Genomic DNA, 51,784 nt, shown 5'->3' on the forward strand with positions numbered 1-51,784 from the left:
GGAAAAAGGTTACACGTTTGTTGCCCACCAACAGGAAGTTGGAACCGGTTATTTTGATGATATGACAACGGTTATCCAGGGTGGTCAGTCTTCAGTAACAGCATTAACCGGCTCTACGGAAGAAGAGCAGTTCTAGGAGCCTGTCGGACTTAAGCGTCCGTCTAGGCGACCCCGTAGCGAGGATTGCGAGAAATTGAGGATAAAAATTTCTGCTTCTGAGGAGAATAGCGGGGCTATTTGACGAAGAAGCAGGAATTTTTAGACCAATTTATCGCAACCGCACGACTGCATGGATGCAGGAGCTAGAGCAACGCAGGAGCAGTTGCCGCGTAGGACAGTCTTAAGTTCGACAGGCTCCTCGAGCGTAAAAGCTTGAGCCCCTGATGGATGACGGGGCTCATTTTTAGCGATGAAACATATCTCTGGCCAGTTCAGGATGCACTCTCTTTAGCGCGTCCTTAAAACTGAGAGCTGTTTTGTCCGGTGACTTCCTGAGCTTACTGGGCGTTGTTAACGTATCGAGAAGTGACCTGACTTTCGCTGACTTGTTACGTTTACGCTGGATACTCTTAAGCTCAGAACTGGAAATAGTAAGTTTATGCGCCAGGTTGTTTGTCAGTATTGTTATCTGATGAGCAAACAGGCCATCCACCGCTTTATCATAGTTCTCTACTAATTTTTGATAGTTTGACGACTCCGAATGTGCAGTGTGGTAAACAGTATTGCCACTTCCTGATAATTCGTTGTTCCGAAATTTATCATTGATTAATCGACGCAGGGCGGAACCATCCCCAAGGGTTGTGTATTCGGAGCTCTTAAAAGAATCGAAATCCGCAAGGATTTCTGCTGTCTGCTGCTCTGCGTATGGCGTGCAGGGTTGTTGAGGGACAAACTTTTTACCAATGGCAGAGGGGGAAAAATTTCTTTCATGTATTGCCCTACGAAGTGCCTGCACATCTTTGAGTGTTGACTGTGTAGAATTAATAAAGTTATTTATATCATAAAGAATCCAGACAGCACGCTGATATGCATAAGGCGAACTGAATTTCGAGTAAAAATCCTTTGCTGTTTTTGAGCTATTTCCTTTGCTTGCACCTGAACCTTGATTAGCCCGTTCAGATGATACGAAGACAGGTACCCCGGGAATCTTCGGAAACATTCACACAATCCTTCAGATAATTATTATGACCTTACGTTTTACATAGACTTGTTCTTTATGTATAAGTTCAATTTTTAAGTGATAACTGCCACAGCCCACGCTATCCCGGTGCCTGGGAAAACCACTCTGCACTGAACTTTTCAGACCTCACAGCCAATTTTGACTATCTTTTAAAGGCGATGGCAGCAGCAAAGCCAGTTTGCCTTTAATAAGTTAAAGATGTTGAGGTTATGTCAGCAGTACCCAATGTTAACCAGCTTCCTGATTATCTGAAGTTAAACCATGCTTTTCAGCAAATAAGAAACAATGTGCGCACCACCCCGCTGTTAAAATCCGATGTCTTGAGTGAACTGATCAGAGGGGAAGTGCTGATCAAGGCCGAGTCTCTGCAAATTACCGGAGCCTTTAAGTTCCGGGGGGCGTTCTACCGACTGTTAAATTTAACGGAGAGCCAGAAAAAACAAGGTGTTACAGCCTATTCTTCAGGAAATTTTGCAGCAGGCCTGTCAGCCGCTGGACAGCTTCTGGACATACCGGTCAGGCTGGTAATGCCCCATGATGCCCCAAAATCAAAAGTCAATAATGCCAGACGTTACGGCGCAGAGATCATTCTCTGCCAATGCAATAAACCGTCCAGGGAGGAAGCTGCCAGCGCTATGGCCAGGCAAATAGCCAAAGACCACAGCGCAGTGCTGCTGCACCCTTTCGATGACCACGAGATCATTATTGGCCAGGCATCTGTAGCGCTGGAGCTGCAGGAGCAGTTGGCGATGTCCGGGAAATCCTGTGATCACATTCTCTGCCCCGTTGGTGGTGGCAGCCTGGTGGCAGGATCAAGCCTGGTGTTTGGCAGCAACACCCAGGTATGGGCCGTTGAAGTGGATGGTTACCAGGGCATGGGCATCTCCCTTGAAAACGGCAGGCGCTCTCGAGCCAAAGGCCATATCCTGTGTGACTGTGATGCTTTACTGGCCCTTGAGCCCGGCATTGCCAACCTGGACATCGTTCTGCAAACCGGTGTCAGGGGTATAACAGTCAATCCGCAAAAATCCCATGACGCCATCAGGCTCGGTTTTCAGGAGATGAACCTGGTGCTGGAACCCAGCGGTGCGGTGGCCATTGCTGCGATTATGGATAACCCGGCACTGTTTGAAAATAAAACCGTAGTAGCGATTGGCAGTGGAGGTAACGTTGATCCGGATAAGTACGCTGCAATATTGGAGGCTGTCTGAGTATCCGATTGACCGGCTGGTCGTTGGGCAGGCATAACTGGTGGAAATATATCCAATCTGTAGCAATGCTTGCCAGCCCTCCCCCGCAGTGGGAAGGACAGGCAAGAGGGTGTAACCAAAAAGAACTCAGATATTAATCGATCACGTGCACAGAAGCAGTATTGGTAGTACCGGACTCAACCAGGGCACCGGAAACCATAACAACCAGATCACCAGACTGAACAAAGTTGTGCTTCACCGCCAGCTCTTTACCCAGCTTGTAGAATGCATCGGTGTTTTCCTGCTGTGGTACCAGGCTGGTGGTCACCCCTTTGCTCAGACTGAGTTGGTTAGCGGTCTTCTCGGAAGAAGTCAGCGCCAGAATCTGGGCTTTAGGGAAGAACTTACGCAGAGAACGTGCAGACTTACCCTGCTCAGTGGCAACGATAATCAGCTTGGCAGCCAGAATATCTGCCGTCTTGACCGCACCACGGCAGACCGCCTGGGTGATACTGCGATAATTGTCGATCTCGGCATCGAACTCTTCAACACGCAGTTCCATGCTGCCATCCGTGCTGTTACAGATGGTTGCCATGACCGCCACAGATTCTGCCGGGTACTTACCTTTGGCGCTCTCACCGGAGAGCATAACGGCATCGGTGCCGTCCAGAATAGCGTTTGCTACGTCACCGGCTTCTGCACGGGTTGGACGAGGATTCTTGATCATCGAATCCAGCATCTGGGTAGCCGTGATAACCGGCTTACGGGCATGGTTACACTTGTTGATCATCATCTTCTGGGCAAAGATCACCTGATCAACCGGGATTTCTACACCCAGGTCACCACGGGCCACCATGATGGCATCAGAAACAGCCAGAATGTCGTCGAAGTTATCAACGCCTTCCTGGTTCTCGATCTTGGAAATGATCTGGATTTCCTTACCACCGTTGGCATCCAGCAGTTCACGGATCTCGTTAACGTCGCTGGCTTTACGAATAAAGGAAGCCGCTACAAAATCAACGCCCTGCTCACAACCAAAGACCAGGTCAGCCTTATCCTTTTCTGACAGGGCTGGCAGGTTAACTTTAACACCAGGCAGGTTTACGCCTTTGTTTTCACCCAGTTCACCGTTGTTCTTGACTTCACAGACGATTTCCTGAGCCTTGACTTCTTTTACCGTCAGTTCAATCAGGCCATCGTCCAGCAGAACTGTGTTACCTGGCTTCAGGTCAGCAGTCAGTCCGGCGTAGGTAACCGCTACACGCGTGCTGTCACCAATAACAGACGTGTCGGTAGTCAGAGTAAATTCCTGTCCTGCGCTCAGCATGACGTCGTCGCCATTGTGCAGTTTAACAGTTCGGATTTCAGGGCCTTTTGTGTCCAGAAGAATGGCAACACGCTTACCGGTTTCAGCCATGACTTCTCGCAGACGGGCAATACGGGCACCATGCTCGTCAAAGTCACCATGAGAGAAATTCAGTCGCATCACATTCATGCCATTGTCGACCAGTTTGGTCAGCATCTCATGGGATTCAGACTTTGGGCCGATGGTACAGACGATCTTAGTCTTTCTCACTGGAGTTTTCTCCGTCATAGGGATTTTCCGGGAGCCTGTCGGGCTTAAGTCTGACAGGCTCCAAGTGTGATTGACGGTCAGGTATACGAAGTCCCGACACTTTGGTGGGTGCGGATACTACCGCAAAAAAGAAAGAAAACCTTGGCCTTTTTACAATAAATCCGTTGTTTTAGATCAGTATTTTCCGAAAATATGTTTAATTAATCGCCAACCATAATAACTTATGAAAATGCTTGTGAAACACTGACTTATTATAGAAAGATTCGTTATTTATGAAGGCTTGGGATTGCCCTGCTTCCACAATGCCAGGATCGAAAGAAACAGGACCAGGAAGCTGATCTAAAAATCAAACCAGTCGTTCAGCAGAAACGACAATCCCGTTCAAATCGGCATACAGGAAATGGCCGGGAATGAAGTCCACGCCATGAAACCGAACAACAATATCGACCTCTCCCTGCCCTTTTTTATCCGTTTTCATCGGGTGTACAGCAAGCGCCTGAACCCCCAGCGGCAGTTGTGAAATCACTTCAACATCACGAATACAGCCATAAACAATAATACCCTGCCAGCCATTGCTTACGGCCTGTTCTGCCAGCATATCACCCAACAAGGCCCTTCTCAGGGAACCGCCGCCATCAACAACCAGCACTTTACCGTGACCGTCACTGAACACCTGCTCCCGAACCCTGGAATTATCTTCATGGCATTTAATGGTGACAATTTCGCCACCAAAAATATCCCTGCCACCAAAGCTGTTAAAACCCGGGTCAACGACCTGAAGGTTTCCCGGGAAATCATCACACAAATCGGGGGTGGTAAAACTCATTATTATTCTCCCATGACCATTCAGACTGGCATGATAACCAAAAACAACACCGAGAAAAGCTTTTCCTCTGTGAAATGCGGATTACTTCTCTACCAATTAAATGCCACACCATAAACGTGCAATGCCCGCTATCGTTCGGCATTTTCCCGGTGGTTTTATCAACCTGAACTAAAAACTCAGCGCAGGAACTTTTGCCAGACTCAGCAATCTAAAGTTCAGTTCCTGAATGCTCAGACAGTTAATAGCAGGATGGGACAAAGATCCAAAAGATGCTACTGATCAATGGTCGTATAAATAAACCATCTATGAGCCAATCAGGCAGGAGTTATCATGCAACCAATAGCGCAGAGTAGTCTCAGAAGTATAGATGGAAGCGGTTTGAAAAAAGATGAAGAGGCGTTAATAAACGGCCTGAAGCCAATATCCGGGTTAGTGGCTAACTATAATAAACGTATCAGAGAGGCCTCTGAACAGGATCAGGATCAATCATTCAAACGACTGAAACGGCATTTACCATCCGAATGGACGACCAGCATAGATATAGATATTGAGAATCGTAAGCTGGAAATTGTCGGGCTGCATTTTTCCACGAATCGTTTATCACCAGGCACCACATCGCAACAGCCTGGTATCAGCACGATACAGTGCGATAGTCGTATTGAGCCAGGCAGTATTGACCCAGCGACGAGTGAAATTTTTCAATGCCAGACCAATTATCTTAAGTTCCAAATGAAGGCCCACTTCGGTTGTTATATTGTTCAAACCTGTTTCAGCCCTTCGGGTAAGCACCTCTTCATCAGTGGTTGCGACAGTTTGAAAGATCATAGCCTGGTAAGCTGGCGACAAGACGCGGATGGTAACTGGTTGGAGAACAGCAGGAGCAGGGTTGGGGCCCAGAATATTATTCCCCAGCTTAACCGGTCGGAAAACACGCTTCTGACTTGCTGTAGCCAGGATGGCAAGGTCAAGGTGAGTACACTCAATAGTGATGGCCGTTGGGTGGAGTCGCGGGTGCTTGAGCACACGCCACTTGCAGGTGGCTACGAGCCAGTGATGGCAAGCTTCAACCCGGTGCAGGACAAGATTATGACCTACGATCAGCGCGCCGGCAGAATCAACGTTTTGCGATTGGATGGCAGCCGGTGGACTCTGCTAGACCAGCCAGTAAAGATCAGGCAAAGTGGGCCAAGAGCACTGAATTTCGTCCCCACGAATACTTTTTTAATGACTCAAAATGTTGAAAAAGCGACCATCTGGCACCTTAATGATCAGCGCAACTGTATTATTCCTAAATTTGTCAAGGAGTGCGACCGTGTAATTTCTGATTGCCAGTTGAGTAGGGATGAGAGTCATGCCCTTGTCCTCCTGGATAACCGGGTGTTCTTCCTGGCTCACGATGCCTACGGCAAATGGTCGCAGGTCGGAGAGGTTCATCATTCTGAGCAACCCGTAGAAATTCACCAGGGCGTTAGAGGGCCCAACCGTATTTGCTCAGCCTCCTTCAATCCCTCAGGGAAATTTGCACTTACCCGTGATTTAGCCAGGAAAACTAAAATTTCCGGTTATGACGTTAATGCTGACTATGTAGAAAAAATAGAGATCCCGAGTTGTGATAATGTCAGCTTCAGCACCTCCGGGTACAAAGTACTGGCCGACTTCGGTGGTGGCTCCTTTAAAATCTGGGGTTGCGGTTTTACAGGCAATCTGAACAAACCCCAAACCCTTGAGCACACCGGCAGTGACAGAGTTATCTTCAGTCGATCAGAAAAACAGCTCCTGAGCTATGGCAATGAAACGAATTACGCTTGCATTTGGGGTGATGACAGGGAAGGTAACCTGATTGAGAAAGCACGGGTATATCATCAGGGTGGGATTATCATTGCTCACTTCAATGTTAAGGAAGACAGTGTACTGACCGTCGGTCATGATTGCACTGTGAAAATTCAGGGGCTTGACACAGATGGTGAATGGCTGGAGCAGCTGGAGGTTAAGCATCAAAAACCAATTGATGTTGCCCAATTTTCCCGATCAGGCCGTCTGGCATTTTCCGTTAGCCAGGACAGTACCGCCTGCATCATGGGGCGAGACGAAAAGGGCAAATGGACACAACAGGCATTGACAAAACCTGGTCCCTATTTGATCAAATTCGCCCAGTTTAATAAATTGGAGAACCATTTCCTGATCTTTGGCAAAGATTCCAAAGATCATGACAAGCCGGGCTTTGTGCAACTCTGGAGTATCGGTGATGATGGAAAATGGGCAGAAAGAGAGATGATAAAACTGGATCATCCCGTTAAAGTGGCCGATTTTAGCCCCGATGGTGGTCATTTAATAATCCACTGCAAAAAGAACCCCGGGGGGGTACCCAAAGGGGACACAGTACTTCTCTGGAAGATTCCTGTCAGCCCCCCAGGGCAATCTTTGCACACCCCCTCACAGGGACTATCAAGTCATTCCGCCAGATAGAGCCAGGTTTCCAGAACCGAATCGGGGTTCAGGGAAACGGTATTAATACCCTCTTCCATCAACCAGCGGGCAAAGTCAGGATGATCACTGGGCCCCTGGCCGCAAATACCGATGTATTTACCCTGTCGGCGACAGGCCTGAATCGCCATGGACAACAACTGCTTGACGGCGGTATTGCGCTCATCAAAAAGATGGGCAATCAAGCCGGAATCCCGATCAAGCCCCAGGGCCAGCTGAGTCATATCGTTGGAACCAATGGAGAAGCCATCAAAATATTCCAGGAACTCATCAGCCAGCAGCGCATTGGATGGCAGTTCGCACATCATAATGATCTTCAGGCCATGTTCACCACGACGAAGTCCAAAGTCAGACATAATGTTGATGACCTGACGGGCTTCATCCGGCGTTCGGACGAATGGCACCATCAGTTCAACATTGGCCAGGCCGAACTCGTCCCTGACCCGCTTCATGGCCCGGCATTCAAGCTCAAAACAGTCCCTGAAGGATTCCGAGATATAGCGGGAAGCGCCACGAAAGCCCAGCATCGGGTTCTCTTCATGGGGCTCATAGATCTTGCCGCCAATCAGGTTGGCATATTCGTTAGACTTGAAGTCTGAGAGCCGGACAATAACTTTTTCCGGGGCAAAAGCGGCTGCAATAGAAGCGACGCCTTCAACCAGTTTTTCAACGTAAAAGTCAACGGGATTGCCATAGCCCGCCATTCGCTCATCAATCTGCTGTCTGACGGCATCGGGTACGCTGTCCGGATTAGTTTGATAGTTCAGCAAAGCCTTGGGATGAACACCGATCATCTTGTTGATAATAAATTCCAGTCGAGCAAGCCCCACCCCCGAATTGGGCAGTCGGGAGAAACTGAAAGCCCGGTCAGGATTCCCCACATTCATCATAATCCTGAAGGGCAACTCAGGCATTTGATCCAGATCTTTCTTCTGGTGCTCAAACGGCAACTCACCCTGATAAATAAAGCCGGTATCCCCTTCGGCACAGGAAACCGTTACCGCCTGACCATCTTGCAGTCGGCATGTAGCGTCACCACACCCGACCACTGCTGGAATACCCAGCTCTCGGGCGATAATAGCGGCATGACAGGTGCGCCCACCCCGGTTGGTGACAATGGCTGAAGCCCGTTTCATAACCGGTTCCCAGTCCGGATCGGTCATATCGGTAACCAGTACATCGCCATCCTGAACCCGGTCCATATCCGCCAGATCATCCACCAGACAGACACGCCCCTGACCAATGCGCTGGCCAATACTGCGGCCTTCTGCCAGAACATTACCCTGTTGCAACAGGCGATAACGTTCCAGCGTCCTGGACTCAGTTCGACTTTGTACTGTCTCAGGCCGGGCCTGAACCACATAGAGCTGCTGGTCATCGCCATCTTTGGCCCACTCGATGTCCATGGGTCGGCCGTAATGGGCTTCAATGGCCATGGCCTGACGGGCCAGTTCCAGCACATCAGCATCATTGATGGAGAACTGCTGGCGCTTTTCAAGGTCAACGTCCACGGTTTGCACCGATCTTCCGGTCTCTGGGGCATCACCATAAACCATCTGAATCGCCTTGCTGCCCATATTTCGCCTTAGGATGGCAGAGCGCCCTGCTTCAAGTGCGGGCTTGTAAACATAAAATTCATCCGGGTTTACTGCCCCCTGAACCACGGTCTCTCCCAAGCCATAGGAGGAGGTGATAAATACCGCATCGCGGAAACCCGACTCGGTATCCAGAGTAAACATCACCCCGGCAGCCCCCGTTTCACTGCGTACCATCCGCTGAATTCCGGCCGACAGCGCCACATCCCGATGGTCAAAGCCCTGATGCTCACGGTATGAAATAGCACGATCATTAAAGAGAGAGGCAAAAACTTCCCGAACCGCTCGCAGAACATTCTGTGCACCACGGATATTCAGAAAGGTTTCCTGCTGCCCGGCAAAGGAGGCATCGGGCAAGTCTTCCGCCGTTGCCGATGACCGCACTGCCACAGCCAGATCCTCCTGATCACCACAGAGTTCACGGTAGCTGTTGACAATGGCCTGTTCAAATTCGGGTCGGAATGGTTCATCCATAATCCATTGGCGAATATTGGCACCCGCCTGGGTTAGCTGCTGAATATCATCAATATCCAGTTCATCCAGCAGGGTATGAATACGATCATACAACCCTGAGCCATCCAGAAAGTCTCGATAGGCCTCTGCCGTGGTGGCAAAGCCACCGGGTACACGAACCCCTGCCCTGCCAAGATGGCTGAGCATTTCTCCCAGCGAGGCGTTTTTACCACCAACCCGCTCTACATCACTATTGCCCAGGGCATCCAGGCCCACGACAAACTCTGGTAAAGATGAACTGTTCAAGCCACTCTCCTGCCTGTACTTCAAAGGATTACCATGGGTTTCACCGTTGAGAATGCACCGATCCTGCTGTCAGAGTTCCACTCTGCCAGGAGGCTGACCGAGAATAGCGCCCGTCTAGGCGACCCCGTAGCGAGGATGGCAGAAAATTGAGGATAAAAATTCGGTTTTGTGAGGCGAATAGCGGGGCTATTTGCCGAACAAAAGCGGATTTTTAGACCAATTTGCTGCCACCGCAGTAGGGCAGTCTATTCTCGGTTAGCCTCCTGGTGGGCTACCAAGCCATAAATAAAGCTGTCATAGTACTGCTAATAAGACGACACCGGTTATCTCATTGGGAAGAATTCGGTATAGTTTGTTAGATAATGTTATTAATTGGAAGATTTTTTTACTTTGGATCACATTATTTTGATCTATCTGTACCAGAAAACAGTGATCTCAAGCTATTAACCTCGGAATTTATGCTTCTGGAGTCGATAAAATGGAGCGATCGGTATTTTTTATCTCTGATGGTACTGGCATTACCGCTGAATCCTTTGGCCAAAGTCTGCTGGCCCAGTTCTCGGGGCCTACATTCCGTCACCACACCCTGCCCTATATTGATACCCCCGAAAAAGCCGTTCGGGCACTGACCCTGATTAAAGAGACTCATCAGCATGAGGTGATTCAACCTATCCTATTTATGACGGTGTTGAATGAAGAGGTCAGCAAACTGCTGCACACCAGCGGGGCTTATATTATTGACCTCTTTGCTACCTTCCTTCCCGGCCTGGAGATGGAGTTAGGCTCACACCCGTTGTATACCGTTGGCAAGAAGCGTTCCACAACCAGCAGTGCCGGCTATCACCGTCGCATCGAAGCGGTGCAGTTTGCCCTTGATAATGATGATGGTGCCCGCATCCGGCACTATGAAAAGGCCGATATTATCGTGCTGGGTGCCTCCCGTTCGGGCAAAACACCCACTTGCATCTATCTTGGTTTACAGTTTGGTATCTATGCCGCCAATTACCCCATTACCGAGGATGATTTTGATAAGGGCATCAAGCTGCCTGATTTTCTTCGCCCGCACAAAGAACGTCTTTTTGGTTTGACCATCAATCCGGCCCGGCTCTCAGGCATCAGAAATGAGCGCCGTCCAAACAGCCGCTATTCCTCGGTCAGGCAGTGTCAATATGAAATACAGATGGTTGAACAGATCTATAACCAGGAGCAGATCAGCTATATCGATACCACTGAATTTTCCGTCGAAGAGATTGCAACACGGATCATGGATCAGGCCAATCTGACGAGAAGACTGAAATAGCCATAATTTACCATTCAACAGACCCTGAGGACTGCCTTTCAATTTGTCAGCAAACAATTTATTTTCTCCCGGCAGCCCGGGAAGTTGAATTTTTTTTCCCGTCTCATTGTCAAAAGGGATCTTTGATAAGGGGACGAACAGATGGATGTGACCGGCTTAAAAGACGACAGGGTTACTGGATCAGACTTAACATCCGAACGCAGCTATTACAAAGAGACAGGCAATTATAAATACTTGACCGTACGACCGGCAGAAGACAAAGAGGTACTCTTCAATGCTGGTAATTTTGCATTTGACAATACCGGAACATTTGGAACTAACTCACCATGTTCTAACCGTTTCTTTACATTGAATGACTGCAAAGTGAGTCATTCCAGACCTTGCAGTCCGAAATCCATCGAAAGTGAAAATAATGAAAAAAGTGTCGAAGGCAACCAGAAAGAGGCTTTCAGCTCCGGCCAGGTCCAGGTTAAGCAAACGAAGTTGCTGGCAATGCTTACTTCAGGAGAGGTTGAAAAGCACCATGTGAAAAAAGAGTTAGAGAAACTTGTTCAACAGTTTGATGAACTACATGTCAATGTCAGTTTAATGGATAAAGTCAACAAACTGAAAAGAGAGATTGAGCAATACATTGATCCTCACCGCCTGGTTGGGGAGGAATACAGTTCTAAAAATGGTGCACCATCAAGAAAAACAATAGCGGATGACATTCAAATAATAGCAAGGGAAATCGCTATTTGGGCGGGGACCACAACAAACAATCTGAAAGTACTGACCTATATTATTGAACAAGGGTTTCCCATCAAACAAAGCGCTGACTGGTTTGATCATGATCCTGATTCTATCGCTTACCTGCCTTTTGATACAATGACAACGCTGATAGATAACTGCACCCCATATTGCCCGGACCTGTTATTCGTCAAGGCTATTTTTGCTGATGCTGATCCTCGCTTTGACATTCTTGCCCAGACGATTTTAACATCCAGAAGTATTAGTGATGGGCTGTATCAGGAAGCAATTGCACAATCAATACCCACCGCTTCACAAAGCAGGTTAAAGGTTTTCTTTAATTATCTTCGTAGTCAAGCTAATGCCAGCAACATGATTAAAGACTTGGTTAAGCAAAGCTACGAGCATCACCGAATTGCTAATCTTGCCGGGATTCACAGATACAAAAACAGCGTGATATTGGTATTTGTTCTTGAAGCCATTGCACAACAATCACAGGGGGAAGCCCGCACTCTTATTCGCTCATTTGGTCAGGATGAACAGCAACTGATCGCAATGACAGCTCTATTGGGCGGACTGCATCAATCCACCGAATTATTGAATAAAATGGGTATTACCGTCACCAGACAGGCGTTTAAAGAATTATCCGTTAACCTTAAAAATTCTCCTTTCTTTATGGCCAAAGAGGCTGGATTGACCAATGAACGATTATTTACCAATACCGTCAACCGGATCGCTCCGTTTCTATGGACCTTGCCCAATGAATATGGGCAACATTTGTACCAGTTGAGCCTGTTTCCAGATAAGAAAGCGCAGTCGTTTATCCATCTTGTCATGAAGCAAGCGGCCATTTACCAGAAGGAAAGTCAACAATGGTCAGGCCCGAATTGTGAAAAAGAATTGGTTCTGGGAGATGTAAACCTGTGGGCGGCAAAAATTTTTTCGGTAACGGATGATGCTGACAGTTTGGGTCTCTTACAGGAAGATGCCAGGTGGTACAGTGAGACATGGAATATCCTGATCAACAAGGCTAAATCCTGCAACAGCCTTACCTGTCCCGATGATTTCATGAAATTCATGGACTGGCTGTTGATAGAGGGCCGGTCTTTGGTTCGAATGGAGTCGGAATACCGTGAGAAAGAGGCGACCTTTACAGCCAGACAAAAAAGTTATCGTCCGGATCTGTGGCCGGACCCACATAGTAAGGATTCAACAACATCTTCAGCCTCCCATGATCAACTTGTATCCTATACCAAACTCGTCACAACGTTACATTTTGATATCATTGAATCATTTCTACGTCTTGCCCCTTCCGCCCATCGAATCCATGTGCTGAATAACTGGCTGACTAATCCTGATTGCACGAAACAACGGGAAACCTTATTTCGTCAGCCAGTTTACCCACTTAATAATATGGAATCCCCTAACATTTGGCAGTTGCTGTTATCACTGGATAAAGACTATCAGCCACCGGAAAATCAGTTTGATCATGATTGGCAAATACCGGTTAATCCGCAGCAGTGGACAGCGCCTCCCCCGTTAGCATCATTATCATCCGAATCTATCGAAGTCTACGGACGTACGCTGGCAATTCAACGCACGGATGGTGGCTGGGATTACCTGAAATTTATCAGTGATAAGGAAAAGCCGGAAGATCTGGCAACAGAGGGCAATAAAATCCGTCTTATGGCAGATATAGCCAGTCGCTACGGCTTGAAAAGCTCAATTCCCCGGGTTGTCGGCAGTTATCGCTGGGATAATGCGAACATTGATTTGGCCACATTTACACCTCCCGCCAAAAAGGCCAGACTGGAGGAAAAGTGCCGCTATATTGATGGCAAGACAGGTTATTGCCTTCATCTGACATCGACAAAAGATGCGCCTTATCATTTATATCCCTACGATCTTGACCCAGAAACAAAGGCGGATCAGATTTGCCAGGGGCTCCATAAATATGCCCATGATTCCGGTGTTTTATTCAGTTGCGGATTGTATGCTCCAGCGGTCATTGCAGCGGACCATGATTCAGTGACGAAACGAAAGCACTATGTCCTCTCATCTTATGTAGGTGCCCCAAGCGAGGGGCGGATGCTTCAGTGGCAGAAAGCTTCAGAACATCCCAATGTGGGGCCGGTAGGCATGCGGGATTCCGGTGATACGAAAAGTATGATTGAGCTGGGTGAGGATTATTTTTTCTCCAAAAGATATCAGGAATTTCTTGATTTTGAAAAATCTGAGGATCGAGCCAAGGTGGCATTTTCAGAACTGGCAAAAAATGCCCAGGGACTGATATTGCAATATGCTCTCTGCTTTCAAAAACAGTTTAACTCTGACAATAGGGAGTCCACGCTGAATCATGAGCGTAAAATACAGGACATTCTAACGACGCTGTTTCACAAGGCATTTCCCCGATTCACAGAAGAGCGTGTGGTTCGGGCAATGGATGAAGATGAGCTGCTGTCACAGGCGGTTAGAGAGGTTATCTACTGGTGTGGTCATGACGCCAGATTTGTGAACGATATCAAACAAAACATTATTCCAGAATCTACCTACCCTGGCGGCTCTGAAGCTACTAATATCGTTGATTTCAGCACCCTGGAACCCCGTGAGCTGATTCCCGGCATTGGTTTTGTGACACGGGATAATCAGCCAAACCTTGGCGTTACTTTTGGCATCAATCCATTGGTTAAGCTGAATGCATTGATTGTCAAGCTACTGGCCCTGGGAGCCCTGACCTCTTTGTGAGTTCCATCTCTCATGATCGCTTTGGTGACATTTATCAACTCTTGCGGACGGTAATTGTTACTGCGGGACATCATTCACCCTCTATACTTCGGAGCGAAGGTGTAGCCGGGTGCGGAACTGACAACAATTTGCCGTCTTTCAAACGAGATCGGCCAATGCGTCATCATTGGATCTCCCAGCTCCCGGACCAGGCTTCTAAACGGGCAATATGCACCAGTGTAAATAGGGCCTCTTGCCCGGATACGGGAGGGGATTAATTGCCGCTTGCCAAACCATTAAATACTGAGACTGCTGTTACTCAGGCAGTGGGTAACGAAATCAGGCCTGAAATAGTCCGGGATCCTGTCTATTTCCATCGCTGGTGGGTTACCTTGCCGACGTTACCATTCGAGAACATCACCAGCTATTTATCAATTGAAGATATCAGCGCGTTCGCCCAAACATGCAAGGCAGTGGCCAGCCGATTGGTGGCCTGCGGACTGGAAGAAGTCCGCTACTTTCTCTCCTTGTCGCAGGACAAACAGAATTCGTGTCAGACAATCATCCATTCTAACCGGCAACTCCTTCAGTACCTCAGGACGTTATCCATATTTTCCAGGCGCCACTTCCCTGTGCAGCTGAGCCCCGCCTTTTATGCCTGTTACGCCCGGCATGCACGCCAGCAGATTATTGATGCAACAGCACTTACCCTGAAACCCGTTGGGAGCTTGAATATGGATAGCTATAGCTGGCATTACCATGATCTTGAGCTGAGCATGATTGCCGCAACCAGGGTGGAGGGGTTCATTGATATTCTGACTCCGGATCGTCATGGTCACTGGAGCAGGTCGGCTGAAATCAAATACAATGAAATTTGCTATTTTCATCAGCAGCGGGCTAACCATATTTTATTTATCCCACAGAAGGTGTCGAGAAGCCTGGTGGGAGAACCACCGCACTACAAATACATCGGCTACATCGGCAAAGACCACTTATTGTCCGTTTATGAATGTCACGATGACTCCTGGGTTGAGCAACAGCAATTGACCATCAGTGAGGTGTTTCCTCAAATCAGGACAATATTGAAGAATGACATTTATCTGTATCAGATGAATGACCTCTATCTGTCACCGGATGCCAGCGCACTGGTCTGTACGTACGATTGGCGTGAAGTTGCCATTCTGGGTCGGGAAGCGAAAGGTCAGTGGGTTAATAAAGGCAGTATTACAACCCCTATTCGTAACTTGTTGTTCAGTGATGACAGCCGTCATGTCGCGCTTTGGGACGGTTCATACATCACGCTAATGGGCAAGTCAGACGATGGAGCCTGGTCAGAAACCGGTAAAATCATTGTTACAGACACGGATATTGATATGAACTTCATCACCGGTGCTGGTAGTGAGTCTGAAGATGAGTTTGAACTCGAGGTACTATTCAGCCCGGATAATCAGCATTTTGTCACATGGTTTGATAATGCTGGCGTTGATGTTCATCGAGATAATTTCTTTGTCGTTATCGCGGCCCTTGATCCGCACGGAAAATGGCGTGAAAAGCAGAGAATTGTCAAAACCTGTGAGCCTCCGGCAACGTATTACCCCCTGGAACCTGCTTTTGGTCCCGATGGTCGGCTGCTGATTATCACCACCGATGACGGTGTTGAAATCTGGGAATTAAACAGTGAGGGTCAATGGCTTCCCGCTGCTCAGGAGCAACCCTGTTGCGGTAAAGGCAGTGTTCATTTTTCTGTGCAACCGGACGAATTTATCAGCATAAACTGGCATAGAATATCCGTCTGGCGCAAGGCAGCGTCCGGAACCTGGGGCAAATCCCAAACATTTTCGGCTGGATCTCTGACCAGAGTCAGTCCTGACGGTGGTACCATTGTCTGTAATGAATCGTCGGGCCATACCGATATCCACCAACGCCAACCCTCCGGTGAGTGGATCAGTCAACGTATCGAATTTTCTATCAGGGATGGGTGTTTTAACAATGAGAGCTGCCTGCTTGCCGTTGTCCCACCCCTTGAAACCGAAACCGACCACCTGATTTTGCTGGGGGTGAACGCAGACGGGATCTGGCAGGAAAAGGACCGGTTGCAATCAGAAAACAGGATTCATGCATTTTGCTTTAGCCCATGCAGCCGCAGCATACAGATCGAAAGTGATCGCGGTGGCAATGGTGTCAGAATACCAAGTTTTTTTTCTTTCTGGAGGATCGTCCCGGACCAATGTTAACGTTCTCGGACTCATGGGATGGTCCCCCTGAGATTTCCCCGCAGTTTCATTCGACGGGCAAACAAACCCAACCCTCCATCAAAACCCTGGCACTGCGGCTCATAATGGCCTTGGTCACTGACCATTGCCCATTATTCAGCACTGCTTCTGCCCCCACTTTCAAGGTACCCGAGGGGTGGCCAAAACGGACCGGGTTTCGTTCACCACCGCCGGCAGCCAGGTTAACCAGGGTGCCTGGAATGGCAGCCGCCGTACCAATGGCCACGGCAGCGGTGCCCATCATGGCATGATGAAGTTTACCCATGGAGAGTGCCCTGACCAACAGGTCGATCTCATCTTCAGAGACCTCCTTGCCGCTGGATGAGAGGTAACTTTTCGGTTCAGCAACAAAAGCGACTTTCGGCGTATGCTGTCGGGTTGCGGCTTCTTCCAGGCTGCTGATCAACCCCATCTGCAGTGCGCCATAAGCCCGAATGTTCTCAAACATGGCCAGTGCCTGCTCATCGCCGTTGATCACTTCCTGTAGTTCAGTTCCCTGGTAACCAATGTCCGCAGCATTGATAAAAATGGTGGGAATGCCGGCATTGATCAGGGTTGCCTTTAAAGTCCCAACGCCGGGTACTTCAAGATCATCCACCAGATGGCCAGTCGGGAACATGGCACCTTCGCCATCGGCAGGATCGAGAAACTCAACCTGAACCTCGGCCGCCGGGAAAGTCACACCGTCCAGGACAAAATCCCCCGTTTCCTGTACTGCACCCTTGGTCATTGGCACATGGGCAATAATGGTTTTTTTGATATTGGCCTGCCAGATCCGCACCGTTGCGATGCCATTGTCGGGTATCCGTTGCTTATCAACCAGACCGCTGCTGATGGCAAAGGCCCCGACAGCCGCAGTCAGGTTGCCACAGTTACCACTCCAGTCCACAAAAGGTTGATCAATGGCTACCTGACCAAAGAGATAATCGACATCATGGTCAGGCTGGCTGCTTTTCGACAGGATCACCGTTTTGCTGGTACTGGACGTGGCACCCCCCATACCATCAATCTGCTTGCCGTAGGGGTCCGGACTGCCAATCACTCGAAGCAGTAGAGCATCACGGGCCGTACCCGGAACCTGTGCAGCTGGTGGAAGATCGGTGAGATTGAAAAAAACGCCCTTACTGGTTCCGCCTCGCATATAAGTAGCGGGAACCTTGATTTGTGGAGGATGAGCCATGGGGAACAGCTCCTTCTGTTATAGGATTGTGGTGCTGACCCTGATCAAGGGCCAGCGTGAGAGCTGTCAGGCAGCGGCTTCGGATTCAAGGAAGTCCCTGGCAAAACGCTGCAGAACACCACCGGCATCGTATACGGATACTTCTTCAGCGGTATCCAGGCGACAGGTTACCGGGACCTCAACAGTTTCTCCGCTGGTACGGTGAATCAACAGGCTCAGTGTTGCTCCCGGCGTCCGCTCACCGACAACGTCGTAGGTTTCGTTGCCATCAAGACCTAATGTCTTGCGGGTTGTGCCAGCCTTGAATTCCAGAGGCAGTACACCCATACCCACCAGGTTGGTCCGGTGAATACGCTCAAACCCTTCTGCCACAATGGCCTCAACACCGGCAAGGCGAACCCCTTTGGCAGCCCAGTCACGGGATGACCCCTGCCCATAGTCCGCACCGGCTACAATAATCAGCGGCTGGCGACGCTCCATATAGGTCTCGATGGCTTCCCACATCCGTGTTTCTTTGCCTTCGGGCTCAATTCTGGCCAAAGAGCCCTGCCTGACTTCGCCATTAGCATCCAGACACATCTCATTGAGCAGCTTTGGATTGGCAAAGGTGGCCCGTTGCGCGGTCAGATGGTCACCACGGTGGGTGGCATAGGAGTTAAAGTCTTCTTCCGGCAGCCCCATTTTCGCCAGATATTCCCCCGCCGCACTGCTGGCCAGAATCGCATTGGAAGGCGACAGGTGATCAGTGGTGATGTTGTCGCCCAGTATCGCCAGAGGGCGCATGCCTTTCAGGGTGCGCTCACCAGCCAGAGCCCCTTCCCAATAGGGAGGACGGCGAATGTAGGTACTCATGGAGCGCCAGTGGTAGAGAGGACTTTCGGCCTGTTCCGCCTTGCCCAGGTCAAACATGGGAATATAAACCTGGTTAAACTGCTCTGGTTTTACGGATTCAGCAACAATTGCGTCAATCTCTTCATCGCTGGGCCAGATGTCTTTTAAGGTGATGGGGTTGCCATCCTGATCAGTACCCAATGCATCCTTTTCAATATCAAAGCGCACCGTACCGGCAATAGCATAAGCCACCACCAATGGTGGCGAGGCAAGGAAAGCCTGCCTGGCGTAGGGATGAATCCGTCCATCAAAGTTACGGTTGCCAGAGAGAACGGCCGTTGCGTACAGATCCCGATCTATGACTTCCTGTTGAATCTCCGGATCCAGTGCCCCACTCATACCGTTACAGGTGGTACAGGCGTAGGCGACAATGCCAAAGCCCAGTTTCTCCATTTCAGAAAGAAGACCTGCTTCCTCAAGATAGAGCTTGGCGACTTTGGAACCCGGGGCGAATGAAGACTTTACCCAGGGTTTCCGCACCAGCCCCAGCTCATTGGCCTTTCGGGCCACCAGACCGGCGGCAACCACGTTACGGGGATTACTGGTATTGGTACAGCTGGTGATAGCCGCAATGATGATGGCACCATCGGGCATTAAGCCTTCTTGCTCATCTTCTTTTTTATAAGGCCCTGCAACGCCACGACTTGCCAGCTCAGAGGTCGGCAAACGACGGTGCGGGTTGGATGGCCCGGCCATATTCCGGCAAACCGCAGAGAGATCAAAGGTCAGCACCCGCTCATAGTCGGCGGTTTTCAGATCATCAGCCCACAGTCCGGTGGTTTTGGCGTAATTCTCCACCAGGGCCACCTGCTCAGGCTCCCGACCGGTCAACTTAAGATAATCAATGGTCTGTTCATCGATATAGAACATCCCGGCGGAAGCACCAAACTCCGGGGTCATATTGGCAATGGTGGCACGATCACCAATGGTAAGATTGGCAGCCCCTTCGCCAAAGAACTCCAGGTAAGATGAAACCACTCGCTCATTTCTCAGGAATTCAGTCAGGGCCAACACGATGTCGGTGGCGGTAATGCCCGGCTGTCGCTGCCCTGTCAGCTCAACACCGACAATATCAGGAAGGCGCATCATGGAAGGACGGCCCAGCATTACCGTTTCCGCTTCCAGGCCACCAACACCGATGGCGATAACGCCAAGGGCATCGACATGGGGCGTATGGCTGTCGGTACCGACACAGGTATCCGGATAGGCGACACCATCACGGGCCTGGATAACCGGAGACATTTTCTCCAGGTTGATCTGATGCATGATGCCATTACCCGCAGGAATCACATCAACATTCTCAAAGGCAGTTTTGCTCCACTCGATAAAGTGGAAACGGTCTTCATTGCGACGATCTTCAATAGCCCGGTTCTTTGCCAATGCCTCCGGATCAAAACCGCCATATTCAACAGCCAGAGAGTGGTCAACAATCAACTGGGTTGGCACCACCGGGTTAACCCTGGCAGGGTCACCGCCCTGCCCGGCAATGGCGTCTCGCAATCCGGCAAGATCCACCAGGGCGGTCTGGCCAAGAATGTCATGGCAGACAACACGGGCCGGATACCAGGGGAAATCCAGATCACGCTTACGCTCAATGATCTGCTTCAGGGAGTCAGTCAGAGCAGCCGGATCACAGCGGCGAACCAGCTGCTCGGCCAATACTCTGGAGGTATAGGGTAAGGTGTTATAGGTGCCCGGCTGAATCGCTTCCACGGCTGCACGGGTGTCATAATAGTCCAGCTGGGTGCCGGGTAAGGGTTTACGAAAATCAGTGTTCATACGTCGAACGTCCACCGGGCAAATAATTTATTGTTATAAACTACACAGACCACAAAGAACACAAAGACAGCTTTTTTCTCTGGTGGTCTTTGTGGTTAATCGCGGTCTTCAATAGCCACCCATTCTGCGCTTTCCGGTCCGGTATAGTCGGCAGATGGTCGGATAATGCGGTTGTTAGCACGCTGCTCCATAACGTGAGCGGTCCAGCCAGCCACCCGCGAACAAACAAAGATCGGGGTAAACAACTTGGTAGGAATGCCCATAAAGTTGTAGGCAGAAGCGTGGAAGAAGTCGGCATTACAGAACAGCTTCTTCTCCCGCCACATGACCGCCTCAACACGCTCTGAAACGGCATACAGATACTGATCGCCCACCTGCTCAGACAACTTTCGCGACCACTGTTTGATGATGGCATTACGGGGATCAGACTCGCGATAAATGGCATGGCCAAAGCCCATAATCTTATCCTTGCGGGCCAGCATACCCATGATCTTCTCTTCAGCCTCCTCAGGGGAGCGCCAGTTCTCGATCATTGCCATAGCCGCTTCGTTAGCGCCACCGTGGAGCGGGCCACGCAATGAACCGATGGCGCCGGTCACACAGCTGTGAATATCAGAAAGGGTGGAAGCGCAAACACGACCGGTAAAGGTTGAAGCATTGAACTCATGCTCGGCATAAAGCACCAGGGAAGCGTGCATCACCTGAACATGGAGTGGCTCTGGCTTTTTGTTGTGCAGAGTCCAGAGAAACTGCTCGGCGATGGAGTCAGCATCGGTAGCAACATCAACCCGGACACCGTTGTGGCTGAAGTTGTACCAGTAGTTGATCATGCCGGGGAAAATGGCCAGCATGCGGTCAATATGATCATTCTGCTGTGAGAAATCCTGTTCGGTTTCCAGGTTACCCAGCATTGAACAACCGGTACGCATTACATCCATTGGGTGAGCATCTGCGGGAATCTGTTCGAGTACCGTTTTCAGGGCATCGGGCAGAGAGCGAAGGCCTTTCAGCCTGGTTTTGTAGGCGTCCAGTTCAGCCTGGTTTGGCAGTTTGCCATAAAGCAGAAGATACGCGACTTCTTCAAACTGGGCCCTATCGGCCAGCTCTTTGATATCGTAACCACGGTAAGTGAGGCCCGAACCGGTTTTGCCAACGGTACAGAGCGCGGTTTCACCGGCTGACTGACCACGCAAACCGGCACCGTTTAATTTTTTTTCCCCAGAGTTCGTCGACATAGTACTTCTCCGTTTTTTTATTTCTTGCACTTGCTGATTATCAGGGCACCAGAAGGTACCCGGTCATTATTGTTATTGCCTGAAAAAAGACTTCCCTCAAGTTGACTATAAAACTGCCGGGCATCGGTTAATCACGCCTTAGCAGCAGGCAGCAGTTTATGGGTTAAGGAACTCTTTGGTTCTCACCAGCTGTTCACGCTCCTGGAAGGTCATCATGCCGTCGGCGATAGCACCACTGTTACCGTCACGCCTGATCACCTGCAGTACTTCGCGCATCGCGGTCACTGCTGCCCGCTGCAGGTCAGAAGGGATAATGATCAGCTGATAGCCCATCGCTTTCAGGTCTTCAGTTGGTACCAGTGGTGTTTTACCGCTGTAGAACATATTAATCAGCTTGGGACCGGGAGCCTGTTTGGCAATGTCTTCAATCTGCCCGATGGTCTGTGGTGCCTCAACAAACAGCATATCTGCCCCTGCATCGACATAAGCCCTGGCACGATCCAAAGCATCGTCAAAACCGGTAACGGCAATGGCATCGGTACGGGCAATCACGGTGACCTCGCCGGCATACTTGCTGGCCACCGAGACTTTCTTACACATCTCGTCAACAGATACCAGAGACTTGCCGTCCAGATGCCCGCAGCGCTTGGGAAACTCCTGGTCTTCCAGGTGAAAAGCACTGACGCCCGCGTTGGCAAAAAGCTCCACAGTGCGTTTGACATTCACCTCGTTGCCAAAACCGGTATCCGCATCGGCAATGACTGGCAGTGAGGTGGCTGCCACGATCTGACGAACCCGGTCAACCACTTCCGTCAGTGTCAGCAAACCAATATCAGGCACACCGGTGCTGCGGGCAATGGCCCCACCACTGGCGTATAGCGCTGAGAAACCGGCTTCTTCACCGAGCCGGGCCGAAATACCATCGTAAACACCGGGAGCAGTGACAATGCCCTGCTCAACGATCAATCGACTCAAGGTATTATTCTTTTGATTCATGGCGTTACCTCTGATTCTTAATTCTTGATATAAAGAGCGTAAACAGCAGCATTATCTATGTTGCGGGTCCTGTCGACGTCATAGAGCATGGTTGCCAATATTTTAAACTGAGATATTTATACCGAACTTTACTCAGCACTTCTACCTGCATTGAAAACAACATATAACTAAATCAGTGACATATAGATCAAAATGGCTTATTAAAAAAACATCTCAGAAAAGCTGCATTGTGTTGAGCTAAAAGGCTAGGCTTGTTGTGCTGTAGAGTTTTTAGCTCACTCTGCCTCTTGACCTTTACTCCCTGTTAATCGCACGGGACTGAAGTGAACTCTTATAAATGCTAAGGAGTCATATCTTGGAAACGACGATAAAAAATGCATCTTATGCTTCAATACCTATGCAATCTCTAAACGAGGATAAAAAAGCTCCAAGTGAAAATTCAGAAGGATCTTTCAGAACCAGCAGTGGAAAAAGGAAAGTAGCTATTGCTCTCGGCGTGCTTTTAATCGGAGGCACGGCATTAGGGCTTTTGGCTGGATTTGGATTATTGAAGGGCGCTGAGACTAAGTTAACTCCAACTAAGCCACCTGGTAATACAACTTTGCCCTCGCTTGGACCTCAGGGTTCCGGTGACTACAACGATGGAAGTAGTACGGTCATGGAAGCAATGTCCACTTCCACCACAAGAATTATAGAATCCTGCACAGAAAACTGCCCTAGTATTCCAGTAGCTACCCCAAGTTCTTCCTGGCATACGCCTAAATTGGCCGACAACACCGACCAGCAACATTCCACCACAACAACAAACGAACCAAGTACTCCATATTCTTCCTCGCTAACTTCATCCTCTAAAGCACCAACATCCACTTCTTCTCAGGAAAAATCAGCATCCACAACTCCCAGCAGCTCCTCCCAGGAATTTACCTCCAGCGCAATAGACACTTCCCCACCCGTAACAAATCCTTCATATTCTTTGTTAGCATCTCAAAGCGTTAAGGTTCAAGCATCGGTAAGCCCTACCGGTTAAAATACTTTCGCACGGTTTTACGTGCACTTGTTGACAGGGAAGTTACACAGCTACAACCATTACAACAACCGATGATATTAGCACTTGATGGCTGGTTCATGGATTGCAGACGATGGCATAGTGCCCCGGCTCCAGTTAAAATGCCGACTGTTTTGTTCGGACACCTGTATGAAGACGCTGACAATTCTGGAACTGGAATATAAAGACGATACCAGTCTCTACTTTGAACATTTTATTCACCTCCCTTATCCCTGTTTTCTGGATAGCTCGGTATTCGATGGAAAACAGGCAGTCTATAAAGATCATTCCAGCCGTTATGACATTATGACCGCAGCTCCAGAAATGCACTTCACCTTCACCCCGGAAGGTGATTTGATGATTGAAGATCTTATTCAACAAAAAACAGAAACTGTTTCTGGAGCTGAACCTTTTGCGCAATTGCCAAAACGGCTTAATGCCATGAGCAAAGTCGACAATGCCGGCTTGCCTTTTGTTGGTGGCATGGTTGGTTACTGGGGATATGAACTGTGTGAACACCTTGAGCCGGACCGAATAGCCCATCGAGACAGTTCAACACCGCTGATGTCCGTCGGGCTCTATCAGTGGGCGCTGATCTGTGATCATAAGGAACGACGGGCCTGTCTGGTGTTTCATCCGGATATACCCGAATCATTGAAAACTGAAATTCTGCAAGCTATTGACCATAAAGTCAGGAAGTCAGACCGTTCACCATTCAAACTGCTCGACAGATTCACCCCGACACAAACCCCGGCTGAATACCAGTGTGCATTTCAGCAAATTCAGGACTACATTGTGGCGGGAGATTGCTATGAGGTGAATCTTACCCAGCGTTTTACTGCGCCCTATAGCGGCGATTCCTGGGAAGCATTTAAAAAGCTCAGAACCATCACCAAAGCGCCCTACTCTGCGTTTATTTCACGTCTTGACCTGAGCATTCTCAGCCATTCCCCGGAGCAGTTTATCCGGCTGAAAAACGGTCATGTTGCCACCAAGCCCATCAAGGGTACCCGTCCCAGGGGCCACTCTCCTGAAGAAGACCTTGCCATTGCTGAGGAGCTACAACATAGCCAGAAGGATCAATCGGAAAACCTGATGATTGTCGATCTGCTGAGAAACGATCTTGGTAAGGTCTGCAAGACAGGTACCGTGTCAGTACCCCGATTATTTGCCCTGGAAAGTTATGCCAACGTGCATCACCTGGTCAGTACAGTGAAAGGCCAACTGATGGACGATTATGATGCATTTGACCTGCTGGGAAGCACATTCCCCGGCGGTTCGATTACCGGAGCGCCAAAAATACGATCCATGGAGATTATCAGGGAGCTGGAACCGGTAGCCCGCACTGTTTACTGTGGCTCCATCGGCTATATCAGCTGTGATGGCAATATGGATACCAGTATCACTATACGGACGATTCTGGCCAAAGATGGCGAATTGCACTGCTGGGGAGGTGGAGCGATTGTTGCTGACTCTGACTGTGAATCGGAATATCAGGAGTCCATTACTAAAGTAAAAAATCTGATGAATACTCTGGAACGGTTTTTGTAAAAGAGTTCTTAGCGGATACACTCAGGCAGTGTGTTTAAAAGTTCTGGCCACTGCCTGATCCAGCCGATCAGATGATCCGCTTCTACCTGAAGGATATTAATGCAGGATTGATCTACCAATGTCCGGGCATAATGCTGACTGACCTCAACAGGAACAATATCATCTCTGGACCCGACAAAATGAATTTGGGGGATATCGGATAAATGGCTGCTAAAAGACTCAGGATTCAGAGCTGTCGGCATGTCTGAAACACCGTGATAGCGATTAAGGTAGCGGGGAGCAAGATTACCCGCTACGGTTCTGACAGAAATCACATCGTTCCTGTTAGCGGCCAGCAGTAGAGCAATGCTTCCGCCTCCGGAGTAACCGATCAGTTCAAGCTGTCGGTAGCCGCCGTTTTCTTTAAGGGATGACACCACAGAGTTCATAGTCTCAACCACCTTTTTGTTGTAACGCCCAAAGGTCCATACCCTGCTATTGCAGTGGCCATTCATCTTGTACTGGCAAGGTTGTCCGAGATAGGCAATATCCGGTGATGTATCGTTCAGCATCAGGTGATGAACCAGTCGATTCGTCGGCGTAGGATCCATAGATGGTCGGTTAGATCTCAACCATGCCCGGCCATCCCCTTCAATATAGATGCGCAGTGTGTCGCTCAACGGCTGTGACGGAGCCAGGGTGTAAACCGGCCAATAGCACTGATCATAAATGGTGGCAATCAACCCCTGGCGATACGCATCCGGGCTGACTTCAGGAATTTGCAGGCGACTCTCACAGCCAAAAATCAAACAGGCTACGAGAACGGCAAAGATATTTCTTAAGTTGGTTTTACGCATTCAATATCAGCCCGGGTATTCTGCAAAAGCTGAATACCACGTTATATGAATGGCAATATCAGTTATATATTTTTATTGTAAACAAGAATCCATTTGAGCAGCCCCTGATCAAGTGCGCATTATTCCTCAACCCCGTGCCGCAAGCAAAGCTGTGCACAGATCATCGTAATCGGGAATATCACGTGTCGTTGCCCTGAGTTCGTCAATACCGGTATGGGTAGCAAATTCAATCCAGATTTCCGGAATCAGTACACCTTCAAGGTCAAGACAGACGACATCTATTGGTTATTCTCTCTTTGATGGTTAGACTTATTGCGGCCTGACAGGCTGGTTGAGAATATAGCATAAACGCCTATGAATATAGATATTGATTCTATTATCGACTAAATAGCCGCTGCTACAATAAACCACCACCGGCAAATGAAAACCATCCCCCGGGAGAACTGGATTATGAAAATCACCATGGTCAAAAAGATAATGGCCGATGGCAACCTCTGCAAAAAATGCCAGGAAGTGCAGGAAAGACTGGAGAGTTCAGGTCATATCAATCGCATTGATCAATTTGTCACCGCCGTTGATGGCGACCCGGACAGCACAGGTACTTTACTGGCAAATTTGTACCAGGTAGACAAAGCACCTTTTTTCATTGTTGAAGAAGAAGGCAGCGAGCCAGCGATTTACACCATCTATTTCAAGCTGGTAAAGGAAGTACTGGAAAAAGCGGCTTGAACCAAGCCGCTTATAAGGTAGTTACTGGTTTGGTAGCTGAACATGTGAAAAGAGCTCATCCACTTCCGCCTTGTTATGACGAAGGATTGCTTCCTGAACCACATCTTTGGTCAGGTGAGGGGCAAACTCTTCAATAAAGTCGTACATAAATCCACGCAGGAAAGTACCACGCCGGAACCCGATCTTGGTAATGCTTGGCTCAAACAGGTGATCAGCATTCAGGGGGACAAGGTCTGAATCCAGTTCAGGGTCGTAAGCCATTTTGGCAATGATCCCGACGCCCAGCCCAAGGCGCACATAGGTTTTAATCACGTCAGCGTCGGTGGCAGTAAATACTACCCTGGGGGACAACCCTTCATTCATAAAGGCTTCATCCAGCTTGGAGCGACCTGTAAATCCGAAAACATAGGTGACCAGGGCATACCGGGCAATATCTTTCAGGCTCAATTCAGATACCTGGGTTAGAGGATGATCCCTGGGTACAAGAACACAGCGATTCCAGCGATAGCATGGCATCATCACCAGATCATTGAACAGATCCAGTGCTTCCGTTGCGATAGCAAAGTCAACGGAACCGTCTGCTGCCATTTCGGCAATTTGGATGGGAGTACCCTGATGCATGTGAAGGGCAACATCGGGATACTGACCAATAAACTGCCGGATAATCCCCGGCAGGGCATAGCGAGCCTGCGTGTGGGTTGTGGCAATGGACAGACTGCCCTTTCGCTCGTCACTGAATTCCTGGGCAACCTGCTTGATCGACTCAACTTTTCTAAGGATCTCACCGGCTGTATCAATGATTTTCTCACCGGCCGGGGTAATGCGGGTGAGATGCTTGCCACTTCGGGCAAAAACCTCGACGCCAAGTTCATCTTCCAAAAGCCGGATTTGTTTGCTTATACCGGGCTGAGAAGTGTATAGACTCTGCGCTGTAGCTGATACGTTGAGATCGTGGTGGGCGACCTCCCAGATATAGCGCAGTTGTTGCAGCTTCATTGATGGCCTCCGGTCGGGCAGGTTGTGCTGACAAAAATGTGTAGATTGAAACAGGATCCGTTAGTTCTATAAAGCATAAAAGAATGACATTAAATTCTTTTCCAGAATACAAGCCAGTCAATATAGTTACCAGCGAATCATCAATTTTTAGTCAATATTTTCAAACATCGCCTTGGCTAGTTATAACTTTAGACCATAGATTTTGGGATGCTTATGGATTTTCTAACATATATTGCCACCGGTGCCGGCGTTGGTTTTGCGGTTGGCCTGACAGGTATCGGCGGCGGTTCATTGATGACACCACTGCTGTTAATGTTTGGCTTTCCGGCTCATATCGCCATTGGAACGGATCTGATGTATGCAGCCATTACCAAGTCAACCGGAGTCATTGTCCATCATCGTCAGAAAAGTATTGACTGGACACTGGTCAAAACGCTCTGTGCTGGCAGTCTTCCTGCCACAGTCCTGACAATTGTGCTGCTCAAGTTTTTTTTTGACAGAAGCGCTGATTATAGCCCGATCCTTACACTATGCCTTGGGATAATGTTAACCCTCACTGCGCTGTCGCTATTTATGAGTCCTTTTTTGAAAAGAAGACAGCTCTCTGGTGTTTCGATGATTCCACAGAAATATCAGACGACATTAACATTTATTGCCGGTATTTTCCTCGGGGTTCTGGTCACACTTTCATCGGTGGGTGCCGGAGCGCTGGGCACTGCCGCTATTGTCCTGCTTTATCCGCTGCTGAAACCCGTCAAGGTAGTGGGTAGCGACCTGGCTCATGCGGTACCGTTAACCTTGCTGGCAGGCTTTGGCCATATCTGGCTGGGTAATGTTGATTTTGTGCTGTTAGGCAGCCTGCTGATTGGCTCTATCCCTGCTATTTATGTTGGAACCCGTGTCGGCATGAAGCTACCGGATACCTTCATGCGCATCATATTGGCCATTATTTTGCTCGGACTGGGCCTGAAATACCTTTTTTAACCCTATCCAGGGTTGCAGCACTGTGTCAGTTTGAATAAAGTGGAAAACCCTCACCAGGCCAATGGAAAACCCATGGTTACCAGGGCTTTAAGTAGTTGGCCAAATGGAATCGTATATTTCTGGCTAAGTGGGCAGTTACTATGCAAGGCACAACGAAGGGTGTATAGCCTTAGCTATGTGACCGAAGTTGTAACGCCGCAGAGTGACTGACCAATTAGTCAGAAAATACGATTTCATTTGGTTAACTACTTATACAGGGTGAGGTGACTATCTGTCAGTATGGGTGCCATATTTTCATCTGGCATCAGGGGCATCAGGCCACTGATCAGGAGATTTTAAACCAGTCTTATTAAAAAAACGGGACCGCGCACATGGCTGTATTACCCATTGAAGACCTTAATATTCAATCTCAGGAAGTTCTGTTGAGTCCGGAACGCCTTAAGGCTGTGATTCCGATGACTGAGGCAGCAGCAAAAACGGTTTCTGAAAGCCGTGAAGTAATCAGGGATATTCTCGATGGCAAAGACCATCGCCTGTTTGTGGTCATAGGCCCATGCTCAATCCACGATGTTGCTGCGGCGAAAGATTATGCCCAACGGCTGAAAGCCCTCAGTGAAGAGCTGAAAGACACATTGTATCTGGTGATGCGCGTCTATTTTGAAAAGCCAAGAACCACGGTGGGCTGGAAAGGCCTGATCAATGACCCGCATTTGAATGACTCATTTAAAATTGAAGAAGGCCTGCATATCGGTCGCCGTCTGTTAATGGATGTTGCCGAAATGGGCATTCCTGCCTCTACAGAAGCACTGGACCCGATTTCGCCTCAATATCTTCAGGACCTGGTTGCCTGGTCTGCAATAGGAGCCAGAACCACTGAGTCGCAGACTCACCGCGAAATGGCCAGCGGCCTGTCCTCGGCCGTTGGCTTTAAAAATGGCACCGATGGCGGATTGGAAGTTGCGATCAATGCCCTGCAGTCTGTTTCCAGTCCACACCGTTTTCTCGGGCTGAACGGCCAGGGGCAAGTGGCTGTTACCCATACCAGAGGCAACCCCTACGGCCACATTGTTCTGCGTGGTGGTAACGGCAAGCCAAACTACGATTCTGTCAGTGTTGCACTGTGTGAAAAGGCGCTTGAAAAAGCCGGCATCAAGCCAAATATCATGGTGGATTGTTCCCACGCCAACTCCAATAAGGACCCTGCCCTGCAACCGCTGGTTATGGAGAATGTGACCAACCAGATCATTGAAGGCAATCAATCCATTGTCGGTCTGATGGTGGAAAGCAATATTGGCTGGGGCAATCAGAAAATGACTGATAACCTGAACGATCTGCAATACGGCGTTTCTATTACTGATGCCTGTATTGACTGGAAAACCACGGAGAAGACGCTGCGCAGCATCAGGGATAAATTGAAGGATGTTCTGCCGGGTCGTCGCTAGGAGGCTGTCCGAGAATAGACTGCCCTACTGCGGCGACAGCAAATTGGTCTAAAAATCCGCTTTTATTCGGCAAATAGCCCCGCTATTCACCTCACAAAACCGAATTTTTATCCTCAATTTTCTGTCGTCCTCGCTACGGGCGCTATTCTCGGACAGCCTCCTAGTGCAGCAACTGGCAGATCTGATTTTTACTCACATAAACAGCTCGATTTGCTCGGGCTGTTCTTCTATTGCGGTGATCATTTTACCCTCTTCAACCTGAACAGGCTCAACCACACCCGGAAGCGATAACTGAGTATCCGGTGGTGTAAAGATCTCCATCGTCTGCTTTTTGCCATAACTGACTTTACGTTCCACCGGCATATTACTGATTCTTCGATCAAGAATCGCTGAACAGATCATGCAGACAGTGGATAGATGGCCATTAACCAGCACCTCGTAGCGACAGTCACTGTTCAGGACTTCGGTACAAAGCGTACGGTCACTTCTTGACTCAATATCCAGATTTGCCTCAACCAGATGGCGCACAGCACTGCCGTCTTCGGTGACAAAAAAATTGGATAAAATGGCCTGTTTATAACGCTTCACAGTTCCGTCGGACTACCGGGTGAGTAAATGAGCTTGGGATTTCAAAAAGGCGGGAAAAGATACACCATTATTTCAGAGAGTTATACCGATATCTTTACCCTTTTCTCAACAGGCGGTAAAAATACCATTAATAAAACATGAAAAACCATAGCTTTCCCTATTCAACATCAGAAAAAGGCTGATATTGTATTTTATTGATCAACCAGATCTTGCGTCCACCCGGTGCATTGACCACCACTTCATCGTCTACCTGACGCCCAACCATTGCCCTGGCCATGGGGGAATCGATGGTAATGTGGTTGTTTTTCACATCTATCTCATCGGCACCCACTATACGACAATGGAGTATTTCACCTTCTTCGCTTTCCAGCTCAACCCAGGCACCGAAAAAAGCCTTGCCTTCCTGCTCTGGCGAATAATCGACAACCTTCAGGATTTCAAGCCGCTTGGTCAGGTAGCGTATGCGTCGGTCAATTTCCCGGAGCTGCCGCTTGCCCTCTTTATATTCTGCATTCTCACTGCGGTCCCCAAGCGCTGCGGCCTCAGAAACAGCCTGCGTGACTTCAGGGCGCTTAATTCGCCACAGATACTGAAGCTCCTGCTCAAGATTTTCTTTCCCGGCACGGGTAATAAGGGGAGACTTCATAGGGGGGCACCGAACACCAACGGTAAAATTGAAACAACATTGAAAAAACGGAGAAAGGAAGTGGATGCCACCTCCCTCTATTGATCTGCCTTATTTGTAAAAAGCATTCTCAGTATTACTGTGATCCGTCACATCGCGAACGCCTTTCAGCTCCGGAATACGCTCCATCAGTGTTTTTTCAACACCATCCTTGAGGGTCATATCGACCGCAGCGCACCCCTGGCAACCACCGCCAAACTGCAGAACAGCAATACCATCATCCAGTTCCACCAGGGATACCACGCCACCGTGGGAAGCCAGCCCGGGATTCACTTCCATTTGCAGGAAGTAGTTGATCTTCATATCCAGAGGGCTGTCTTCATTAACGTTGGGCATCTTGGCGTTGGGTGCCTTGATGGTCAGCTGACCACCCAGCTTGTCTTCAGCAAAATCAACCACCGCTTCTTCAAGAAATGGCTCACTGGTGCCTTCAACATGGCAGTTGAAATACTCAAGCTCCAGCGTCAGATCACCCTCTTTCTCTTCCCCTGGCTTGCAATAGGCCAGGCAGGTTTCCGCATGAGGCGTGCCGGGGTTGCTGACAAACAGGCGTACACCAATCCCCTCAACCCCCTGTTTTTCTAATAATTGGGCAAGATACTTCTGTGCGGCTTCAGTGAATGTAATGTTCAACGCAACACTTCCTCTATTAACTTCAGGGCTATTCTATGTCATTGGGGCGCTTCAGAGAATCCCTACCTGGCAACTCGGTTATTCAAAACGGTTTCATTTAAAGAGACAATCGGAGAGAATAGTTCGCATTTGCAATTCATCGTCCTTTTCCTCGACAAGCAAGAGACCGATAATGAAAGAAACCATCAGCATTCTGGGTTGTGGCTGGCTGGGCATGCCATTGGGCGAACGACTGGTGAAAGATGGCTATCCAGTCAAGGGATCAACCACCCGGGAGGAAAAGCTGGAAGCTATTTCTGCGGTTGGCATGAAGCCTTATATTATCGGTCTTTCACCAGAGCCTGAGGGTGATATTGACTCGTTTCTTGCTACCGATATTCTCTTTATCAATATTCCACCCGGAAAAGGCGATGGCCAACCCCTCTTTTACCTTCGCCAGATGAAGGCACTGCTTAACCGCATTGAGCAGTCCCGGGTTAAAAAAATTATTCTGATCAGTGCCACCTCCGTTTACCCGCAAAATAACGTTGAAGTAACGGAAGACGATGCCGTTCGCATTGAGTCTCCCTTCTCTGATACTGCCTGGCTGGATATTGAGCAGCTGTTCACGGACCATGACGACCTGAAAACCACGGTGCTTCGCTTCTCAGGCCTTATTGGCGGTGAATATCAGCCAGGGCGCTACTTTTCCGGCAAAGAGCTGGGCGGCGCTGATGATCCGGTGAATATGATACACCGGGAAGACTGCCTGCAAATCATCGGGCAGATCATTGCCAAAAACCTGTTTGGGGAAATTTTCAACGCCTCCGCAGATGCGCACCCTACCCGTCGCCAGCTCTATACCAAGTCCTGCGAAATCATGGACATCGAACCCCCGATCTTTATCGATAAACCCATGCCTTACCGACTGGTGAATTGCGATAAATTGAAAAAAGCGCTGAACTATCAGTTTGTTTATCCGGACCCGCTGGAAGCGCTGGAAGTCTGATTTACAGGCTTCTGGAACTTATTGTTCCAGAAGCGTCTCATTGTTATACCAGCTTAAGGTCTCATGAAGCGTCACCACGCTGCCCACAATGATCAATGTGGGGGCCCTTACCGTTTCTGACTCAATAATCGTGTTAATGGTTGCCAGGGTGCCCTTGAACACCCGCTGGTTCCGGGTGGTACCCTGTTGAATCAAGGCAATGGGCGTCTGTGCATCCCTGCCATGATCCATTAACTCCTGGCAGATACGGGGAAGCCCCAGCAACCCCATGTAGAACACCAGCGTTTGACCGGGGTCCAGCATTTCCTGCCAGTTCAGGGCGTAGCCACCATCTTTCAGATGCCCGGTGACAAAGCGGACAGACTGGGCGTGATCCCGGTGCGTCAGGGGAATACCGGCATAACTGGCACAGCCGGAAGCAGCAGTAATACCAGGCACCACCTGGAAAGGAATACCCTCACTGGCCAGCGTTTCAATCTCTTCACCACCACGCCCAAAGATAAAGGGGTCGCCGCCCTTCAACCGCAAAACCCGCTTGCCCTCTTTAGCCAATGCAACCAGCAGGGCATTGATTTCTTCCTGGGGTCGTGTGTGTCGATCCCGCTTTTTACCAACGTAGATATAATCGGCATCCCTACGACAAAGTGCCAGAACATCTTCAGACACCAGCCGGTCATGCAGCACAACATCGGCCTGCTGCATTAACCGCAGCGCTTTAAATGTCAGCAGGTCTGGATCGCCCGGGCCTCCACCCACCAAATACACTTCGCCGGTTTTCTGCTCCGATGTGTTGGCCAGAGTCTGTTCAATCAAACTACGTGCCCCCTGCAGATCACCTGCCAGCGCCTTTTCCGCAGCAGGCCCTGCCAACACGTTCTCCCAGAAATACCGGCGGTCATTGATCTCACTGAACCGGGCCTTGACCATATCGCGACACTCACCTGCCAGTGCCGCCAGACGGCCATATCCACGGGGCAACAGCGTCTCCAGTTTCTGCCGCAGGAGACGGGCCAGAACCGGTGCTTTACCACCGGTGGAAAAGGCAACCACCACCGGAGAGCGATCAACAATCGCCGGCATTACCGCATTACCGGCTTGTGCGTCATCCACCACATTAACAAACAGCTGTCGCTGCTGTGCCACCCTGGCTACCTGGCGGTTAACAGCCTCATCGTCCGTTGCCGCAATGACCAGACAAACATCGTCCAGGTGATGATTTTCAAAGGGTTTTTCCAGCAATTGGTGATCACCGCTGGCAAGAAACTCACGAATTTCTGCTGATATCTCTCTGGCCACCACTCGAATATTGGCACCAGAGGCGTTGAGAAGCCTGATTTTACGCAGGGCGATATCGCCACCACCCACCACCAGACAGCGCTGGTTACGTACCTGTAGAAATAATGGCAGATAGTCCATGTTTTTCTCGTTATTGATAAAGCTCTGTTGACATACGCATGCAGGCCCGGATTATGTAAGCCTGCGGTCCGACTGACTGGACCATGGATGACAGGATTTTACCAGCATACGACAGAATAAATATAACAATGTTTTCTTATCTTCTATTATTAAAAGTTATAAAAAGCCGGGAGCTGGACTGAGGATAGGGAAAAATCCGACTTCCCACTTATACGACTATAAGAGTACAGTTGATAGTAAATATGACGATATAGCTTTTTATACTGCTGTTGCATCACTCCGACATAACCATAAAGAGAATGCTATACAGTTCATGGCTGTTTATATCCGAATGAGACCACTCCCCTCTTTCACGGATGGAAACGCGCTTCAGGCCCCTATCATTGTTAGTCGCTTTATGACCAGTCAAACTATTGAAAACCCAGCCCCAAACAGGGACTTCCTGCGCAATCTCTGGCAATTGGCACTGCCTATATCCCTGCAATCCATGATGTTCTCAATGCTTGGATTGATCGATATCTTCATGGTCTCCATGCTGGGTGAAACAGAAGTTGCTGCGGTAGGCATGGGCAACCGGATTTTCTTCTTTAACCTGATTCTGATCGCTGCCCTGGGCAGTGGCATGAGCATTCTGGCGGCGCAGTATATCGGTGCCCGAAATATGGATGGCTTGCGCAGGACGCTGGTTCAGACGATCATTGCCACACTGGCCATCACCACCCCATTTGTCATTGTCTACCTGCTCTTTCCAGAACAGATCATGGGCCTGATCAGTGAAGATCTCACGCTGAAGGCTCTGGGCAGCAGCTATCTATTCATCACGGCCCCCTCCTTTCTCTGCATAGCGGTCACCATCCCGCTGGAAGCCCTGCTGAGAACCAATAACGACGCAAAAACACCGACACGCATCGGTTTTATCACCATTCTTATGAATGTGCTGTTTAATTATCTGCTGATCTATGGCCATTTTGGCTTTCCAGCCCTCGGGGTTGCCGGTTCTGCATGGGGAACAACCATTTCCCGGTTGATTCAGGTGGGCTTGCTTATCTATTACATCCTTGAGGTTCGCCCGGGGCTCAAACCGGTAAAAGCTGACCTGTTGCAATGCAAGAGTCGTAAACACTGGATGAAATACATCGGCATCTGTGTTCCCATGCTGATTCAGGACGGCCTCTGGTCATTTGGCCTGGTGCTTTACAACCTGATGTTTGCCCAGATGGGGGTTGTTGAGCTGGCGGTGATGAGCGCCATCTCTTCCGTCGAAGGCGTGCTGATTTCCCTGTTTATCGGGTTCGCTATCGCTACCTCAATCATACTCGGGAAGGAGCTCGGCGCTGGAGAATTTGAGCTGGCCTGGAAACAGAGCCGTTATTTTATGCTGGTCGCCCCGGCCACCGCCCTGATAATCGGCGTTGTCACCCTGATTTTCAATGAGCAGATCGTCGGAATGTTCGGCAAATTTCAGGGTGACACCTTGAAAATGGCCAGTGAAGTGCTGATTATTGCCGGATTTGCCCTATGCATCCGGGTCATCAACCTGACCGGGATTGTTGGTGTACTGCGCAGCGGCGGCGATGTGAAAGCCACGGCAGCCATCAATATTATTGGTATGTGGTTTGTCGGTGTACCGCTGACCTGGGCAGCGGTGAACATCTGGCATTGGCCACTGCATCTGGTGTTTATCTGCGCTCTGATGGAAGAAGTGACTAAAGCGATTCTGGTCCTTTACCGGGTGCTGGCAAAATACTGGTTGAAGAATCTTACAGTTGAATGCTAACCAGCCCGGATATTTCATAACCTGGATGTTTGCTGAAGAATCTCCGCCCAAAAAGAGTCCACCTTCTCGCTGATGAATTGTTCAAGATCCTCATTCATGAACCTTCTGCGAGAATCTGCAACGCCAGCAGCACCTTCAATAATCTCCTGCTCAGAGAGTCCCGGGGTTTCCGGGCTGTACTGTTCCAACAATAACTCGGTGTTGCTCTCTGTCTTACCATGCCAAACTGAAAATTCAGCGTTTCCCTTTCTTAAAAGATCAAGTAATTGAGGCTCGGTTTTAAACATGTCAACAATATAATTCTGAAAATCGGCTTTATTCCTGATGCCGCTGATGAATTTTCTTTCAATTTCATCCATCACTTCCGGCTTCAGTTTACCAATTTCTCCAAAACGCTGATAAACATGACTCTCCGGAAATTGACAAATACTTCGGGAAAATTGATTCTTGATACGCCCTCTTATCTCAGTGGATTCACTGGCTTCAACAAGTAGAGTTCCATCACTCTTGCTTGTAGTAGACATGGCTTTGTAGAGTACTGACTCATTAAAAAATAATTTTAACTTCTTCAACAAGTCGAATATCTGAACAATATCATGCCCTGCCTCCAGTTCCCGCCTGATATTAATGAAAGCCATTCTGGTTTTGATTTGATCGATGATTTCCGAAGTATGATCCTGACAATCACGGTCATAAGCAGCGTTAATCATCTCAGTGATTTCAGCACCGGTATCTGCCCGCAGATCTTCCGGGAGTGTTATCAGATGTTCCAGGATTTGTAATAAGCTCAATTTAAGCTGATTGTTTCGGTCTCGGGCTGCATTCACTTTTTCATGCAGCCTGTCTATTGCGTGGTGAAGTTCAGAATCAACGGGAAAGATACTGTGTAATTCCAGCTGGTATCTTTGAACATTGCCTTCGATCGCAGAGGTGGCACCAGACTGATACTGACTTTGCCAGCCCCAATTCTGTTGGGCATGTTGAGTATGAACCCTGTTTTGACGCAGAATTTCACGTACAGTCATTCCATCCACCAGTGTTTGTCCATTATACAAGTTAAACACCGCTTCCCGCTCGGATCTTGCAGCCTCTTCTTGTTGCCATTGATGATCACTCACGGGTAAAGAATACAAATGCGGATGACTTTCCAAAGGTTGGGCCAACCGGTGTTGCTGTTCGGGTCGTAACTGTTGCTGGCAATCTTGAATAAAATGTTCGCCCTTGTGTTCCTGCAAAAAAGAGCATTTCGGGTAAAGTCTGGCATGAACCTCATCGATGGTACTAACTCCCCACTCCTGTTGCCACTCTCCAATGGAGCCTCCGCAGGAGAAACAGGATATTTTTTCTTCATTCAGTGACAAATAAAATCCTGCATCGGATAGTCTAAGGGCATTTCTATTACCATGAGGAAAATCATCCAGGAATTCTACACACCTGGATGCATGGTGCTTAGAGAAAGAGTACATTCGCTCTGTCGCACATGCCATACGTTGGTTATAAATCGTAGCAACTGGTTCCACGTCAGAGGGTACCGTTTCAATATCATTAATTTGATGGTTATCAATGGAAACAGTTCGCTGTCGGCTACCTGATGATGGTGCCAGTAAATGATAGTCGCTGCCTGATGCTTCGACCAATTGCGTTTGATCCGATGATGCGGCTACATTTAATGTCTCTATTTCATTAGCCAGCAAAAATACTTGCTGAATACATTCATTCGCATGGATCAAATTCCTTAGTTCAGCATCCTCAGGGGGAATATCGATACCAGGAAGATACACTTCGGCGCTACCCCTGAAGTTATCCATAAAAGACTGTATCTGGAGCAATTCCCTTAGCGAAGTAAATGTATGAGTATAGCCATGAATAGTAACTTTATAAGTTCTTACCGGCTGGTGTTGATGACTCTGGAAACCTGCAGCTCGTGGATATGAGCACTCAGGGAAATCAGCACCACCAACAGCCCCCTGATCAGATAATAAATAATTGTTCGAGCTGGCAATCGACCTTACATCGTATAGACGATACCTCGAACCATCAGGGTTACTATTAATCGCCTCATTCCCATGAACAGTTCTCTGTGTAAGCTCCCCGGGTGTGATATGATCCATCATGATTCTCCTTGAGTTCATTATGACCGTTAAATATTTGAACAAATTGATTGATAATAGTGTTTTAGATTTCAAATGTAGCTATCAAAATGGTTAGATTGACTAACCATTTTAATGATGTCCGGGTTAAACATTACCGGGATGTTTCTCGAATAATCTCATCCCAGAACATGTCCAGCTTCTCGCTGATGAATTGGTAAAGATCTTCACGCATGAACCTTGCACGAGCATCTGCAACGTTAGCAGCACCTTCAATAATCTCCTGCTCAGAGAGCCCTGGTGTATCGGGACTGTACTGTTCCATCAATAACTCTGCGCTACTCTCTGTCTTGCCATGCCAAACTGAAAACTCAGCATTTTTCGTTATTAAAAGATTAAGTAATGCCGGATCCGTGTTAAACATGTCCATAATATAATTTTGAAAATCGGCCAGATTCATAATACCGCTGGTGAATTTTCTTTTAATTTCAGCCATCACACTAGCTGGCTGCCTGCCAACAGTGCCGTAACACTGTGGAATTTGATTCTCAGGGAATTGGCAGATACTTTGGGAAAACAGATTCTTAATGTAACCTCTTATTTCAGTGGACTCTCCGGCCGCAATAAGTAGATTACCAGTTAACCCCCTTGTAGTAGACAATACACTGTAAAGTACTGACTCGTTATAAAATAATTTTAATTTCTTCAGCAGGTTGAATATGTGGACAACGTCAGACTCAAACTCCAGCTCCCGATTGATATCAATCAAAGCCATTCGAGTCTGGATTTGATCAATGATTTCTGTTGTATGATCCTGACAATCCCGGTCTTCAGCAGCGTCAATAATCGAAGCAATTTCAGCGCCTACATCTTCCGACTGATCTTCTCGAAGTGCCAATAGATTCTGCAAGACTTGCAATAATTTTAATTTAAGCACGTAGCTTTGGTTCTGAGCGGCATTAACTTTCCCATGCAACCTGTCCATTGCATTGTGCAGCGCTGAACCAGGAAGAAAGCTACGGTGAAATGCCTGCAGACATCTTTGAACATTGCGTTTGATAGAATAAGTGGCATCTGCCTGACTCTGTCTGTCACAACTGTGTTGACCAGCTTGATTTTGTGCCCGTACAAATTCATGTAACGTCATTCCGTCCAATCGCGCTCGCCCTTCACGCCAGTCGGATAGAAATTTATAATAGTCCACTTCTACCTGTTCTTGCTGCCATTGATACTCATCCAAAGGTAAGCGATACAAATGTGGATGACTTTCCAAAGATCGGGGTAACACACGTTGTTCTGCTTGTGTTAATTGTTCTTGGCAGGCTTCGATAAACCATTCACCTTTTTTTTCCCGCAAAAAAGAGCACTCAGGGTAAAGTCTTGCATGAACCTCATCAAGGGAGCGCACGCCCCACTCCTCTTGCCACTCTTTAATTGAACCTCCGCAGGTGAAACATAACAGCCTTTTTTCCACCAGTGACAAATAAAATCCAGCATCTGATATTTTAAACGCACTCTTATTGCCACCAGGAAAATCACGTATAAACCTCATTTGCCTGACTGCACCATGCCGAACGATAGAGTTTCTTCGATCGTTACTGTTTACCATATATGGGTTGAAGATTGTAGAAATCAGCCCCGCATCAGAAGCTACGGCATGATCAGCACCATTACCAGAATTAGTGGTTGGTATCGCAGTCATATCATTAATTAACAGAAACGCATTGAACCGATCCTGCCTATTGATAATAAAGTGCTTCAGTTCAGTATTGTTAGAAGGAATATCTGAACTTACATTGTATAACTCAGCATTATCACGAAAGTTTCGTAACAGTGTCCGATCCGATAATAACGCAGCAATCGAATCAAATTGCTTATCTTCTCCATGAATATGGCAGAAATAGCGGGTAGTGCTGTTAACATCAGAAGCAGGATTTGAGCTTTCCGAAGATAGTGCAGGCTGGCAATACTGCTCTGGTGATCTCTGACCACTGATCGAATTCAACCGACGGTTTTCACGGGCAACCATTCGCTGCAAGCCACTGTATGTTGCCGGTAAACGATAGTCATCTGACCTGTATCCACTGGCTGATGCCTGTTCCGTCAAATGTGTTTGATCCGCTGATGTGAATACATTTAATGTTTCTATGTCATTCACCAACAAGAATACTTGCTGAACACGAGCATTCTCAAGAATCAATGTTTTGAGTGCGCTATCCTCACGGGGGATATGGACATCAGAAAGATATCTTCCGGTACTCGCCCTGAAGTTATCCATAAAAGGCTGAATCTGGAGCAGTGACCGTAGCGACTTAAATGTTTTAGTCTGGCCATTAATGATAAATTGATAAGAACTCACCGCCTGATTCTGGTGACTCTGAAAACCTGAAGGAAGGTCATATTCATGACCAGAAGAATCAGTATTAGCAACAGGCTGCTGGTTACCCGATAAATAATTGCCTGATGTACTGGCAATTGGCCTTACAAGGTATGACTGATATCTCGAAACAGCCGCCGCATGGGCATTATAAACATCAGATTCATTATCACTGCCCGGATCAACAGTTGTCTCTACGGGATCCCTCGCGGAAAGATTATTCACCACGCTCTCCTTTTGTTCATGACTACCGTTATTTTTGAACAAAGTTGATTGATGATAATACTTTAGATGTAAATTAAGAAGGTGAAATCAAACGTTCCACCCTGCTGATCTCCTAGAGAATACTAATTCCTCCCATATAGCTCTGAAGTGCTTCGGGAATATGGATACGCCCATCCTTATCCTGATAATTCTCCAGTACCGCCACCAGAGTACGACCCACGGCAAGACCTGAACCATTCAGCGTATGAACCAGCTCCGGCTTGCCTGATTCATTGCGGAAACGCGCCATCATTCGACGTGCCTGGAAATCAACACAGTTACTGACGGAAGAGATTTCACGGTACTGATTCTGGGCCGGCAGCCAGACTTCAAGGTCGTAGGTCTTGGCGGCCCCAAAGCCCATATCTCCACCGCACAGTGCCACAACGCGATAAGGCAGCCCCAGCTTCTGGAGAATGGCTTCTGCATGAGCTGTCATCTCTTCCAGCGCTTCATAGGACTTATCAGGATGGACGATCTGTACCATCTCAACCTTTTCAAACTGGTGCTGACGGATCAGGCCACGGGTATCACGGCCATAACTGCCCGCTTCGCTTCGGAAACAGGATGTGTGAGCCGTCAGACGAATGGGCAGTTGATCAGCTTCAACAATCTGTTCACGCACCAGGTTGGTCAGGGTAACTTCTGCCGTAGGAATCAGGAAAAACTGCTTCTGGTCAGCACCGGAATCATCATCGCAGGCGGTTTTGAACAGGTCTTCACCGAATTTGGGCAACTGGCCAGTGCCATACAGGGCTTTATCATGAACCAGCAGCGGGGTGATAACTTCTTCATAGCCGTGCTCAGTGGTCTGAACATCCAGCATAAACTGAGCCAGCGCCCGATGCAGGCGGGCAATTTTGCCACGCAGCATGGCAAATCGGGAGCCGGAAATATGGGCAGCCGCTTCAAAATTCAGGCCAAGAACTTCACCCAGATCAACGTGATCTTTGACGTCAAACTCAAACTTCCGTGGCTCACCCCAGCTACGAACCAGTACGTTGTCGTTTTCGTCTTTACCTTCCGGCACCGAGCTGTCTGGCAGGTTGGGCACTTCCAGCAGCAGGTTATTCAATGCTTCCTGCAGTTCGGTCAGGGCCTGCTCATTTTCCTTGAGTTCAGCATTCACCTGATCCATGCGTTCTTTAAGCGTGGAAACATCACCGCCCTGGGCCTTGATCTTGCCAAATTCCCTGGAACCCGACTTACGTTCGCTCTGCAGCTGCTCAGTTTTAACCTGAAGCGACTTGCGACGCTCCTCCAGAGAAACCAGACGCTCAATATCCAGTTTGTAGTGCTTCTTCAACAGCTGTTCCGCCACAGCTTCAGGATTGCTGCGAACGATTTTGGGGTCTAGCATATTCCTACCAAATTAACTGATTGGACGATGGTTTTTTATCCGGGCAGACGCTTCAAACGCTTACCATTATCGCCACGGATAACCTGCTGATGATACACCATGACTCTGCGACATTCGATAAAGATAATAAACAGGAAGTCAGGACAGTTAACCGTTCAGGACCACACGAATGCCCTGATAACCCAACCAGGTACCAACCAGACACAGAGTCACACTGGCCAGCATATAAGCGATTGCCTCAACCAGCCGATCGGCTTGAAAAAGCCGGAAAATATCCAGTGAGAACGTAGAAAAGGTGGTTAATGCCCCCAGAAAGCCCACGGTGGCAAAATCTTTCCAGATCGCAGGAAGCAGGCTTTTCTCTACCAGACAGTACCAGCCAATCCCAATAAGAAACGAACCAAGAATATTTACCGTTAAGGTCGGAAGTGGAAACAACTGATCATTTTCGGATTTTGCATACCACTCATAAACCAGTGAACGTGCCAGTGCCCCAAGGGCTCCACCGGCGGCTACAGCGAGGTAATTCAGCAAATACGGGTATTGCATCAGAGCTTCCTTTCAGATGAGAGATAGAGAATTTTGAATTCATAGCCATGAAACGGTTCTAACCATATCAAAAAGGTCAGGCAACCTAAAAATCAACAAGTTAAGTAATTTAGGTTGTGTGGGTTATTTGAAATTATGAATATATGATTGGATAATATAAAAACTATCGATTTACTGTACTCTCTTTATCAAGCCGTTTCAGCCAGGCCAGCTTCTCCTTGATCTTAATTTCCAACCCGCGATCATTCGGCTGGTAATAGTCCGGCACATCCATCTCTTCGGGAAAGTAGCGCTCCCCTGCGGCATAGGCATTGGGCTCATCATGGGCATAGCGATAACCAGCACCATAGCCAAGGCTGCCCATTAATTGAGTCGGTGCATTCCGCAGGTGATGAGGCACCTCATAGGATGGATGACTTTTTACATCGTCCCATGCCGCTTTCCAGGCTTTATAAACGGCATTACTTTTTGGTGCACAGGCGCAATAGACCGTTGCATGGGCCATGGCCAACAGTCCTTCCGGTGCCCCCAACCGCTCAAAGGCCTGCCAGGCATTAATGACAATCTCCAGGGCTCTCGGGTCTGCATTGCCAATATCTTCACTGGCAATAGCCACCAGCCGACGAATCACATAGAGAGGGTCCCCTCCCCCATCTACAATTCGAGCGGCCCAGTAGAGTGCGGCATCGGGATTGGAGCCGCGAACGGACTTATGAAAAGCTGAAATGGTATCGTAAAACGCGTCACCGCCTTTATCGAAACGTCGCCCGGTATCGGCAAGAATGGCCTGAACCGCCTCTGACGTGATAATGCCGTTCTCAGCCAGATCCGATGCAACCTCCAGAGTGTTGAGCGCCTTGCGACCATCGCCGTCAGAATAACGAATCAGAATATCCCTGGCACTCTGCTCCAGCTGAATCCCCTTGCCGCCCAGACCTCGCTCTTCATTGGTCAAAGCCTGGTCAACAAGTTGGCCAATGGCCTCTTCCCCCAGCGACTTAAGTACGTAGACCCTGGCCCTTGAGAGTAATGCATTGTTAAGTTCAAACGATGGGTTTTCGGTGGTGGCTCCGATAAAAATAACGGTACCGTCTTCTATATGAGGCAGGAATGCATCCTGTTGCGACTTGTTAAACCGGTGAACCTCATCCACAAACAGCACTGTTTTCCGCTGGTAAAAACGCTGTTCATCCTTTGCCCTTGCTACCGCTTCCCTTATGTCTTTAACCCCGGAAAGCACTGCAGAGAGGGTTTCAAAATGGGCATCGGTTTTTGTCGCAATCAGTCTTGCCAGCGTTGTCTTGCCAACGCCGGGCGGTCCCCAGAAAATCATGGAATGGAGCATACCCTGCTCCAGCGCTTCCCGCAGGGGCTTGCCTCTGGCAAGAATATGTTCCTGGCCCAGGTATTCATCAAGGACTCCGGGGCGCATCCTTGCCGCCAGGGGTTCATAGCGAACAGAAGCAGGGGCATCAAAGAGTGAGGTCATACCCTGCTCTCATCAATAATATCAAAACCGGCCTTCTCTAATGTCTGCAGGTCAGGTTCAAACAGTGTATTGTCCACCGGTTGATTGAGTTTCACCCGGGTAAAGTCAATTCGTCGCTTACCACCGAGAGAGTCCATGATCGTGATGGCTAAAATCTCCTCCCTGGAAAAATGGATCTCCAGCCTTTCAAAAAGATCGGACGCTTTACCGGGTTTCAGGGTATAAACCACCTCCGGGCCATAGTTCATACGAGTCACCGCGTACTCCATCAGAAACTCACTGGCATCGCCGCTCAGTAGCTGCACGGCGGTCGGTCCTGACTGATTGTCCATCTTTTTAATCACCACCTGCTTAAAGTCAGGGTCGAGCATCCAGAGCTTGCCATCTTTAGCAATAACCTCCTGGTTAAACGGTGAAGTGATATGCCAGCGGAACTGATTTGGCCGCTTAAGCTGCATGCTCCCTTTCTCAACTTTGGAGCGTCCGCTTTTATCAATGGTACTTTGAGAAAAATTGGCACTGACAGTATTCATGGCCTGCAGCTTTTTAGCCAGCGCATCAGCGGCTTTCTGATCATGTTTTATACTGCCCGGCGTATTGCTCTCAGCCCTGGCCAGCATGGATGAATGAGTTGTCGCCTGCTCAGCAGACCAGACTGGCATGCTGATGGCAAAAACCAGTGGTAAAACAGTCAATAACGGCGTTTTCTTGATCATAAACAGGAACTTAATCTGGGTAATTAATGCTTGGCCGGTGGTGGCGCAATGACTTCACGATTGCCGTTAGTCAATGCCGGGCTGACAACACCTGCTGCCTCCATGGCTTCAATCATTCGGGCTGCCCGGTTATAACCTACTTTCAGCTGCCTTTGAACCGAAGAAATGGACGCCCTGCGTGACTCGGTAACATAGGCCACGGCTTCATCATAAAGGGGATCCTGCTCACTGTTCTCCAGCCCACCGGAAAATGCGCTGCCTTCAGAACTGTCGCTCACACCATTGAGAATATCATCAACAAAATCCGGCGTTCCCCGTAGCTGCCAGTCGGCAACCACCCGATGCACTTCATCGTCAGCCACAAAAGCCCCGTGAATACGGGCAGGAACACTGGTTCCCGGGGGTAGATAGAGCATATCTCCGTGGCCCAGTAACTGCTCAGCGCCGCCCTGGTCGATAATGGTTCGGGAGTCAATCTTGCTGGATACCTGAAAACTGATGCGAGTAGGAACGTTGGCCTTAATCAGACCGGTAATAACATCCACGGATGGGCGCTGTGTGGCCAGAATCAGATGAATACCCGCTGCCCGGGCCTTTTGGGCAATACGGGCAATCAGCTCTTCAACCTTTTTACCAACAATCATCATCATGTCGGCAAATTCATCAACCACTACCACGATAAAAGGCAGCGTGCCTAACTCTGGTGCCACATCTTCCGCTGATACAGGCTGATAGAAGGGATCCCGGTGCGGCTCGCCCTTTTCCAGGGCATCTTTCACCTTGCGGTTATAACCGGCAATGTTACGAACCCCCAGATGTGCCATCAGCTTGTAACGACGCTCCATCTCGGCAACACACCAGCGCAGGGCATTGGCCGCTTCTTTCATGTCCGTCACTACCGGTGCCAGAAGATGCGGAATGCCATCATAGATGGACAACTCCAGCATTTTCGGGTCAATCATGATCAACCGCACATCTTCCGGGCTGGACTTGAACAGCATGGACAGGATCATGGCATTGATACCGACGGACTTACCGGAACCCGTGGTACCGGCCACCAGAAGGTGCGGCATTTTAGCCAGGTCAACAATCACCGGCTGACCGGAAATATCATGTCCCAGGGCAAGGCTGACCGGAGACTGGGCGTCATCAAATGCCCTGGATGAAATAATTTCGCTATAGAAAACGGTTTCGCGGTCATCATTGGGAATCTCAATCCCCATCACTGACTTTCCGGGAATCACTTCCACCACCCGGACACTGACCACCGCCAGAGAACGGGCCAGGTCGCTGGCCAGGTTGGTAATTTTACTGGCCTTGGTACCGGGTGCCGGTTGAATCTCAAAACGGGTAATAACCGGCCCGGGATGGACGGCAACCACTTCGACATCGACGCTGAAGTCTTTCAACTTCAGTTCCAGCAACCGGGACATGGCATCCAGAGACTCTGGACTCATGGCCTTGCCGGAGGGCCGGGCTTCATCGAGCAACGATGCGGTTGGTAAACTTCCCAGCGGGGTATGTTCAACCAGAGGAAGCGGTTTCTCCCTCGCTGGAGGAGGGACAATAACCAGCTTTGGCTTATCGGCTCTCTTCTCAACCACTGGTGGGACCAATGGCATAAAGTCTTCCTGCAGCTTTAATGCAGGCTCCTTTTTCACCGGTGACAGGTCGCTTTGCTCAGGCTGACTCTGCTTTCTGGCTTCCAGCTTATCTTGCAAGGCAAAATAAAGCGCAATCAACTTTTCTTTGCAATAAACGGCGAAGCGCAGGCTCCAATAGCCGACACTGTCCATCAAAAGAAACCAGGAAAGATCGGTATAAAGTGTCACGCCGAGGAGAAACAGCGCCATCAGCAGCAGTGTACTACCGGTGACATTAAAGGCTGGCAAGAACAGATGAATCAGCAGCTCACCAATAATCCCGCCGCTGGATGAGGGAAACAGTTCACTCAACCCATGATAATGGAGTGAAGCCAGGGCAGCCCCTGAAGCAATAGACAGAATAAAACCCATACTGCGGATCAGCAGTAACCAGGAATTCCATTCATCCGGTTCATGCCGGTAGCGAAAAACCCGGACCGCCTTGATCACCAGGATAACCGGCACCATCCAGGCCAGAAACCCAAACAGGGTGAGCAGCAAATCCGCTGACCATGCCCCGATTCTGCCGGCACTGTTGGCAATATCCTTGACCGGGCCAACATGAGACCAGCCGGGATCGACCTTATCATAACTGGCCAGTGCCAATACCAGAAAAGCGGCCAGTACCAGCCAGCCAAACATAATGCCTTCACGCACGCGTGATGAGAGCGTTTCCGTCGCTGCTTCGCCCCGGATTGTACGCTTGCGCCGTCGTATGGAAACAGGCTCTTGTGATTGATCACTATCCGGTTGATGACTCTTATCCGGCTGATGACTCTTTTTGCTTACGGACCCTGCCATTCGGCTCCCTGAGATAACTGATTATAAACACAGTAGTTTAACCCGAGAAGATAACACGAGCCCTTAACTGCGGACAATCCTGCATCCTTTCTTATACAAAGATCAAACATCGACCGATGGCGTAGAAATGAACAGTTTTTGTAGCCCCGGATCTGCTTGCAGGGTATTTTAGAGCGCTGTTTCTTATCAGACAGCGCCCTTTAGCCCGGATATTTCATAAACTGCCCCGAATCTCGCGCAGGACTTTGTCGCTCTAAGGGATTTTGTGAGGGAGCGCCGTACCGGGGAGTACGGTCGACTGAGCAAAACTCCCTTAGAGCGGCAAAGGACAAGCGAGATCGGGAGCACGTTTATGAAATATCCGGGTTAGGCCAATCCCCCATGTTACGACCATCCTTTCTTGACTTCTCACAGAGAATGAGCCGCAACCCGGCTGTTTCAATGGGTCTATTGTTGATCACCCTGACCTGCAGCATCCTGTTCTCCCCTATTGTCATGGAGTACCAATCCATTGGAATCACCCTGTTTTCCTGCCTGATGATTGCCAGTCTGGTTCTGACCCTCGGAGCGCTGACGGAAAACAGTCCAAAAATCCGTCTCTGGTTAGAGATCACCGGCACCACTATCGTGATACTCAGGGCGGTGGTTGAGTTCCCAAACCCGCCAGGCTGGCTCCCCTTCTTCACCTTAATAGCCAGCATGCTGTTCCACCTGGGCATGATGCTGATGCTTATCGGGCACCTGTTCAGCGTTAAGCCCCAGGCCGAGAAACTATTGGCGGCGATTAACTTCTATTTACTGACGGGCATCACGTTCAGTTATCTTTATCTGCTGGTGAACCTGATTACCCCCGGGGCATTTGATCTTGCCAACCAGGGTATTTCCAGCTGGCCGGATTATCTCTACTTCAGTTTTGTCACCCTGACCACGCTGGGTTATGGCGACATTCTGCCCCTCAGCCCTCTGGCACAGGGTCTGGTATCTCTCGAAGCGATTGTGGGTGTATTGAGTCCGACGGTGATGATTGCCCGGTTTGTTGGGAAATAAGGCAAACCCAGGAGCCTGTCCGAGGGAAAATTCAATGAGACTCTGTGGGAAACTCATCTGCAAACATTCTCAACATAGCTTGCCGAAACATCACTGCGCTCTCATCATGTCTGCCAGCTGCAAATAGCGGTCACTGTTATGGAGCCCACTCAGCAAATGCTCCGGTATCGCCTCCAGCCCATTCATCGCTCCCAGAAGCACACCCGTTAAGGCAGCCCTGGCCATATTGTTGCCGCCTCCATTAATGGCAGACAAAACACCCTGCCCAAACTGGTCAGGGTACCGGTGCATCAGGTAGTAAGCACAGGGAAGCACGTGAACAAGCTGGCAATCCATACCATAGACCTGACTGATATGCAGGGCCGGTTCTATACGAACGGTCTTTGGATGCCAGGCCACCTGTCCATTCCCGGGAGTCAGTAGATGGTCGTAACGCTGTATTGCCGACATCACGTCTGAGCGTTTTGCCATAGCCGCTAAACAGGCCGGTAATTCGATCAGAGGAACACTGTTGACCATGGCCTGAACAACCAGGGCAAATACCAGTGTATTCTGCCGTATAAAAGGCTCCCGATAGAATGTCTGCAGCAGTTGACCAGCAGCGTCTACCAGCTCAACCGGGTCATCAATCGCCAGGGCCAGCAGGGATACAAACTGTGCTCCCTCGGTTGTGTCACAACCCGAAGCAATCCCGGGATCCCCCCAATGTAACCCCGTGCGGCGTGCCCTGATCAGGTCCACCATCAATTCATCGGTATAGCGCCCGGAAAAGGACTCACCGGACAATGGCGCAAAGAAATCATCAAGCCGGGCAAGGAAATCCGTCAGTACAAAGCCATCACAATGGGCCAGAGACTCAAGCAGCAATACGATCACCTGGCCCGTCTGGGAAACGTCGCCTGCCCTGACCCCCTGCTGATAACGGAAATGACTGATATTAGCAAAACCATGACTGCCATTAACTGCCGGGTCCTGATAAGTATCAATCCAGGGGCCATAATCCTGAGCCAGTTGATCCAGGTCATAATACCAGTGAGTGCCAACGCCCAGGGCATCACCAATGAGCAGGCCAGCCGCCCCACCCTTTATCCGGCTCAGTTTATCAATGTTTGAAGGGTATGATCTGATGGTCGATGTCGAAGTCATAGCAAGCCCACATTGCAAACCGTATACACCCCATGAACATAGCTGAAATTAGCGACCAACGCAGTGCATTCGCTGCCGTTTCACACAGAGGCATTCAGAATGGTGATACCAACCTGATACGAATATATACGACTGTTTAATTGCATTAGTCAGCGTATTGTTGCCTGAAGTCCACACTATTTATATGAGAATAAGCCCATGGAATCCGTACACGGTCATAATGTACTGAATATGATCAGAGAACAGGAAGCCGCGCTGAGCAAAGAGGCGCTCCTCACAGCAATGTCAGCAGAGTTTGGTGAAGAAGCCCGCTACCACACCTGCTCCGCACAGGAACTGACAGCAGCAGAGCTGGTTGATCAGTTTGTTGGAAAAGGTAAACTGCTTGAAACCAGTGAAGGCATCCAATACATAGGTTGCAACTGCCATTGTCATTAAAAAAAGCCCGTTTACGGGCTTTTTTTAATCTGAGTTTTTCTGAGCAGAAACAAAAAACCGGTCACAAGAACCGGTTTCAAAATTTTATTGTTGTTGCCTGTCTCATCTTTGTGGCCTTTGTGTCACCTCCCCCGCGACGTAAAGGCCTTTTCTGGAGAAATCCCCCCATCTCTTTCCCCTTCAGGCGTAAGCCATAATACGTATTGTTTTTTTCTGACATATTGATCTGGATCAATATTACATCATCCTCTGCATAAGCTCCTGATTATTACTTTTGATAAAACATCACTCCCCAAGTGCTTTTGCTTAATAAGCATCTGCTTTTCTGCTTGGCAGAAAGCCACTGCTTCAGGGTAAACTCCACTTTTTTTCGAGTTAATGATGCATGGCCCTGAAAGCAACGATCTACAAAGCAGGTATTAATATAGCGGATATGAACCGCCACTATTATGCGGACCATGATGTAACCATTGCCCGCCATCCATCAGAAAATGATGAACGGGCAATGTTGAGACTGATGGTCTGGTCACTCCATGCTTCAGGGGAACTTCAGTTTACCAAAGGTATCAGTACTGATGATGAGCCTGATATCTGGCAGAAGAATCTCAGTGGTGAAATTGACACTTGGATAGAGCTTGGTCAACCGGATGAAAAGCGGCTAAGAAAGGCCTGTGGCCGGGCAAAGAAGGTTTATATCTATAACTATGGCGGACGCCATTCGGATATCTGGTGGCAACAATATCAGGGTAAAGTACAGCGATTTGATAATTTGTACATTTATCAAATCCCTGCTGAGGGTAATGAACTGGCCAGGTTGATTGGTAAAACCATGAAACTTCACTGCATTATACAAGATCAGCAGATAACTGTTGGCAATGCTACCGACAGCATTAGCATCGAGATCACACAGCGATTTCCGGGTTAATGCTTCATGGTTTAGCTGGGAAAAATCTCTCTGTAAGATGGAGGTGGCAGCTGAAGCTCTGACTGCGAGCTTATAACCGTCACGTAAGATGGAGGTGGCTCTGGCAACAAATCCTCAGACTCCTGGTTGATAACCGTCAATGTCTGGTCTGATCCTGTCTGCTTTGAATCGTTGTGCATAGGCAAGGGCTGAACCGCCACGATGGACTCTCTCCCTGGTTGCTGGGCTGTTCTGCTAATTGAAAGATCTGTGTGAACAGGAGCAGCCTCCCGGGACTTTATACCACAGCATCCACCATATTTAGCATCGAAATAGGCACCTATTCCGAGCATTGCGATAATACCGACAGCCGAACCAGCAAGAGCGCCGAAACAAACTTTAGCTACCATGGTGCCTTCTAAGGATAAGCACGAACCAACCGCCCCACCGGTAGAAGTTGCACCGGCCCAGGTGAGGCCGAGGCATGTTGAACGGCAATTATCATTTTCTAAAGTACAGCCAGGATTATTAATGTAGGCTCCTCGTCCTTTAGTGTGGATTTCCTTATGAAAT

General features: G+C 48.9%; 38 protein-coding genes and 1 pseudogene. 15 read left to right on the forward strand and 24 right to left on the reverse strand.

Going from position 1 to position 51,784, the window contains the following annotated elements:
• Positions 1-403: 403 nt before the first annotated feature.
• Complete coding sequence (locus CX664_RS14010; RefSeq protein WP_101747333.1) at positions 404-1,159, reverse strand: CARD domain-containing protein; 756 nt, start codon at positions 1,157-1,159, stop codon at positions 404-406.
• Positions 1,160-1,389: 230 nt separating this feature from the next.
• Here CX664_RS14010 and CX664_RS14015 point away from each other — a divergent pair, with 230 nt between their 5' ends.
• Positions 1,390-2,391: a threonine ammonia-lyase gene (locus CX664_RS14015; protein ID WP_101747334.1), complete on the forward strand. Its 1,002-nt coding sequence runs from the start codon at positions 1,390-1,392 to the stop codon at positions 2,389-2,391.
• A 133-nt stretch (positions 2,392-2,524) separates the two neighbouring features.
• Here CX664_RS14015 and pykF read toward each other — a convergent pair whose 3' ends face one another.
• Positions 2,525-3,964: a pyruvate kinase PykF gene (gene pykF / locus CX664_RS14020; RefSeq protein WP_276328491.1), complete on the reverse strand. Its 1,440-nt coding sequence runs from the start codon at positions 3,962-3,964 to the stop codon at positions 2,525-2,527.
• Positions 3,965-4,292: 328 nt separating this feature from the next.
• Entirely contained in the window at positions 4,293-4,772 is a 480-nt protein-coding gene (rraA, locus tag CX664_RS14025; protein ID WP_101747335.1) for a ribonuclease E activity regulator RraA, read from the reverse strand.
• A 330-nt stretch (positions 4,773-5,102) separates the two neighbouring features.
• Between rraA and CX664_RS14030 the strand changes: the two genes are divergently transcribed.
• Entirely contained in the window at positions 5,103-7,238 is a 2,136-nt protein-coding gene (locus CX664_RS14030; protein ID WP_101747336.1) for a WD40 repeat domain-containing protein, read from the forward strand.
• Here the strand turns inward: CX664_RS14030 and ppsA are convergent.
• A complete protein-coding gene (gene ppsA / locus CX664_RS14035) occupies positions 7,223-9,610 on the reverse strand; it encodes a phosphoenolpyruvate synthase (RefSeq protein ID WP_101747337.1) in 2,388 nt (795 codons plus the stop codon). The genes CX664_RS14030 and ppsA overlap by 16 nt on opposite strands.
• A gap of 478 nt (positions 9,611-10,088) precedes the next feature.
• On the opposite strand from ppsA, the gene ppsR reads away from it, so the two are divergent.
• The 3 genes from ppsR to CX664_RS14050 all read left to right on the forward strand — a co-directional run bounded on the left by ppsR (position 10,089) and on the right by CX664_RS14050 (position 16,597).
• Entirely contained in the window at positions 10,089-10,910 is an 822-nt protein-coding gene (gene ppsR, locus CX664_RS14040) for a posphoenolpyruvate synthetase regulatory kinase/phosphorylase PpsR (RefSeq protein ID WP_101747338.1), read from the forward strand.
• A 141-nt stretch (positions 10,911-11,051) separates the two neighbouring features.
• Positions 11,052-14,384, forward strand: a complete 3,333-nt coding sequence (locus tag CX664_RS14045) for a hypothetical protein (protein WP_101747339.1) — start codon at positions 11,052-11,054, stop codon at positions 14,382-14,384.
• A 257-nt stretch (positions 14,385-14,641) separates the two neighbouring features.
• Positions 14,642-16,597: a WD40 repeat domain-containing protein gene (locus tag CX664_RS14050; protein WP_101747340.1), complete on the forward strand. Its 1,956-nt coding sequence runs from the start codon at positions 14,642-14,644 to the stop codon at positions 16,595-16,597.
• 46 nt (positions 16,598-16,643) lie between these two features.
• Here the strand turns inward: CX664_RS14050 and prpF are convergent, their stop codons facing one another.
• The 4 genes from prpF to CX664_RS14070 all read right to left on the reverse strand — a co-directional run bounded on the left by prpF (position 16,644) and on the right by CX664_RS14070 (position 22,717).
• On the reverse strand, positions 16,644-17,816 hold the full coding sequence (prpF, locus tag CX664_RS14055; protein WP_101747341.1) for a 2-methylaconitate cis-trans isomerase PrpF: 1,173 nt from the start codon (positions 17,814-17,816) through the stop codon (positions 16,644-16,646).
• Between the two features lie 66 nt (positions 17,817-17,882).
• Positions 17,883-20,486, reverse strand: coding sequence for a Fe/S-dependent 2-methylisocitrate dehydratase AcnD (acnD, locus tag CX664_RS14060; protein WP_101747342.1), 2,604 nt, complete (start codon positions 20,484-20,486; stop codon positions 17,883-17,885).
• 95 nt (positions 20,487-20,581) lie between these two features.
• A complete protein-coding gene (gene prpC / locus CX664_RS14065; RefSeq protein ID WP_101747343.1) occupies positions 20,582-21,721 on the reverse strand; it encodes a bifunctional 2-methylcitrate synthase/citrate synthase in 1,140 nt (379 codons plus the stop codon).
• 156 nt (positions 21,722-21,877) lie between these two features.
• Positions 21,878-22,717, reverse strand: a complete 840-nt coding sequence (locus CX664_RS14070) for an isocitrate lyase/PEP mutase family protein (RefSeq protein ID WP_101747344.1) — start codon at positions 22,715-22,717, stop codon at positions 21,878-21,880.
• A 355-nt stretch (positions 22,718-23,072) separates the two neighbouring features.
• On the opposite strand from CX664_RS14070, the gene CX664_RS25745 reads away from it, so the two are divergent.
• Both CX664_RS25745 and pabB read left to right on the forward strand, forming a co-directional pair.
• On the forward strand, positions 23,073-23,744 hold the full coding sequence (locus CX664_RS25745; RefSeq protein ID WP_146000012.1) for a hypothetical protein: 672 nt from the start codon (positions 23,073-23,075) through the stop codon (positions 23,742-23,744).
• A 168-nt stretch (positions 23,745-23,912) separates the two neighbouring features.
• Complete coding sequence (gene pabB, locus CX664_RS14080; protein ID WP_101747369.1) at positions 23,913-25,313, forward strand: aminodeoxychorismate synthase component I; 1,401 nt, start codon at positions 23,913-23,915, stop codon at positions 25,311-25,313.
• A gap of 8 nt (positions 25,314-25,321) precedes the next feature.
• On the opposite strand, the gene CX664_RS14085 is transcribed toward pabB, so the two are convergent.
• Together CX664_RS14085 and thrH are read right to left on the reverse strand one after the other, a co-directional pair.
• On the reverse strand, positions 25,322-26,149 hold the full coding sequence (locus CX664_RS14085; protein ID WP_101747346.1) for an alpha/beta fold hydrolase: 828 nt from the start codon (positions 26,147-26,149) through the stop codon (positions 25,322-25,324).
• A gap of 156 nt (positions 26,150-26,305) precedes the next feature.
• Positions 26,306-26,431: pseudogene (thrH, locus tag CX664_RS27500) on the reverse strand (bifunctional phosphoserine phosphatase/homoserine phosphotransferase ThrH); the annotation flags it as partial.
• A gap of 138 nt (positions 26,432-26,569) precedes the next feature.
• Here thrH and CX664_RS14095 point away from each other — a divergent pair.
• Complete coding sequence (locus CX664_RS14095; protein WP_244910670.1) at positions 26,570-26,878, forward strand: hypothetical protein; 309 nt, start codon at positions 26,570-26,572, stop codon at positions 26,876-26,878.
• 21 nt (positions 26,879-26,899) lie between these two features.
• On the opposite strand, the gene cysB is transcribed toward CX664_RS14095, so the two are convergent.
• A complete protein-coding gene (cysB, locus tag CX664_RS14100; RefSeq protein ID WP_101747347.1) occupies positions 26,900-27,874 on the reverse strand; it encodes an HTH-type transcriptional regulator CysB in 975 nt (324 codons plus the stop codon).
• A 213-nt stretch (positions 27,875-28,087) separates the two neighbouring features.
• Here cysB and CX664_RS14105 point away from each other — a divergent pair, with 213 nt between their 5' ends.
• Positions 28,088-28,858, forward strand: coding sequence for a sulfite exporter TauE/SafE family protein (locus CX664_RS14105; protein ID WP_101747348.1), 771 nt, complete (start codon positions 28,088-28,090; stop codon positions 28,856-28,858).
• 371 nt (positions 28,859-29,229) lie between these two features.
• Positions 29,230-30,300 carry a 3-deoxy-7-phosphoheptulonate synthase gene (locus tag CX664_RS14110; RefSeq protein WP_101747349.1) on the forward strand — a complete coding sequence of 357 codons (1,071 nt, stop codon included), beginning with the start codon at positions 29,230-29,232 and terminating at the stop codon, positions 30,298-30,300.
• Positions 30,301-30,492: 192 nt separating this feature from the next.
• Here the strand turns inward: CX664_RS14110 and CX664_RS14115 are convergent, their stop codons facing one another.
• The 3 genes from CX664_RS14115 to nfuA form a co-directional block, all read right to left on the reverse strand.
• A complete protein-coding gene (locus tag CX664_RS14115) occupies positions 30,493-30,888 on the reverse strand; it encodes a hypothetical protein (RefSeq protein WP_101747350.1) in 396 nt (131 codons plus the stop codon).
• 157 nt (positions 30,889-31,045) lie between these two features.
• Positions 31,046-31,534, reverse strand: coding sequence for a transcription elongation factor GreB (greB, locus tag CX664_RS14120; RefSeq protein WP_101747351.1), 489 nt, complete (start codon positions 31,532-31,534; stop codon positions 31,046-31,048).
• A 90-nt stretch (positions 31,535-31,624) separates the two neighbouring features.
• Entirely contained in the window at positions 31,625-32,206 is a 582-nt protein-coding gene (gene nfuA / locus CX664_RS14125) for a Fe-S biogenesis protein NfuA (RefSeq protein ID WP_101747352.1), read from the reverse strand.
• A 172-nt stretch (positions 32,207-32,378) separates the two neighbouring features.
• On the opposite strand from nfuA, the gene CX664_RS14130 reads away from it, so the two are divergent.
• Positions 32,379-33,194, forward strand: coding sequence for a Rossmann-fold NAD(P)-binding domain-containing protein (locus tag CX664_RS14130; RefSeq protein ID WP_101747353.1), 816 nt, complete (start codon positions 32,379-32,381; stop codon positions 33,192-33,194).
• Positions 33,195-33,212: 18 nt separating this feature from the next.
• On the opposite strand, the gene cysG is transcribed toward CX664_RS14130, so the two are convergent.
• Positions 33,213-34,610 (reverse strand): siroheme synthase CysG, encoded by a 1,398-nt coding sequence (gene cysG / locus CX664_RS14135; RefSeq protein ID WP_101747354.1) that lies wholly within the window; start codon positions 34,608-34,610, stop codon positions 33,213-33,215.
• Between the two features lie 397 nt (positions 34,611-35,007).
• On the opposite strand from cysG, the gene CX664_RS14140 reads away from it, so the two are divergent.
• A complete protein-coding gene (locus CX664_RS14140; protein ID WP_101747355.1) occupies positions 35,008-36,387 on the forward strand; it encodes an MATE family efflux transporter in 1,380 nt (459 codons plus the stop codon).
• Between the two features lie 14 nt (positions 36,388-36,401).
• Here the strand turns inward: CX664_RS14140 and CX664_RS14145 are convergent, their stop codons facing one another.
• The 7 genes from CX664_RS14145 to CX664_RS14175 form a co-directional block, all read right to left on the reverse strand.
• A complete protein-coding gene (locus CX664_RS14145) occupies positions 36,402-38,501 on the reverse strand; it encodes a baculoviral IAP repeat-containing protein (protein WP_180966498.1) in 2,100 nt (699 codons plus the stop codon).
• 130 nt (positions 38,502-38,631) lie between these two features.
• On the reverse strand, positions 38,632-41,079 hold the full coding sequence (locus tag CX664_RS14150) for a baculoviral IAP repeat-containing protein (protein WP_101747357.1): 2,448 nt from the start codon (positions 41,077-41,079) through the stop codon (positions 38,632-38,634).
• 112 nt (positions 41,080-41,191) lie between these two features.
• On the reverse strand, positions 41,192-42,478 hold the full coding sequence (serS, locus tag CX664_RS14155) for a serine--tRNA ligase (protein ID WP_101747358.1): 1,287 nt from the start codon (positions 42,476-42,478) through the stop codon (positions 41,192-41,194).
• Between the two features lie 147 nt (positions 42,479-42,625).
• Positions 42,626-43,027 (reverse strand): fluoride efflux transporter CrcB, encoded by a 402-nt coding sequence (gene crcB / locus CX664_RS14160; RefSeq protein ID WP_101747359.1) that lies wholly within the window; start codon positions 43,025-43,027, stop codon positions 42,626-42,628.
• A gap of 163 nt (positions 43,028-43,190) precedes the next feature.
• Positions 43,191-44,516 (reverse strand): replication-associated recombination protein A, encoded by a 1,326-nt coding sequence (locus tag CX664_RS14165; protein WP_101747360.1) that lies wholly within the window; start codon positions 44,514-44,516, stop codon positions 43,191-43,193.
• A complete protein-coding gene (gene lolA, locus CX664_RS14170; protein ID WP_101747361.1) occupies positions 44,513-45,232 on the reverse strand; it encodes an outer membrane lipoprotein periplasmic chaperone LolA in 720 nt (239 codons plus the stop codon). The genes CX664_RS14165 and lolA overlap by 4 nt, the downstream gene beginning before the upstream one ends.
• Positions 45,233-45,255: 23 nt before the next feature.
• Positions 45,256-47,676: a DNA translocase FtsK gene (locus CX664_RS14175; protein WP_101747362.1), complete on the reverse strand. Its 2,421-nt coding sequence runs from the start codon at positions 47,674-47,676 to the stop codon at positions 45,256-45,258.
• Positions 47,677-48,057: 381 nt separating this feature from the next.
• Between CX664_RS14175 and CX664_RS14180 the strand changes: the two genes are divergently transcribed.
• Positions 48,058-48,723 carry a potassium channel family protein gene (locus tag CX664_RS14180; RefSeq protein ID WP_101747363.1) on the forward strand — a complete coding sequence of 222 codons (666 nt, stop codon included), beginning with the start codon at positions 48,058-48,060 and terminating at the stop codon, positions 48,721-48,723.
• 90 nt (positions 48,724-48,813) lie between these two features.
• On the opposite strand, the gene CX664_RS14185 is transcribed toward CX664_RS14180, so the two are convergent.
• Positions 48,814-49,869 carry an ADP-ribosylglycohydrolase family protein gene (locus CX664_RS14185; protein WP_101747364.1) on the reverse strand — a complete coding sequence of 352 codons (1,056 nt, stop codon included), beginning with the start codon at positions 49,867-49,869 and terminating at the stop codon, positions 48,814-48,816.
• A 198-nt stretch (positions 49,870-50,067) separates the two neighbouring features.
• Here CX664_RS14185 and CX664_RS14190 point away from each other — a divergent pair, with 198 nt between their 5' ends.
• Positions 50,068-50,307: a YecH family metal-binding protein gene (locus CX664_RS14190; RefSeq protein WP_101747365.1), complete on the forward strand. Its 240-nt coding sequence runs from the start codon at positions 50,068-50,070 to the stop codon at positions 50,305-50,307.
• Positions 50,308-50,692: 385 nt separating this feature from the next.
• Positions 50,693-51,232, forward strand: a complete 540-nt coding sequence (locus CX664_RS14195) for a YaeQ family protein (RefSeq protein WP_101747366.1) — start codon at positions 50,693-50,695, stop codon at positions 51,230-51,232.
• A gap of 11 nt (positions 51,233-51,243) precedes the next feature.
• On the opposite strand, the gene CX664_RS14200 is transcribed toward CX664_RS14195, so the two are convergent.
• Positions 51,244-51,784 (reverse strand): hypothetical protein (locus CX664_RS14200; RefSeq protein WP_219622202.1); only part of this gene is annotated, 541 nt, incomplete at its 5' end.

The sequence above is a fragment of the Endozoicomonas acroporae genome (assembly GCF_002864045.1).
GTDB lineage: Bacteria > Pseudomonadota > Gammaproteobacteria > Pseudomonadales > Endozoicomonadaceae > Endozoicomonas > Endozoicomonas acroporae.

Bases quoted from the DNA above. Each gene is read 5' to 3' on its own strand.
- cysB (WP_101747347.1), bottom strand. From the start codon at position 27,874: ATGAAGCTGCAACAACTGCGCTATATCTGGGAGGTCGCCCACCACGAT.
- lolA (WP_101747361.1), bottom strand. From the start codon at position 45,232: ATGATCAAGAAAACGCCGTTATTGACTGTTTTACCACTGGTTTTTGCC.
- CX664_RS14190 (WP_101747365.1), top strand. From the start codon at position 50,068: ATGGAATCCGTACACGGTCATAATGTACTGAATATGATCAGAGAACAG.
- CX664_RS14130 (WP_101747353.1), top strand. From the start codon at position 32,379: ATGAAAGAAACCATCAGCATTCTGGGTTGTGGCTGGCTGGGCATGCCA.
- cysG (WP_101747354.1), bottom strand. From the start codon at position 34,610: ATGGACTATCTGCCATTATTTCTACAGGTACGTAACCAGCGCTGTCTG.
- CX664_RS14140 (WP_101747355.1), top strand. From the start codon at position 35,008: ATGACCAGTCAAACTATTGAAAACCCAGCCCCAAACAGGGACTTCCTG.
- prpC (WP_101747343.1), bottom strand. From the start codon at position 21,721: ATGTCGACGAACTCTGGGGAAAAAAAATTAAACGGTGCCGGTTTGCGT.
- acnD (WP_101747342.1), bottom strand. From the start codon at position 20,486: ATGAACACTGATTTTCGTAAACCCTTACCCGGCACCCAGCTGGACTAT.
- serS (WP_101747358.1), bottom strand. From the start codon at position 42,478: ATGCTAGACCCCAAAATCGTTCGCAGCAATCCTGAAGCTGTGGCGGAA.
- CX664_RS14180 (WP_101747363.1), top strand. From the start codon at position 48,058: ATGTTACGACCATCCTTTCTTGACTTCTCACAGAGAATGAGCCGCAAC.
- pykF (WP_276328491.1), bottom strand. From the start codon at position 3,964: ATGACGGAGAAAACTCCAGTGAGAAAGACTAAGATCGTCTGTACCATC.
- ppsR (WP_101747338.1), top strand. From the start codon at position 10,089: ATGGAGCGATCGGTATTTTTTATCTCTGATGGTACTGGCATTACCGCT.
- prpF (WP_101747341.1), bottom strand. From the start codon at position 17,816: ATGGCTCATCCTCCACAAATCAAGGTTCCCGCTACTTATATGCGAGGC.
- CX664_RS14070 (WP_101747344.1), bottom strand. From the start codon at position 22,717: ATGAATCAAAAGAATAATACCTTGAGTCGATTGATCGTTGAGCAGGGC.
- CX664_RS14110 (WP_101747349.1), top strand. From the start codon at position 29,230: ATGGCTGTATTACCCATTGAAGACCTTAATATTCAATCTCAGGAAGTT.
- CX664_RS14105 (WP_101747348.1), top strand. From the start codon at position 28,088: ATGGATTTTCTAACATATATTGCCACCGGTGCCGGCGTTGGTTTTGCG.
- CX664_RS14030 (WP_101747336.1), top strand. From the start codon at position 5,103: ATGCAACCAATAGCGCAGAGTAGTCTCAGAAGTATAGATGGAAGCGGT.
- CX664_RS14175 (WP_101747362.1), bottom strand. From the start codon at position 47,676: ATGGCAGGGTCCGTAAGCAAAAAGAGTCATCAGCCGGATAAGAGTCAT.
- CX664_RS14010 (WP_101747333.1), bottom strand. From the start codon at position 1,159: ATGTTTCCGAAGATTCCCGGGGTACCTGTCTTCGTATCATCTGAACGG.
- crcB (WP_101747359.1), bottom strand. From the start codon at position 43,027: ATGCAATACCCGTATTTGCTGAATTACCTCGCTGTAGCCGCCGGTGGA.
- CX664_RS14195 (WP_101747366.1), top strand. From the start codon at position 50,693: ATGGCCCTGAAAGCAACGATCTACAAAGCAGGTATTAATATAGCGGAT.
- greB (WP_101747351.1), bottom strand. From the start codon at position 31,534: ATGAAGTCTCCCCTTATTACCCGTGCCGGGAAAGAAAATCTTGAGCAG.
- CX664_RS14145 (WP_180966498.1), bottom strand. From the start codon at position 38,501: ATGATGGATCATATCACACCCGGGGAGCTTACACAGAGAACTGTTCAT.
- CX664_RS14095 (WP_244910670.1), top strand. From the start codon at position 26,570: ATGAAAACCATCCCCCGGGAGAACTGGATTATGAAAATCACCATGGTC.
- CX664_RS14045 (WP_101747339.1), top strand. From the start codon at position 11,052: ATGGATGTGACCGGCTTAAAAGACGACAGGGTTACTGGATCAGACTTA.
- CX664_RS14165 (WP_101747360.1), bottom strand. From the start codon at position 44,516: ATGACCTCACTCTTTGATGCCCCTGCTTCTGTTCGCTATGAACCCCTG.
- rraA (WP_101747335.1), bottom strand. From the start codon at position 4,772: ATGAGTTTTACCACCCCCGATTTGTGTGATGATTTCCCGGGAAACCTT.
- pabB (WP_101747369.1), top strand. From the start codon at position 23,913: ATGAAGACGCTGACAATTCTGGAACTGGAATATAAAGACGATACCAGT.
- CX664_RS14185 (WP_101747364.1), bottom strand. From the start codon at position 49,869: ATGACTTCGACATCGACCATCAGATCATACCCTTCAAACATTGATAAA.
- CX664_RS14085 (WP_101747346.1), bottom strand. From the start codon at position 26,149: ATGCGTAAAACCAACTTAAGAAATATCTTTGCCGTTCTCGTAGCCTGT.
- CX664_RS14015 (WP_101747334.1), top strand. From the start codon at position 1,390: ATGTCAGCAGTACCCAATGTTAACCAGCTTCCTGATTATCTGAAGTTA.